Raw genomic sequence first — 55,304 nt, 5'->3', positions numbered from 1 at the left:
GCGGCGGCAGGTCGAGATGTCTTGCAACCGTCGCGCCGATGTCGGCAAAGCCGGCGCGTCGGCCGATCGGAGCCGTTGACTGCGCGGTCCACGCCAGGATCGGGACCTGCTCGCGCGTATGATCGGTGCCGCTCCAGGTCGGATCGCAGCCATGATCGGCGGTAATGATGAGGAGATCGTCGCTTCGCAGCCGGCTCAGCAGCTCGGGGAGGCGGGCGTCGAAAGCTTCGAGCGCCGCTGCGTAGCCGGCGACGTCGCGGCGGTGGCCGTAGAGCGTGTCGAAATCGATGAAGTTGGCGAACAAAAGCCCGCCTTCTGCAAGGCCTCCAAGCCCATCGAGCGTGGCATCGAACAGCGCTGCATTGCCGTCGCCGCGCAGGTTTCTCCCGGTGCCGCGATGAGCGAAGATGTCGTCGATCTTGCCGATCGTGACGATGTCGCGGCCGGCAGTTTCTGCAAGGTCGAGGATGGTTCGCTCGGGCGGCGGAACCGAGAAATCGCGCCGGTGCGAGCTGCGCTTGAAGCTGTCCGCGCTCGTTCCGACGAACGGACGCGCGATGACGCGGCCGATCTTCAGGGGATCGACCAGCCGCCTCGCGACCGTGCAGACCTCATAGAGTCGCTCGAGCCCGAACGTCTCCTCGTGCGCCGCGATCTGGAACACGCTGTCGGCCGAGGTGTAGCAGATCGGCTCGCCGCTGCGCATGTGGCGCTCGCCGAATTCGGCGATGATGTCGGTGCCGGAGGCGTGGCAGTTGCCGAGGATGCCGGGCAGTCCGGCTTGTTCGCACAGCTTTGTTACGAGATCGCGCGGGAAGCAGGGCTGGATCTTTGGAAAATAGCCCCAGTCGAACGCGACAGGCACGCCGGCGATCTCCCAATGGCCGGATGGCGTGTCCTTGCCCCTCGATATCTCGCTGGCGCATCCATGGCGCGCACCCTGAACCCGGCCGTCGAGCCCGGGCGGGACGCGACCCGTCGCAAGGCGGCAGGCCTCGCCGAGGCCGAGCACCACGAGATTTGGCAGGCACAACGGCCCCTCCCGCTGCGGACTATTGGCACGCCCGGCCATGCATGCATCCGCAATGTGGCCGATGGTGTCGGCACCTTCGTCGCCGTAATTGGCGGCGTCGGGCGCGGCGCCGATTCCGACGGAATCCATCACCAGGATCAGGGCACGCATGTCGGCTCCCTGATCGGCGGGGAGACGCCACTAGAGGAGGCGAGACCGGTCTTCGTGCAATAGCGCTCGACCATCTGCGCGCAGAAATCGGCGAACTCGTTCACGTCGAGCGGCGGGCTGGTGTGATGCGGTTCGAGACCGCGGTGTTCCGGCGTGAAGCAGAACGTCACAGTGATCTCGAACTCGGCCAGCGCATCCATCTGGCGGTCGAACCAGTCCAGTGCGTTGGGGCGGAAGCTGTCGGCCCATGACAGGCCGGTCCGCAAGTGCCGCACGCCGAACCGTCGCATCCAGCGCACGGCGTCATCGAGACGATGGTCCTCGAAATGAAACCACTGGCAGAGGCCCATGTCGGCGGCGTATTGGCCGAACAGCTCCGCCGCGGCTTTCGGGGTTCCATCCTCGCGCAGCAGGCCCATGTGGAAATGCCGGTAATAGGAGGACCCCTCGGCCTCCTTGTGCCGCGTGGTCGCCTCCCAGGCCGAAGGGAGATCGTAGAGGCTGTACCAGTGGATGCGCGGCGCGCGGCCGATCAGAAGGTCGGCGGTGCGCGACAGGCCCCAGGCTTGCACCTCCTCGGCGCCGAACGAGGAGACGCCGACCTCGGTCACCCAGACCGGGAGCGAGGTAACAGCCTTGATCTCCTCGATCTTGGCCGGCCATTCTCCGATCTCCCATAAATTCCAGTCGAGCGGAAAGCCGTGCACGGCGACGGCGTCGACGTGATCGAGCACGCCACGCGCCTGCATGCTGCGCATGAAGGACGGGTCGATCGGCGAAATGCCGCCGAGCACGCGCGGCAAGGTCGGATGCGCGCTGCGGATGGCCTTGCCGGCCGCGAGCGCCAGGTTGGCAAACATCGCCCAGTCCGGGTCGATCAGGAGGTCCCAATGCGACTTGTTGTTGGGCTCGTTCCAGATCTTGGCCGCCTCGATCATCGGCTCGCCTCCCGTGACGGATAAACCGGCCCGTCGACCTGCGGCCGCGTCGTGCGCTTGCACAGATAGACCTCCTCTTCCGGATGGGCCGCGATGGCAAAGCCGGCGCTGCGCAGCATGGCCTCGACGCAGGCGCGATTGGGCACCCACCAATTGGTGGGGTCGTCGGCATATTTGTGCTCGATGAAGTGCAGCTTCGGGTAGCCGGAGGAATCGAACTGATCGGTAGTCCAGAAGTCGTAGTTCTTCTCGATCGCATCGACCCGGCTGTCGCCGCGCAGCATCGACTGAAACAGGAGGAGATCGCCGGCGACGTGCTCATGGATCAGGTCCAGCGCCAGCAGCGGGTGTCGCAGATGATAGAGCACGCCCATGAAGATCACGAGGTCGAACTTTTCGCGCAGCTGCCCGACATCATAGGCCGACATCTTGCGGAATTCGATCCTGAGCCCGTTCACCTCGGCCGCGAAGCGGGCCTGGGCCAGATATTCTTCGTCGGTGTCGAGGCCGAGCACGCGTTCGGCGCCGCGCCGCTTCATCTCCATGGCGTAGAAGCCGGCATTGCAGCCGATATCGAGCACGGTCTTGCCTTCGAGCCGGTCCGGAATGATGCCGGAGAAGCGCTGCCACTTCACATTGGGGTAGTCGCCGAGAAAGTGCGACGGCGCTGTCGGCACGCCCTTGAGGTCGAGATTGTGAAACCATGGCCCCAGCGCATCGACGCGCTGGCGGATTTCCTCGCGGGAGAGGGCGCCTCTGGTCATGCAATCGCTCCGTTATTCATTGAGACCGGCCGGGCCCCGTCCGATGAGGCGCGGGTCCGCGACTTGGAACGGCCCTCGACGCCCTCGGCGAGCAGGGCCATTGCCGTGCGATAGCCGTCGATGGTGCCGACATCGACGTAGGATTCGCCGGCCTTGACCCCGATGCCGTTGCCGCCGGCCGAAAGGTAGGCATTGACCAGCGTCCCGAAATATTCGTCGCGGCGTTCGCGTGCGTGCCACAGCGCCTGGAGCTGGCGGAAGCCGTGGGCCGACATCTTGAAAGCACCCCAGATCCAGCGCGAGGCTGCATTCGGCTGCTTGACCTGGATCTCCGTCACCTGCTCGCCGTCCAGCACCACCGCATCGAAGAATTCGGGGTGCTCGACCGGGAACAGCAGGAACGAGAGGTCTGCCTCGGGCAGGGATTGCAGGGCCGCCTTGGGAAACCACACCGTGTCGGGCAAGCCGACCATGACGTCTTCGTGCCGCCCGACGACGGTGCTTGCCCTGAACACCGCGTCGCACAGGCCGGAGGCTTCGGGCTGCACCACATAGGCGAGCTCGGCGCTGCCGTAGTGGTCGCCGAAATATTCGAGGATGTCGGACTTGCCGGGCGAGATCACGAAGCAGATCTTGTCCGCGCCGCCGAGGATGAGGCGCTCCAGCAGATATTCGGAGACCGCGCAGGGACGGTCGGTACCGTCGTCATGCCGGCTGCCGACCGGCAGCAATTCCTTCGAGAACGCAAGCGGCTGGATACGGCTGCCGCGGCCCGCGGCCGGAACGATGCCCCACATGATCAGGCCTCCTCGATTTGTTGCCGGCTGATGCGGCTCGACGTCATCTGCTCGAGCATCGAGATCAGTTCACGCGCCCGCTTGTCCGATGTGTGCTGGTCCATGGTGCGCTCATAAGCGCGCAGGGCCATGCGCCTGAGCTCGGCATCCGGCATCGCGAGCGCGGCGAGCGCGTCGTGCTCGTCGCGTGCGATCAGGATCTCCCCTCCGGGCGCGAAGAAGTCCGCTATTCCGGGCCAGTCGTCGCTCAGCAGCGGGGCACCGCAGGCCGCGGCCTCGAACAGCCGGCCGGACGGGCACCAGCCCATCTCCGCCATGGCCCGGCGGGTGACGTTGAGGGTCAGCCGCGACGAGGCAAAGAACGGCGCGTGCTCGGACGGCGGCAGGTGCCGCACGAAATAAATGTTGGGCGACCATGGGAAATCGTGCGGGTACTGCGCGCCGCCGATCAGGAAGCGGAGATCCTGGCGCGCCCGCGCGGGCGCGACGAAAAGCGCCTCGAGCGTGCGCTGGCGGTCTTCGGAGTAGGTGCCGAGATAGGACAAATCGGCGCGATAATGCGGCTGCGGCGTAACCGGATGGTGGATGTCTGTGTCGACATGCCCATAAAGCGGCCGGGTGTCGCGCGCGCCGAGCCTGGTGCGGAATTCGTCCGCAACGTGAGGCCCGCCGGTGAAGCTGAGCACCAGCGCGAAGTCCCGCAGGCCGCGCGGGCCGATATAGGGGACAGCCTCGCCGGCGATGAGCCTTGCCAGCGTAACCGGAGTATCGAGGTCGTAGAACACGGGAACGGCACGATCCTCAGCGAGAATCAGCTCGGTCGCGGCGATCGCATCGGGGCAATAGGAGGTCACGATCGCGACGTCGGCATCACGGATTTCGGCGCTTGCCGCCTGCCGCACGTCGTCCCAGTTCGCGAACAGCCGGAGCGCGCCACCCGGCAGCTCGTAGAGATCCCGGGCACCGGCATAATAGGGCACGTCGCGCTCGAAGAAGACGACGCTGTGTCCCGAACGCGCGAGATGCTTGCAGAGGCCGCGCCACAGGGTGGCGTGACCGTTGCCCCAGGAAGACGAGATTGTCAGGCCGAAGATGATGATCTTCACGCCGTCACCCGTTGGTTGATCCTGGTGATCTTCATGCCGCTTCTGTCGGCGCGGAGCGTGCTGATGCTGGCCGGATCGATCTCGATCGAAAGAAACTGGTCGAGCGGCGTGCGCGAATAGTGCAGCAGCGCGGCGCGGATCGGCTCGGCGTGGCTGACGAGGACGACCGCGTCGAGATTGCGGTCGCCGCGCAGCTGCTCCAGATGAGCGACCATGCGGTTCTGAAGCGACCGCATGCTCTCGCCGCCGGGCGGGCGGCTCGTGCCGCGTCGCCCATTCCAGCGCGACCATCGGGGATCCGGCGCCAGCTCGTCGAACGATCGCCCGGTCCATTCGCCATAATCGAGTTCGTCGAGGGCAGGAACGATCTCGACCGGCAGCCTGAAATGCGCCGCGAGGATGCATGCCGACTGCATACAGCGCCGTTGCGGGCTGGACTGAATGAGCGATGGCCGCGGCGCGATGGTGGCGGCACAGCGCGCCATTTCCTCACAGCCGAGATCGTCGAGCGCGACGCCTTTCATCCGGCCGCACAGGATGCGGCCGAGCAGGGCGTGATGACCGTGCCGGACGAGATGGATGATCCCAGCCATCACGCAAACGCCTTGTCGTCGATGAAGGCGCGCGTCCGCCGTCCGGCCTCCTCGTCGGTGAACTGCTGCGGCGGCGATTTCATGAAATAGCTCGAAGGGCCGGTCAGCGCTCCGGCCTGGCCGCGGTCCATGGCGAGCTTGGCACAGCGCACCGCGTCGATCACGACGCCCGCCGAATTCGGGGAGTCCCAGACCTCGAGCTTGACCTCGGCGCTCAGGGGAACGCCGCCGAACGTCGTTCCCTCCAGGCGGATGAAGGCGAGCTTGCGATCGGTGAGCCACGGCACGTGGTCGCTCGGTCCGACATGGATGTTGTCGGGGTCCATGGGGACGTCGAACTGGCTGGTCACGGCCTGGGTCTTGGAGATCTTCTTCGACGCCAGCCGCTCCCGTTCGAGCATGTTCTTGAAATCGGTGTTGCCGCCGACATTGAGCTGGTAAGTGCGGTCGAGCCGCACCCCGCGCTCGCGGAACAGATTGGCGAGCACGCGATGCAGGATGGTGGCACCGACCTGGCTCTTGATGTCGTCGCCGACGATCGGCAGGCCGGCCTCCTCGAAGCGGCGCTGCCACTCCGGATTGGAGGCGATGAAGACCGGAATGCAATTGACGTAGCCGCAGCCGGCCTCGATGGCGCGCGCCGCATACCATTCGCTGGCGCGCTGCGAGCCGACCGGAAGATAGGAGACCAGAACGTCGGTGCGGGACATCGCCAGCACTTCGGACACGTCGGCCTCCGGCACCTCCGCAATCGGAACGTCGTCGGTGAGATAATGCCCGATGCCGTCCAGGACCGGTCCGCGCTGCACGATCACGCCTGTCGGCGCGACGTCGGAGAAACGGTGCGTGTTGTTGGGCGGGGCGAAGATCGCATCGGCGACGTCGCGGCCGACCTTGTTGGCGTTGACGTCGAACGCCGAAGCGATCTGGATATCGCTGATATGGTAACCGCCGAGATCCGCGTTCATTAGCCCCGGGACCGGCTCGTTCGACTTGGCGTTCCGGTAGTAGGTGAGGCCCTGGACGAAGGAGCTCGCGCAATTGCCGACGCCGACGAGTCCGACGCGCACGCGGCGCCTGTGTTGGAGACGAGAATGCATGGAATGAAGCCCTCCGGAAGCATGCGGCGTCGGTGCAAGAGTCGGTGTAAGTACGTCGGCGAACGTGTGGAAGGTATGTTCGTTCCTGGGAAGGAGATGCGAGCGGCACGCCGTGGGCCGATTCATCGCGACAAAATGCGACGCGCTTAACATGGGATAAAGTCCCGTACCGCCAGCTCGGAACGAACGACTTTCATGATGAAGATGAAGAAGATGATGCTCGCCTCACGCGGACCGTTTCGTATCTGCCGCGAAGAACCAATCACTGCGGCCCGCGTTTGTCGGCCAATGGTTCGATGCGGTGCGGCGTTCATCGCCCGCCTAGTGAACGAGGTGTGACATGACATCCAAGGCACAGAACAGCGAAGCCCACGAGACCACCGATCACAACGTCATCCAGAAATGGGCCGAAGAACGCGGCGGGAAGCCGGCGACCGTGAAGGCGACGGAGGAGGGTGGCCACGCCGGAATCCTGCGTATTGATTTCGATCCGCCGGATGAAGCGTTGGATCGCATCAGCTGGGATGCGTTCTTCGAGAAGTTCGATGAAGCCGGCATCGCGTTCCTGCATCAGGATCGAACCAAGGACGGCAAGCTCAGTCGATTCCACAAGTTCGTGCGACATTAGCGACCGCGCGACATGGCGGGCGGCTGGGCGGAAGCGATCAGGGCGGGCGATTTTGGGTGCGCCTGGCGGATCAACGATCGAGATTTGCTGGAGATCGCGCATCCGCCGAAGCACACTGGCCCGCGTCACCTCCAGCGGATCTGGCGCGGCGAGGAGCTGAGGGATAAGCACGTGCTGGTGCGCTGCTATCACGGACTCGGCGACACCATCCAGTTCCTGCGCTTCATGAAGCCGCTTCGCGCGATTGCGCGCAGCGTCACCCTGTGGTGTCAACCCGAGCTGCTGCCGATGGTCGAGGGCGCAGCGGGCGTCGATCGCGCCATCCCGCTGCATGATGGTGCGCCCGAGAGCGCTTTCGAGGTCGACATCGAGATCATGGAGGTGCCGCACGCTATCAGAGCGCGCCGCGATCAGGTCGAGAAGCGCGTTCCCTACCTGATGCTCCCTCCTGTTGCCGTACAACCGCTTCGGCTGCAAAGTCTGGCCGTCGGCCTGGTCTGGAAAGTCGGTGAGTGGGACAAGCGGCGGGAGGTTCCGGCCGTCTTGCTGCGCAATCTCGCTGGATCCGGCGTGACGCTCCATTCGCTTCAGCGCGGGACGAGCACCGAAGAGCTCGCGACGATCGGGGCACGGGACATCAGCACGCCTGATATCGTCGCTCTCGGCCATCGCCTGCGGCAGCTCGATCTCGTCGTATGTGTCGACACCATGGTCGCACACCTTGCGGGCGCGCTGGGATGCGAGGCCTGGGTCTTGCTGCATGCCGATTGCGACTGGCGCTGGCCCCAATCCGGTGCGCGTTCGTTCTGGTACCCGAGCCTGCGGCTGTTTCATCAAACACGGCCGGGCGATTGGGTCGATGTCATCGCCGACGCCCGCAACGCGCTACGGGTGCGGCTCGAAGGAGGTCGAACGACCGCGGCGATGTGATTTCCAGACGTTCTTTCCAAGACATTGATGAGGAACGAGCGCCGCCCACGCGCTTTGGTGCAACGCCCTCGCAATGGAAAGACGCTCATGCAAAGTTCCGACGCCGGTGTGTCGACTGCCAGCCTGTCGCAGGTGACCGACGATATCTGGATCGTGAACGACAAGCCGATCAGCGCCGCCGGCCTGCAACTGCCTGTACGGATGACCGTCATCCGCCTGTCGAATGGCGACCTCGTGCTGCATTCGCCGGTGAGATATTCGCCGGGTCTGCGCCAGGAGCTGGAGCGGCTGGGTACGATCAGATACCTGCTGGCGCCAAATATTGCCCATTGGATGTTCCTGCCAGAATGGCAAAGGCAGCTGCCGCAGGCCGCGATCTTTGCCGCGCGCGGCCTTGCGGCGCGCGGGCAGGTGCGGGCGGCGGGCCTGCGTATCGATCGCGAGCTTGGAGATACGACGCCGGAGGAATGGGCTGCCGACCTCGAAACGGTGTCGGTGAATGCTCCGATGTTCTCGGAGGTCGAGCTGTTCGACAGGCGGAGCCGGACGCTGGTTCTGACGGATATCGTGCAGAACCTCGATCCCCACCACCTCAGCGCCTCGAATACAGCCGCGGCGAGCCTGCTCGGCATTGCCAAGCCGGACGGGAAGGCCCCGGTCTATCTGCGGCTGCTGCTCCGCCTCGGCGGCCGTTCGGCGCGGGCTGCGGGCGAGCGGCTCGTGAAGCTGGCTCCGGAGCGGGTGATCTTTGCGCATGGCGACTGGTTCGAAACACAGGGAACGGCACGCCTGCGGCGATCCCTGCGCTGGCTGCTTCCCGCGGACGTCTCGGGACGCGAGCACGGGCAGATGGTCGGCACGCGCGTCGTCATCACCGGCGCCTCCAGTGGAATCGGCCGCGCCGCGGCGCTGGCCTTTGCCCGCGAGGGCGCAAGCGTGGTCCTCGCCGCACGCCGCGGCGAGGTCTTGATGCGGCTTGCTGCGGATTGTGAGGCGCTCGGAGGCCGGGCCCTGGCCGTGCCGACCGACGTCACTGACGCGGAGGCGGTGCAGCGTCTGGCCGGTGAGGCGGATGAGGCCTTCGGCGGCATCGACGTCTGGATCAACAACGCCGGCACGGGCGTGTTCGGGGCCTATCAGGATGCCGACATCGCGCTCCATCGCCGGACCATCGAGGTCAATCTGCTCCGCCCCATGCATGGCGCGTTCGCGGTGCTTCCGATCTTCCTCCGCCAGAACCGCGGTGTCCTGATCAACAACATCTCGCTCGGCGGCTGGGCGCCGACGCCCTTTGCCGCAGCCTACACCGCCAGCAAGTTCGGCCTGCGCGGCTTCACCGCAAGCTTGCGTCAGGAGCTCCGGGCTCATCCCGACATTCACGTCTGTGGCGTCTTTCCGTCCATTATCGATACGCCGGGCTTCGTCCACGGCGCCAACGTTTCCGGACGAAGGCTCGATCCTGGCCCGCTGCTTTATCAATCCGAAGATGTAGCCCAGACCCTCCTGAGCCTCGTCCGCGCGCCGCGTGACGAGGTGGCCGTGGGGTGGCCGGCGCGCGCCGGGCAACTGGCCTATGCGATTGCCCCTGAGATCACCGAGAATGTCATCGGAGCCGCATTCCGCTGGCTGCTGTCGCGCGCGCGTCCAGCAGCAAGGAACGAAGGCACCTTGCTCGAAGCGGGTCCGCAGGGCACGTCCGTCGACGGCGGCTGGCTGGTGCGGAAGCAGGTTCCGCCGGCCGCTGTGCTCAGCAAGGGGCTCGTGGTGCTCGGGATCGCTGCCGGCCTGGCATTCGCGGCATCGATGGCGGGCCGTTCCAGACCCCGCGCGAGGACGCGGCGGCGCCGCGCGTGAGTCCGCGGCAATCTCGCGCCGAGGACCGACGGCGATGCCCGCCTGCCGGACCGCAGATGGCTCCGGCGCCGGAACGAAGCCCTGAGACCGCGCGTTCCTGCGGGAACACCCGAGGACCAGACGTTGCCGCGCTATCATTTTGATTTGGTGGATTCTGAAACCGTAGCCGACGAGGGAGGCGCCGATTTGCCGGACGACATCAAGGCTCTGGATGTCGCCGAAGAGATTGCGCGGCGCCTGCTCGAGGAGCGTCCCGAGCTCAAGGGCCGCCACCTCTCGATCCTCGTCACGAATGAGGATGGTGAGGAAATCGGCCGGATGCCGCTGGATGTAGTGCACTGAAGCCGTGATCTGACATGACGTTCATGATTGGGGTGATCGCCGACACACATGGACTGCTGAGGCCCGAGGCGGAGCGCTGCCTCGCCGGCGTCTCGCACATCATCCACGCCGGCGACATCGGCGCCCAGGCGGTGATGGACGGGCTTTGCCGCATCGCACCCGTCACCGCGATCAGGGGAAATGTCGACCGGGGCACGTGGGCTGAACGCTTTCCCGAAACACAAACGCTGCGCCTCGGCGGCCGCAGCTTCCACGTCCTGCACGACCTCAACGAGCTGACGATCGATCCTGCCGAGCTCGGAATCGACGTCGTGGTCTCAGGGCATTCCCACCGCGCGGGGATCGAAACCGTCAACGGCGTGCTTTATCTGAATCCAGGCAGCGCAGGGAAGCGACGCTTCAAGCTGCCGATTACGCTCGCAACGCTGGAGCTCGATTCCGGCGGGCCGCTGCGGCCCGTTATTCACGATCTCGACACGCCAGCAGGCCTCCGCTGCTAGTGCGTCTTCGATTTCTGCCACCGCTCCAGATCCAGCGGCGGCCGTTCCGGATCGATCTGTTCCTTCTCGGGATTGCCTTGCCAGGGCTTATTCGTCTGCCGGTGCGTCGGCATATCGGTCTTCCGGCGTGGATCGTCGAGCGGTGTCTCTCGCGGATCGGTTTTAGGTTCAGTCGCTTTTGGCATGTGTTTCCCCGTCGAGTGTTTCCCTATCGAGCTCGCACGATGGCGCTGCGGCAGCACCCTCTGATCAACCCGGGACGCAGCGCGGTGTTCCCTGTCTCGCGCTGCGGCGATCGGCGCAGGAACGACCCCTGCGACAACTCATTGTTCTATTTCGACATTGCGAACCATCGACACAGGAGCAGCACATGTCAAAGATGCCTCCAGTCCCCGAAGAACAGCGGAGCAACAAGGGACCCGGTTCCGATCCGGCCGTCGAGGCGACAGAACGGGAGCCGGGCCGCGAGAATTTCGATACCCAGGGCCGCCACGGCAACATCAAGCAGAACACGACCAACCAGGGCTACCAGCAGGATCGATGATGCTCGACCTAAACAAACCCAGTGAGAGACACGCGATGAGCAGAATGGGTCTCGTGCTGGTCGCCGTACTGGCGGCCGCCACCGCCGGGCCCGCATGGGGGCAGGGAGGCGGCGGCGCGGGAGGAAGCGCCGGTGGCGGGGCGGCCGGGAGCACGTCGTCGGCGCCCGGGACCAACTCGGCCGGGACAGCGCAATCGAGCGGCGGTTCCGGCCCACGGGGATCGACGACCGTCGGCCGACCCGGCAATCCTGCAGGCGGCACCAATATCGGACGCATCGATGGGACCGTCACGCCCGGACCCTCGCTGCAGGGCGACGACCAGATTCGTTCGGAGACCTCCCGCGATTCCGAGGCGGATCGAAAGATCAAAGGCATCTGCAGGGGATGCTGACCTCTTGATCAGCAGGGCTATCGCAGTTGAGATTTTCCCTGCGGCCATCCTTCGAGACGCCCGCTTGAGGCGGGCTCCTCAGGATGAGGTCGGAGTGCGCGGCAGCAGTTTCAACGGGCACTGACACCGATTAGCCTCATCCTGAGGAGGCGCGTCAGCGCCGTCTCGAAGGACGAGGCGTGCGCGCAGACCGCCGCCACAAGTCATATGCGATTGCGCTGCCCCTGATCAGGACGCCGGCTTGACCGGCGTCCAGTCCAGGTCCGCATCATCGCAAGGCTCGGGGTCGGCCGGGCAAGGCCTGATCTTCAACTCGTCCTCGAGCACCGCCTCGCCCTCGGCATGCTCGACCAACCCCGCCTCATCGGCTCTCTCCAGCGCTTCCTCCTTGGTCGGAAACGTGCGGCTCATCTTCTCTCCGTCCTTGAACAGGGCGTATGCCATGATCGCCTCTCTGGCTTCCGTCGCTACGCGCTATGCGATTTCCCTGAGGTTACTCAGGGTCGACAATCCGAGGCCACCCAAAGCAAGCAAGAACGATCTTCTCGGCATGTGCATCTCCAACATGTGAGCGACAGACGCAGCGTGATATCGAACGTTCCTATCGGGAATGAAGCCGATGCCCAATCGCGCACGCGTGCCGACGAACGTCTCCCTCGCCTTAACGCATGTTAGTCTCGATCAATTGGCACGATTGATCGCAAGCTCGATCCCAGTGAGATGCTGATCGCCATAGGAACGTGTCCGTCTAGCATGGCTTAATTCCGCATCGGAAGTGCCGAGCCGCGCACGAGTTCACCACATGCAAGACAGACAAAGCAATTTCCCGACGTCCGCAGGCGTCCTTCTCGGACTTGGCCTCGGCGCATTCTTCGACGGCATCGTCTTTCATCAGCTGCTGCAATGGCATCATATGTTAAGCGGCTGGTATCCGCTCGATTCCATCGAGAACATCACCCTCAATACGACTTGGGACGGCATCTTTCACAGTACCGCCTATGTCCTCGTGCTCGCTGGGCTTTATCTGTTATGGCAGCGGGCACGCCGAGGCGCGCCGCGGTGGTCCCGCTCGCAGTGTCTCGGGACGATCCTGATCGGGTGGGGCATCTTCAATCTCGTCGAAGGCGTGATCGATCACCAGATCCTGAGATTGCATCAGGTGAACGAGACCGTGCCCGACGGCCAGCGCATTTTCTGGGATATCGGCTTCCTGCTGTGGGGAGCTGCGATGATCGTCATGGGCGTTGCCATGGCACGCGCGGGCGCGCAGGAGGGAGTGCATGCGAAAGGCAGCTTACAGGCTCGTTAGAAACACGCCGCCGGCTCTGGTCTACGTGATGTTTCTGCTGCTGCTCGTGCTCGCGACGGCGCCGGCGTTTCGGCCAGTGCTGTTCGGCCTCTCCGTCGACGATCTCTTGCAGTTGCGCTGCTTTTCGCCGGTCTGAGCGCGGAGGTGACCATGGTGGAGTTCAGGCTTCCAAGAAACTCCCGCATCGAGCAGGGGGTGGTCTGGCCAAAGCCGGCCGGCAAGAGCTTGCGGGAATTTCAGGTCTATCGCTGGAATCCGGACGATGGCCGCAATCCCAGGCTCGACACCTATTTCGTCGATCAGACGGATTGCGGGCCGATGGTGCTGGACGGGCTGATCTGGATCAAGAACAACATCGACTCGACCCTGACCTTCAGGCGATCCTGCCGAGAGGGCGTTTGCGGCTCCTGCTCGATGAACATCGCCGGCCAGAACACGCTGGCATGCACGAGGTCGATGAACGAGGATGTTGCGGAAGGCGAGCCGCTCCGCGTGCTTCCCCTGCCGCATCAGCCGGTGGTGAAGGACCTGGTGCCGGATCTGACCAACTTCTACGCGCAGCTCGCACTCATCGAGCCGTGGCTGCAGACCACGTCCCCCACGCCGCAGAAGGAATGGCGGCAAAGCCACGAGGATCGGGCGAAACTCGACGGATTGTACGAGTGTATTCTCTGCGCGTGCTGCTCGACCTCATGCCCGAGCTATTGGTGGAATTCCGAGCGTTTTCTCGGGCCGGCAGCCCTGATCCAGGCGGCGCGCTGGATCAATGACAGCCGGGACGAAGCCACCGGCGAACGCCTCGACATGCTCGAGGATCCCTTCAGGATCTATCGCTGCCACACCATTCTGAATTGCGCGAAAGCATGCCCAAAGGGCCTCAATCCCGGAGAAGCCATTTCGGCTCTGCGGCTCAAGATGGTCGAGCGGAAGTTCTGATCGCGAGCGAGACGCCACTGCGCAAAACAGGAACCATGGCTGCGGCGCTCGCTTATCAGACGCGAGTTGGAGGCGCCTGATGGGAAAGAAGCAATTTGCCGCTCTGCCGTTTCGGCTGGACAAGTCCGAGCTGCGGGTGATGCTGATCACGACCAGGCGCAAGCGCAGGTGGAGCGTCCCAAAGGGATCGCCGATGCGCAACAAGGAGCCGCACCTGACGGCTGCGCTCGAAGCCTATGAGGAGGCGGGCCTGGTCGGTGTCGTGGCCACGCGCGCACTGGGCAGCTTCAAGCATCGCAAGCGAAAAGGTGATCGCAAGCGGACCATGAACGTTGCCGTCTTCCCCATGAAGGTGCACGGGCGCCAGCGCTGGTGGCCCGAGAAGGGCGAGCGGGAGGCGATCTGGGTCTCGCCCAAGACGGCGGCGCGGCTGGTGCACAAGGCGCAGCTCCGGCGCCTGATCGCCCGGTTCGCGGCGCAGACGGCGCGCGAGACATCCTCGCCGCTCGGCCGGTGAGGGGGGCCGGGATTAGGAACACGTCGCGCGCCCAATCATTCAAGCTTGATGGACCAACAAACCACGGGGCTCATATCGGAGGAGCGACCGCCTCACGACATCCTGGCAGCGGCGATCGAGCGACGCCGCGCCGTCTTGTTCGTGGGCGCCGGTGTCTCGATGGCCGTCGGCCTGCCGTCCTGGCAGTCCCTGATTGATCATCTCTTGGACGATCTGGGCCTCGAACGCAACGTCATCGACGGAATGCATGGCGGCTATCAGATGCTTGCGGAATATTATCGGATCAAGCGCGGCGGGATCGGCCCGCTGCGCAGCTGGCTCGACCGCAATTGGCGTGTCGACCCCGAGAAGATCGCCGCTTCAGAGCTGCACCGGATGATCGTCGAGCTGGATTTTCCGGTCATCTACACCACTAATTACGACCGCAACCTCGAAACCGCGTTCGACGTGCTGAACAAGCCCTTTGCGAAGATCAGCAACGCGAAGGAGATCGCGAGCGCTCGCGCCGGCGTCACCCACATCATCAAATTCCACGGCGACTTCGATGACGATGCTTCGCTGGTTCTGACCGAGACCGATTTTCTCAACCGGCTCGCCTTCAATTCCCCGCTCGATATCCGCTTTCGCGCCGATGCGCTGGGAAGCACGCTGCTCTTCGTCGGATACAGCATGTCCGATCCGAACATCCGGCTGCTGCTGCACCGGATCTGGCAGATCTGGGACGAGTCCGGGCACAGCCAGGACCGGCCGCGATCCTTCGTATTCGTCGCGCAGCGCAATCCGGTGCAGGAGGCGGTGCTCGCCAACTGGGGCATCACCACCATCGCCCCGCCCGAGGGTATGGCTGCCGATGACGGTCTCAGGCGGCTGCTGCACGACATTCGCGAGCGGCTTGACGGCAGGACAGCGCCTAGCTCGGGTCCCGACACCGAGAGACATCGCTAGGGCCGCCGCACGCTGCAGATCTCGTTCGGGGCTAGAGTGAGGCTTGCGGCATATTGCATATCCAGAAAGCCGGCGCGCCAGCGCTGCGCCATGGCCGTCTCCGACAGATCAAAGGATTTTTCCGGCCCGGCCTCCTCGCGGCCCGGCCGGTAGCTCAGGAGATAGACCTCGTCCTTGTAGTGGAGGTCCTGAAGCTCGGCGCGGAGCTGACGGGCCTCCAGAGCGTAGCCGAGGCGCTGGAAGGTCTGGTTGCCGAAGGTCAGGTCGCTCTTGCGCTCGGAGGCGGCCTCGAGCCCATCGGGGACTTTGCCGTCGCGCGGAAACAGATCGATCACATAGAGGCGGAGCGGGCCTGCAGTCTCCAGGATCGGATCGAACGGCGCGTTCAGCGAGAACCCGCCGTCGACGAGCCAGCGGCCGGCGATCTGCACCGGAGCGAATTCGGGGAGAAAGCCGCAGCTGGCCAGGATATGGTCCATTTCGATCCGCTCCGATGCGGAGTCGAACAACACGGCATCGCCGCTCTCGACATCGGTGGCGCAGATCGTGATGCGCAGATCGCCGCCATTCAGACGTCCGAAATCAATCAAGCGCTGCAGGCGTTGGCGGGTCGGGCCGAGATCGTAGATGCCGCCGTAGTGAGACGCCGGAATGGGGAGGCGGGGGTGGAAGAAACCGGAATGACCCAGCACGCGCGTACTGATCGAGCTCAGCCACGCAGAAGTATGGCGGCCGGCGTTCGGCACGTCGGCTGGACTGCTTGGGGCATGCCAATAGCTGCGTAAATTGCGCAGCCGATCGTCGCACGGGCTCCCCGCGATCAGCGCGGCCGTGATGGCCCCGGCCGACGAACCGGTCACCCAGTCGATCGGCAGCCGAAGCGAACTGAGGGCTTCAAACACACCGCCATGATAGGCGCCGAGGCCGAGCCCGCCGGAGAACGTGATGGCGGTGAGAGGACGCTCGGCGGTGCCGCCAGGCTCAGCTGCACGGTCGGTCAAGACGGGCGCCAATTGCCGGTCGGGTGGTCGCGCCGATCACCGGTATCTCCCGCAATAGCGAAGATTGATCGCGAGAGCGGCGGCGAGCAATCGACATTCATCTCAAAGCTCCAATGTCGACAATTGAACGCGGCTCTTGATGCCGTGTTCCAAAGGCTCAAACGGCACGCATGGCCGCCCTTTGCGGCGAGCCGTTAACCTGTGTGAAGCCGGTCGCTGCAGATCGCGGCTAAGGTGACGGCTGCGACAGCTCCGACCGGAAGCGGGATGCCAGAACAATCTCCGAGCCTCAGAAACTTCACCATCAACTTCGGTCCTCAACATCCTGCCGCGCACGGGGTGTTGCGGCTGGTGCTCGAGCTGGACGGCGAAGTCGTCGAGCGCGTCGATCCGCATATCGGCCTTCTGCACCGCGGCACCGAAAAGCTGATCGAGGCCAAGACCTATCTCCAGGCCATTCCCTATTTCGACCGGCTCGACTACGTTGCTCCGCTGACCCAGGAACATGCCTTCTGCCTCGCCATCGAACGGCTGATCGGCATTGAGGTGCCGCGCCGCGGCCAGCTCATCAGGGTGCTCTATCACGAGATCAGCCGCATCCTCTCGCACCTTCTGAACGTCACCACCCAGGCCATGGACGTCGGCGCCTTGACCCCGCCGCTGTGGGGCTTCGAAGAGCGCGAGAAGCTCATGGTGTTCTACGAGCGCGCCTCCGGCAGCCGGATGCATGCCAATTATTTCCGGCCGGGCGGCGTGCACCAGGATCTGCCGCCCAAGCTGATCGACGACATCGAGGCCTGGTGTGATCCGTTTCTGAAAGTCGTGGATGATCTCGACCGCTTGCTAACGCTCAACCGGATCTTCAGGGCGCGCAACGTGGATATCGGCAGGGTGACGCTGGAGCAGGCCTGGGCGTGGGGATTTTCGGGCGTGATGGTGCGCGGCTCGGGCGCCGCCTGGGATTTGCGCAAGGCGCAGCCTTACGACTGCTATGCGGAGATGGATTTCGACATCCCCATCGGCAAGAACGGAGACTGCTACGACCGTTATCTCATTCGCATGGAGGAGATGAGGCAGTCCGTCCGCATCATGAAGCAGTGCATCGAGAAGCTGAAGTCGCCGGACGGCGGCGGCCCGGTGATCGTGCAGGACAACAAGGTCGCGCCGCCCCGGCGCGGTGAGATGAAGCGGTCGATGGAGGCGCTGATCCATCACTTCAAGCTCTACACCGAGGGCTTCCATGTTCCCCCCGGCGAAATCTACGTCGCCGTCGAGGCGCCTAAGGGCGAATTCGGCGTGTTTCTCGTCGCGGATGGGACCAACACCGCCTACAAGTGCAAGATCAGGTCGCCCGGCTTCGCCCATCTGCAAGCGATGGATTTCCTCTGCAAAGGGCATTTGCTGGCGGACGTCTCGGCGATCCTGGGCTCGCTGGACATCGTGTTCGGCGAAGTCGATCGCTGATCGTGAACGGCCGGCACGCACCTACTCGGGCAGAGGCGTGTCGGCGATGTCCAGCAGCGCGCCGAGGCCTTGGCGGAGGCGCCGCGTCGCGATGCTGTCGTTGGCAAGGCCGAACACCACGAGCGAGCGCGCGGTCACCGCGTAAGCATGCCCGAACTCGAACTCGGCCATCGGCGCGTCGGGCCGATTGGTGTCGATCAGGCCGAGCCAGCTGCGTCCGTCGGTGACCTCCGGCAGGGTGAAATTCACGACGTCGTGGTGCGCGTTGTAGACCAGCAGCATGGTCGCATCCGAGCCGCGGCGCTTGATCCCGGTCTCCTGCGCGCGGCCGTCGAGCAGCATGCCGAAGCACTTCGCATTGCCGTCCTGCCATTGCTCCGTCGTCATCTCCTCGCCGGACGGCGAGAGCCAGGTGACGTCCTTGACGTCGAGCTCCTCGTTGTGCGAGCCGACCAGGAAGCGGCTGCGGTAGAGGATCGGAAACGCCTTGCGGGTGGCGATCAGCTTGCGCACGAACTCGCGCAGGCTGCGGCCGTTCGCGGTGATGCCCATCCAATTGAGCCAGGTGGTCTCGTTGTCCTGGGCGTAAGCATTGTTATTGCCGTTCTGGGTGTGCCCGAACTCGTCGCCCGCGAGCAGCATCGGCGTACCGTGGGACAGCAGCATCGTTGCCAGCAGATTCCGCTTCTGGCGCTCGCGCAAGGCGGTGATCTCGGCGTCGTTGGTCGGCCCTTCGACGCCGCAATTCCAGGAATGGTTGTTGTCGTGACCGTCGCGATTGTCCTCGCCATTCGCCTCGTTGTGCTTGTCGTTGTAGGAGACGAGATCGTTGAGGTTGAAGCCGTCATGCGCGGTGACGAAATTGACGCTGGCCCAGGGCCGGCGTCCGCGCTTGTTGAAGAGGTCGCCGGAGCCCGAAACGCGCTTGGCGACGTCGGCCAGCGTGCCCGGATCGCCCTTCCAGAAGGCGCGCACCGTGTCCCTGAACTTGTCGTTCCACTCGGCCCAGCCCGGCGGAAACTGACCGACCTGATAGCCACCGGGCCCGATATCCCAGGGTTCCGCGATCAGCTTGACGCTGGAGAGCACGGGATCTTGGCGGCAGGCGTCGAGAAAGCCGCCGCCTTCATCGAAGCCATAGGGCTCGCGCGCCAGGATGGTGGCGAGATCGAAACGGAAGCCGTCGACCCGCATCTCTGTCGCCCAGTAGCGCAAGGAATCAGCGACGAGTTGCAGCACACGCTGATGCGAGAGATTGACGGTGTTTCCGGTGCCGGTGTCGTTGATGTAGTAGCGTTTCTTGTCCGGCAGCAGGCGGTAATAGCTGGCATTGTCGATGCCCTTGAACGACAGGGTCGGGCCGAGCTCGTTGCCTTCGGCGGTATGATTGTAGACGACGTCGAGAATGACCTCGATGCCATGCGCGTGAAACTGGTTGACCATGGCCTTGAATTCGTTCGCAGACGTCGCCTTCAGGTAGCGCGGATCAGGAGCGAAGAAGGCGATGGAATTGTAGCCCCAGTAATTGCGCAGGCCTTTCTCGACCAGATAGCTGTCGTCGACGAACGCATGGATCGGCAGCAGCTCGGCGCTGGTGATGCCGAGCGAGCGCAAGTAAGCCGGGATTTCCGAATGTGCCAGGCCCGAGAACGTGCCGCGATCGGCTTCCGGCACCAGCGGATGCAGCTGGGTGAAGCCCTTGACGTGCATCTCGTAGACGATCGTGCGCTCCCACGGCACTTCCGGCTTGCGCGCCACGCCCCAGGTGAAGGCGGGATCGATGACGCGGCATTTTTGCATCAAGGGCGCGCTGTCGCGTTCGTCGAATGACAGGTCCTTGTCGGCGTGATCGAGTTGGTAGCCGAACAGCTCCGGCCCCCAGCGGAGCTGGCCAACCAGCTGCCTGGCGTAGGGATCGAGCACGAGCTTGTTGGGGTTGAAGCGGTGGCCGGCGTCGGGTTCGTAAGGGCCGTGGACGCGATAGCCGTAGACAGTGCCGGGCCGGGCGGAGGGCAGATAGCCGTGCCAGACCTCGTCGGTAAATTCGGGCAGCTCGATGCGCTCGAGTTCCGTTTCGCCGGCATCGTCGAACAGGCAGAGCTCGACCTTGTTGGCGTGGGCGGAGAACAGCGCGAAATTGACGCCGAGGCCATCCCAGGTGGCGCCGAGCGGGAAAGGTCTGCCTTCGGTGATCCGGGTGCGGCGCAGGCGTGAGGCCGTCCGCGTCAGGGCGTCGTCTGAATGTGCTGGCTGGTCCATCTCTGCCCCCGAGTTGCCCGTCAGGATGTCGGCGCAGTCGCGGCGGTGGGCTCCACGTCGGCCGGCTTGGACGGCGCGTTGGCTTTTTGCAGAGCCGCCTCCTTGCTGATGGCCGGAATGGAGTTGCCGATCCGCCCGACGATCGCGATCAGCTCAGCGTCCGAAAGTCCGAGCCGTTTCTTGACGAGGCGCACCTGGGCGCGGTCGGTCAGGTCGAGCTTGTTGCGGATCAGTTGCGGCTTCGGGCGGCGCATGGCCACGGCTCCTGTCTGGGATGGTAACCGTCGCGCTGCTGATTCCGTTCCCGTTGCGCTGCAAATGTCCGGCGTCGGCGCCGTGCAGGAACGAACGCACACCGCTCCGCTTTGTCGCCCTGACGTGCGCAATTGCATGCCGAAGTGGGCATGCGGCGAAAGGGGACGGGCTTGAATCAGAGGCTGGGAATGGCCGAGCAAAATCGGCGCCATGGTCCTCAGATCGTCGATCATGGGGTCTCGTTCAACCTGTGGGCGCCGACGGCGCGATCGGTCGAGCTGCTCGAAATCGGCCAGCCGCCACGCAAGATGCCGCGCGATGCGGACGGCTGGTATCAGCTATTGAGCCAAACTGCGCGCGCCGGCACGCGCTATCAGTTCAGGATTAACCAAGACCTCGTCGTGCCCGATCCCGCCTCGTGCTTCCAGCCGGACGACGTCGGCGCGCCGAGCGAGGTGGTCGACATGGCCGCGTTGAGGGACCCGGTGCTCTATCCGGGCCGTCCCTGGGCGGAAGCCGTGATCTACGAGCTGCATGTCGGCACGTTCAGCGAGGAGGGGACCTATGCCGGCGTCGAGAAGAAGCTGCCTTATCTTCGCGATCTCGGCATCACCGCCATCGAGCTGATGCCGCTCAACGACGTCCCCGGGCGGCACAATTGGGGCTATGACGGCGTGCTCCTGAACGCGCCGAATGCCCGCTATGGCCGGCCGGAGGATCTCAAGCGGCTGCTGCGCGCGGCGCATGCCCTTGACCTCATGGTCTATCTCGACGTCGTCTATAACCATTTCGGGCCGCAGCTGAACTATCTGCATCTCTATGCGGAGAACTTCTTCAACCCGCGCCACACCACCGGGTGGGGGCCCGCCGTCAACCTCGAAGGAGCCGACGGCGCGTTCGTGCGCGGGTTTCTGATCGAGAATGCCCTGATGTGGCTGCGCGATTATGGGTTCGACGGCCTGCGCTTCGATGCCGTTCATGCACTGAAGGACGACTCGAAACGTCATTTCCTGGTCGAGCTCGCCGAGACCCTGCGCAGCCAGCTGGCGGGCCGGCGCATCCATCTGATGCTGGAGAACGAAGCCAATCAGGCGCACCTGCTCGCGCGTTCGCAGGGACGAGCGACGTACTACGATGCGCAATGGGGCGACGACTTCCACAATGCGCTCCACGTCCTGCTCACGGGCGAGGACGAAGGTTATTACCGGGCGTTTGCGGACAAGCCGCTCGAGCATTTGGCGCGATCCCTCACCGAGGGCTTTGCCTATCAGGGCGAGGTGTTTCCCCTGCACCAGGCGCCGCGCGGCGAGCCGAGCGCTCATCTGCCGCCCGAAGCGACCATCTTCTTCGCCCAGAACCACGACCAGGTCGGCAACCGCGCTTTCGGGGAGCGGCTGTCGCGGTTGGTCGGTCCGGACAAGCTGGAGCTGGCCCTCGCACTGGTTCTGCTCAGCCCGCATATTCCAATGCTGTTCATGGGCGAGGAAGCGGCAGCCGAAACGCCCTTCCTGTTCTTCGCCGACTGGTCGGGCGAAGCCGCCGAACTGACACGGGAAGGCCGCCGCAAGGAGTTTTCACACTTCAAGGCGTTCGCGACGCCCGAAACGCGCGCCGGAATCCCGGACCCGTGCGACGAAAGAACCTTCCGCGCCTCCAAGCTGGACTGGACCAGCATCGAGCAATCGCCTTCCGGCACCAGGTTCCGAGCACTGACGACGCAGTTGTTGACGATCCGGCGCGAGAAGATCGTGCCGCTGATCAAACGCGGGTTCGTTTCGGCGCAGCGACAATTGCTCGGCGCGGATCCCAGCATGGGCGGCGTGGATGTGCGCTGGCAGACCGAGCAGGGCGACGTTCTGCAGATTGTCGCCAATCTCGCCGACCACGAACTGCCGATGCCCTCGCTGGTCGACGGCGAGAGCCTGTGGCGATTGCGCCCTCATGTCGCCGGAGCACTTGGGCCCGGCGACATGATCGTGAGGCTTGGCCGCAAGCGCTGACGACAGACGAGGTTCAGCGCTCTCAGGCTAGCTGCCGGCACGGCTCGCGACGGCCGGTGTGGGCGAGGTCGCGAACTTGCCGAGCCCGAGGTAGACGAGGCCCGCCACGCCGATTCCGAACAACCAGCTCAGATCGGCACCGCCGAGCAGATAGATCGAGATCGGCCCCTGCAGCGCGCTGACGAGGCCGTCCTGCACCAGCCATCCGGCAACGAGGCCGGCGAAGAACGCGATCATGCCGGCCCAGTTGATGTCGCCATAGGCGCTGCTCTCCGGCGAGCGGTAGAGCTCGGCCACCTCGATCTTGCCTTTGCGCTTGATGTAGAAGTCGGCGAGCACCACGCCGGCCCACGGGCTCATCCACAACAGCAGGCTGATCATCCAATGGTCGAACGCCTTCGCGAAGGACGGCGCGAAGATGAAGTAGAGGGTGACCAGATAGCCGGCGACGCCGACGATGACGGTGAGCCAGAAGCGCGAGAGTTTCAGCCCCGCGCTCAGGGCCGCCAGCGCCGCCGAATAGACGTTGAGGATGTTGGTAGCGATCGGGCCGTGCAGCACCATCAGGAGGACAAGGATGCTGACGGGACCGCCGAACACCGCGCTGACCATCTTGGCGGGATCGGTGTCCAGCGTCGTCGAGGCAATGGTCGCGCCGAGAATGCCGAGCCAGACCGTCGGCACGAACATGCCGACATAGCTGTACCAGAACACGGCTTTCGACGGCGTGGAGCGCGGCACGAAGCGCGAATAGTCGGAGGCCCAGGTGACCCAGGAAATCCCCCAGCCGACGCCGATTGCGGTCATCAGCATCGTCAGCATCGCCAGATGCGCGCCGGGCGGCAGCGAGGTGGTCAGGTTCCAGTTGACGACGCCGGGCCGCGTCCAGGCCAGCACGCTCATCAGCACCATGATGGCGATGGTCGGCGGCACCGTGTACTTCTCGAAGGTGCGGATCGCGTAGAAGCCGTAGACGCCGATCATCACCTGCACCGCCATCACCAGCGTGATGACGATCATCTCGACCAGCCAGGTGTCGGGCACGCCGAACTGGCCGAGGATGCCCATCGAGACCTTGACCGGGAAATAGGTGTTCACGCCGATCCAGCCCAGCGTCATCAGGAACATCAGGATGCTCGGCAGGTAGGCGCCGCGGACGCCGAAGGCGGACCGGCTCAGCACCATCTGGTTGACGCCGGTCTTGTGTCCCATCACCGTGAAGGTCGCGAAGATCGCGCAGCCCACGATGTTGCCGAGCACGATGACCGCGATTGTCTCCATCAGGCCGAGCTTGAGGATGATGCCGAGCGCGCCGAGCGCCCAGTTCACCGGCGCGACGTTGGCGCCGGCCCAGATCCACATCTGCTGCGGCCCGCTGGAGTCCCGGTCCGCGTCGGGAATTGGCTCGATGCTGTGAATATCAGCGCGAAGTTCGGAATCCGTCATGGTATCCCCCAATACGAAGCACGCTTCGCATCATCGCAGCATAAATCGTGCCATGGGTTGCGGAGCGGCCGGGCCGGGCGCGTTTCGATGTCGGACGCAGTGGGGCTCGCCTCGGATGGGACTGCGTTTTCGAGCGCGGGGCATGCCGACGCGCCGGCCTGCCGCGGCACACCGGACCCGCCGGATAGTGGCGCTCGATGCACGGCCGGGCAGCGGTACGATGATAAATTAAGCAGCCCAACTCAAAAGCGCAGCACTCGCCTCTAGTCGAATAGGGCAGCGGCGCTGTCGCGACTGGGATGGCCGGCCACGATGCGCTGCATCATCTCGATGAAGAGCGCCTGTTCCCGCTGGCTCAAATCACCGAGCGTTGCGCGATGCGCCCGCCGTGCCGCGCCCTCGATTTTAACCAGCAGCGCGGCGCCGGCCGGCGTCAGGCGGCACAATCGCGCGCGCCGATCGTCCTTGTTCACCGCGCGCTCGACAAGGTTGCGCGCCGCGAGACGCTTCAATGCACCGGTCGTCGTAGTGCGATCGAGCGCGATATCGGCCGCCAAAGTGGTCTGATCGGCGGTTTCTCGCACCGCCAGCGCCGAGAGCAGGCTGTATTGCAGCGGCGTGACCTCGAATTCGCCGCAGGCTTCCTGAAACAGCGCGACGTGAATCTGGTGCAGCCGGCGGATCAGATAGCCGGGCCGTTCCGACAAGGGCCAGGGGCGGTGCCGCGTCCCGCCGCGACGTGTCTTCGCTTGCCGCAATGCACACACTCCCAAGCCGAAACCCTGCCGCGCTTAGCTCGATTCGAGTGCGCCTGCCACATCGGGATCATGGCACGATGCTTGCTTTTGTCAAAATGCGAAGCATGCTTCGTAATTCGAGGGACGAAGCCGTCGCCCCTCGCAAGAAGAGGAGAGCGCCATGTCCGTCACTGCCAGCTTCGATCTTCTGCTCCGGGGTGGCCGCGTGATCTGTCCGGCCTCCGGCGTCGATGGCCTCAAGGACGTCGCCATGCGCAATGGCAAGATCGCGGCGGTCGCATCCGACATTCTGCCGACCAGCGCGAAGGAGGTCGCCGATGTCAGCGGCAAGCTCGTGCTGCCCGGGCTGATCGACACCCACGCGCACGTCTATCAATATGTCTCCGGCCGTTTCGGCATGAACCCCGACATGGTCGGGGTGCAGTCCGGCGTGACCACGCTGGTCGACCAGGGCGGTCCGTCCTGCATGACGCTGCCGGGTTTCCGCCATTTCATCGCGGAAGCCTCGGCCTCGCGCGTCTATGCCTTTATCTCCGCCTATCTCGTCGGCGGCCTCGAGGGCCATTTCTATCCGCAGCTCTACAGCCCCGACGGCGTCGACATCGATGCGACCGTCAAGGCGGCAACTGCCAATCTCGATCTCGTGCGCGGCATCAAGGCTCACGCGGAGATCGGCGGCTTCGCGCGCTGGGGCATTCGTGTCATCGAGATGGCGGCCGAGATCGGCAAGCGCGCCGACCTGCCGGTCTATGTGCATTTCGGCCAGCTCTGGGGCCTGCCCGAGAGCGGCGCCAATGGCGAGGACGCCGACACCATCCTCACCCGCGTGATCCCGCTCTTGCGCGAGGGCGACATCCTCGCTCATCCCTTCACGCGCCATCCCGGCGGCTTCGTCAATCGCGAGGGCGAGGTGCATCCGGTGATCCAGGCCGCGCTCGACCGCGGCCTCAAGGTCGATGTCGGCCACGGCAGCCATTTCTCCTATCGGCTCGCGAAGAAGGCGATCGCCGCCGGAATCATTCCGACCACGCTCGGCGCCGACATCCACGGCTACAACACCCATGTGCCCGCGCCGGCCGGAACGCCCGACCAGCACGAGGACGATGAGAACCATCCCTTTGCCGGTCAGGCCAAGTTCAGCCTGGTCCAGGCGATGAGCTCGATGATGGCGCTCGGCCTGTCGCTGGAGCAGGTGGTGCCGATGGTCACCGCCAATCCCGCAAGAATGCTTGGCCGCAGCCACGAGATCGGCGCGCTCAAGATCGGCATGGACGCCGACGTCTCCGTGCTCACGGAGAGAAACGGCCGCTTCGTCCTGAAGGACAACGAGAACAACGAGGTGATTGCCGAGCGCCTGCTGCAGCCAGCCTTCTGCCTGCGCGCCGGCACCCGCTTCGATGCGGTCGCGCCGATCCTGCCGCAGGCCGTCGCGGCATAAGGCCGGGCGGTGGAGGAGAACGCGAAGTTGCGCAACGAGCGAGAATTTCCGGACGGAAAGACGGGGCAGGGCGTAGGCGCACGGCTGCCGCGCAAGGAAGACGACCGCCTGATGCGCGGCCGCGGCCAATATGTCGGAGACGTCAGGCTCGCCGGCCTTCAGGACGTCGCCTTCGTGCGCAGCCCGCTGGCGCATGCGCGCATCCGCGGCATCCATGTGCCCGAACGCCATCGCGGCAGCGTGTTCACGGCGACCGATCTCGTCGGCATCAAGCCGATCCGTGCGGTGTCGGGCCTGCCGGGCTTCAAGATCTCGGAGCAGCCGGTGCTCGCCACCGGTAAGGTGCGCCAGGTCGGTGAGCTCGTCGCGATGTGCCTCGCGCCGACCCGCGCCGAGGCCGAGGACATCGCGGCCTCCGTGACGCTCGATCTGGAGGAGCTGCCGGCGATCCATGACATGCTGAAGGCGCGCGAGCCCGGCTCGGCGCTGGTGCACGAGCATTGGGGCGACAACGTCTTCCTGGAGACCAATTACGAGGTCGACATCTCCGCCGCGCTCGATGCGCCGATCAAGGTGACGCGCGAGATCTCGACGGCGCGGCAATGCATGTCGCCGCTGGAAGGCCGCGGCGTGGTCGCGACCTTCGACGAGAGGCTCGATCAGCTCACACTGCATTCGGCGGCGCAGATGCCGCACATCACGCGCAGCGGCCTCGCCGAATGCCTCGACATGGAGGAGGGCCAGATCCGCGTCATCTCGCCCGACGTCGGCGGTGGTTTCGGTCACAAGGGAATTTTGTTGCCCGAAGAGGTCTGCCTGTCCTGGCTGACGATGCGTTGCGGCCATCCCGTGCGCTGGCTCGAAGACCGGCGCGAGCATCTCGTCGCCAGCTCCAATTGCCGCGAACATCATTACAAAATCACGGTCTATGCTGACCGTGACGGCACGCTGCGCGGCATCGACTGTGAAGCGACGGTCGATTCCGGCGCCTACTCGTCCTATCCGTTCTCGGCCTGCCTGGAGGCCGCGCAGGTCGCCAGCATCCTGCCCGGTCCCTACAAGATGCCGGCCTATCGCTGCCGCACCTTCTCGGTCGCCACCAACAAATGCCCGATCCTGCCCTATCGCGGCGTCGCGCGCACCGGCGTCTGCTTTGCGCTGGAATTGATGCTCGACCTCGTGGCGGCGGAAGCCGGCCTAGAGCCCGGCGAGGTGCGGCTGCGCAATCTGGTGCGCCCTGAACAGATGCCGTTCGACAACATCACCAAGAAGCATTTCGACAGCGGCGATTATCCGGAAGCGATGCGCCGCGCACTCGCAGCCATCGACATCGACGCCATCCGCGCCAGGCAAAAGCAGGGCGAGGCCGACGGCCGCCGCATCGGCGTCGGCATCTCCATCTATTGCGAGCAGGCCGCGCACGGCACCTCGGTCTATTCCGGCTGGGGTATCCCGATGGTGCCGGGCCATGAGCAGGCCTCGGCGCGCCTGACGCCGGACGGTGGCCTTGAACTGCGTGTCGGCGTGCACTCGCACGGGCAGGGCATGGAGACGACGCTCGCCCAGGTCGCGCACGAAATCCTCGGCGTGGATGTCGCAAACATCCGCATCGTCCTCGGCGACACCGCGATGACGCCGTATTCGACCGGCACCTGGGGCTCGCGCTCGATGGTGATGGCGGGTGGTGCGGTCGCGACCGCCTGCCGCGAGCTCGGCGAACGTGCGCGCCGCATCGGCGCGAAACTTTTGCAGCACGATCCGGCCTCCGTGGTATTGCAGAACGGCGAGGTGCGCGGCGTCAACGGCAGCGTCAGCCTGAAGGCGATCGCCCACACCTGGTACCGCCGCCCGCAGGATTTGCCGCCAGACGTCGATCCGGGCGGGCTCGAGGTCACCCAAGGCTACAAGCCCGTGCGCGACAGCGGCACCTTCAGCTATGCCGCGCATGCAGCCGTGGTCGCGGTCGATCCTGATATCGGCGAGGTCGAGATCCTCGACTATGTGATCGTCGAGGACGGCGGCGTGCTGGTCAATCCGCTCGTCGTCGACGGCCAGATCTATGGCGGCCTCGCGCAAGGCATCGGCACCGCGCTCTACGAGGAAATGCCGTTCGATGCCTCCGGCCAGCCGCTGGCGACGACGCTCGCGGATTACCTGTTGCCCGGTCCGACCGAGGTCCCGGCCGCGCGCCTCGATCATATGGAGACGCCGTCGCCCTATACTCAGTTCGGGGTGAAAGGCATCGGCGAGGGCGGCGCCATCGCACCGCCCGCCGCAATCGCCAATGCCGTCAACGACGCGCTGCGCCCGCTCGGCGTCGAGCTGATGCAGTCGCCGATCACGCCGCATCGCATCGTCGCGGCGGTGCTGGCCGCGCGTGCGGCTGAGAGGAGCGCGGCATGAAACCGGCGCCCTTTGCTTACGAGCGCCCGCGCGATCTCGATGCGGCTCTCTCGATGCTGGCCGCAAGCGGCGGATCGGCGAAGATCATCGCCGGCGGCCAATCGCTCGGCCCGATGCTCAATCTGCGGCTGGTGCAGCCGGAGCTGGTTATTGACATTTCCGGCCTTGCCGAGCTCAAGCGCGCAGAGGTCTCCGGCGACGAGCTCGTGCTGGGCGCCCTCGTCACCCATGCCGATATCGAGGACGGCCGCACGGCCGACGTGACCCGCGGCGCCATGCGGGCTGTCGCTGCCAACATCGCCTATCGCGCGGTCCGCAATCGCGGCACGATCGGCGGCTCGCTCAGCCATGCCGATCCCGCCGCGGACTGGATCTCGGCGCTGGCGGCCCTGGGTGCGCGCGTGACATTGCGCAGTCTTGCCGGTGTGCGATCGATGGCGGTCGAAGCGTTTGTGGTCGGTGCGCTGGAATCTGCGCTGCATGCCGGCGAGATCGTCGAGGCGGTCCACGTGCCGGCGCGATCGGCGACAGCGCATTGGGGTTATGCCAAGAGCTGCCGCAAGACCGGCGAATTCGCCCATGCCATCGGTGCGATATTGGTCGATCCCGCTGCCGCCTCGGCGCGTATCGTGATCGGTGCCATCGATACGACGCCGATCGTCATCACCGATGCCGCCGAGCTGTTCGGCGGCCGGATTGCCGCCGACTACAAGCAGCGCTTCGATGTCCGTGCCGCCGATGCCCTGCTCGCAAGCGCCGGCATCGACGATGCCGCGCAGCGCCACATCCATGTCAGCGTGCTGAAGCGCGCCGTTCTGGAGGCCGCGGCATGACCACGATCGCGCTTCAGGTCAATCGCCGCGCGGTGGAGCTGCACGCCGAGCCGCGCACCAGCCTTGCCGATTTCGTCCGCGACAGGCTCGATCTCACCGGCACGCATCTCGGCTGCGAGCATGGGGTCTGCGGCGCCTGCACTGTGCTGCTCGACGGCGTGCCGGCGCGCTCCTGCATCACCTATGCGGCGGCCTGCGAGGGCGCCGATGTCACCACGATCGAAGGCCTCGACGAGGACGAGATCACGACCGAGCTGCGCGCTGCCTTCACCCGCGAGCATGCCCTGCAATGCGGCTATTGCACGCCCGGCATGCTGGTCTCGGCGCGCGACCTGGTGCTGCGTCTGCCCGACGCCGACGAGCGCCAGATTCGCATTGGCCTCAGCGGCAATCTCTGCCGCTGCACCGGCTATGTCGGCATTGTGCGCGCGGTGCAGTCCGTGATCGAGGCAAGGCGCGCGCGCAACGTCGCGCCGATGGCGGATGGGGGTCGGACCGTCCTTGGTCCTGCCGGCTCGGGGCGAGCGGCAACCGCCCGGAACGAGTTGCGGCCTGCGCGGCACGCGCCAGCTCCGGCACTGGAAAGTGCCACCCCAAGCAGCATCCCCGACTTCACGCCGGCAACCGTGCTCGATCAGCGCTTCACGTTGCCGTATCCGCCGGCAAAGGTGTTCGCGATGTTCGAGGACATCGCAGGCATCGCCGCCTGCCTCCCTGGCGTATCGCTGTCGTCGACGCCAAAGCCGGAGCGCGTCGAAGGATCGATCCGCGTCAGGCTCGGTCCGATCGCAGCAAGCTTCGAGGGGGCCGCGCGCGTCGAGCGGGATCCCGCGACACTCTCGGGGCGCATCGTCGGCATCGGCACCGACCAGCGCAGCCATTCGGCGACGCAGGGCGAGATCCGTTACCGCCTGCTGCCACTGGAAGGCGGCGCGGCGACCGCGGTCGAACTGTCGATCGGCTACACGCTCACGGGAATGCTGGCTCAGGTCGGTCGTCCCGGCCTCGTGCGAGACCTTGCAAAACGTCTCGTTGCGGAGTTCGCCGCCAATCTCGACCGCCACATGTCCGGCGCCTCGTCGGGGCAGGCAGGTCCGGCGGAGCTCAGCTTCTGGTCGATTGCATCGGACGTCTTGCGAGCCCGTCTCGCGCAAATATTTCGCCGCACCTTCGGAAGAGGTGGCGCGGAATGATCGGCGAACCGGCGCCGCGGAGTGACGAAGCCTGGACTGCCCTGACATCAACAGCGTGGGATTTGGAGAGACAAACATGACACGAACACTCGGACTGGTTCCGGCAATCGCGTTGGCGACGGCCTTGTTCGGCGGCGCCGCGGGGGCGCAGACCATCAAGATCGGCGTCAACGAGCCGCTCACCGGCGCGTTCGCGGCCTCAGGCACTTACGTCGTCAATGGTGCGAAGATCGCCGCCGACGAGATCAACGCCAAGGGCGGCATCCTCGGCAAGAAGATCGAGCTCGTCATCGAGGACAACAAGAGCAACCCGACGGAGGCCGCCGCCGTCGCCGAGAAGCTCATCACCAGCGACAAGGTGCCGGTCCTGATGGGCGCCTGGGGCTCGAGCCTGACGCTCGCGGTGATGCCGAAGCTGATGGAATACGAGACGCCGATGGTGGTGGAGACCTCGTCCTCCGGCAAGATCACGACGACGGGCAATCCCTTCATCTTCCGCATCTCGCCGCCCTCCGCGATCGAGGCGGCCGCGTTCAAGAACATCGTCGACAAGCTCGCGCTGAAAAAGGTCGACTTCCTTGTCATCAACAACGACTGGGGCCGCGGCACCGCCGAGGATTTCAGCAAGATGATGAAGGAGAAGGGCATCGGCATCGGCCTGGTCGAGACCATGGACCAGGGCGCGCAGGACATGAGCGCGCAGCTGTCCAAGATCAAGAGCTCGGACTCCGAGACCGTCATCGTCACCACCGCCGTCGACCAGCTCACGCTGATCTTCAAGCAGGCCGCCGCGCTTGGCCTGAAGAAGCGCATCATCACCACCGGCGGCTCGCAGAACCCGGACCAGATCATCGCCCAGGCGGGAGCGGCCGCCAACGGCACCATGCATCTGACGACCTTCCTGCCCTGGTTCCCGGACAAGACGCCGAACCCGGAAGCCACCAACTATTTCATCGCGGAATGGAAGAAGCGCGGCTTCGACTTCGCCGGCTGCACCGAGAGTTTTCGCGGCTATGACGGCATCCGCACCGTCGCCGCCGCGATCGAGAAGGCCGGCAAGGCTGAGCCTGCCGCGATCAAGGCGGCGCTCTGGAACATCAACATCAAGGGGCTGAACGGCGACATCGTGTTCCGCAAGTCGGGCCCCGAGGGCAAGGAAAGCGGTCAGAGCCAGCCGAATGTCTATCTCATCGAGATCGCCGACGGCAAGATCGAGATGAAAACGCTCTGACGCGCTTGTTCGCAGGCGAGGGCGGTACGTCACCGCTCTCGCCGAATACGGACTAATCGGGAACAATCTTGAGCGAATTCCTCCAGCATTTGATCAACATGCTCGTGCTCGGCGGCACCTATGCGCTGCTGGGTATCGGGCTGACCTTGATCTTCGGCATCATGAACGTCGTGAACTTCACGCATGGCGTGCTCTACACGTTCGGCGCCTACATCATGTTCATCGTGGTGCAGCAGATCGGGCTGAACTTCTTTCTCGCGCTGCCCGTGGCCGTGCTGGCCGGATGGCTGCTGGGTGCGGCCATCGAATTGACCTTGCTGCGTCCGCTGCGCGGCTCCGACATCGACACCACCATGCTGGTGATGATCGGCGCCTGGATCGCGATGCAGTCGGGCACGCTGTGGATCTGGGGCGGCGTCGCGAAATCGGTGGCGACGCCATTCCCGGAGGCGCCGCTGGTGCTGGGGCCGGTCTCCGTATCATGGCTGCGCCTGTTCGTGCTCGCCGCGGCGGCCATGTTGATCCTGGTGACGTATCTGCTCATCAACAAGACCAGCCTCGGCCGCGCGATGCGGGCGACGTTCCAGGACCATGACACGGCGTCGCTGATGGGCGTGAACGTCGACATGATCTACACCTCGACCTTCGCGATCGGCTCTAGCCTCGCCGCCGCCGCGGGCGCGCTGCTCGGGCCGGTCTACGTGATCTTCCCGCAGATGGGCGATCTCGCCGCGGTCAAGGCTTTCGCCATCGTCATCCTCGGCGGCCTCGGCAACATCACGGGCGCGGTGATCGGCGGCTTCATCCTGGCGCTGGCCGAGGAGCTCGGCGCCGGCTACGTCTCGTCCGGCTACCGCGATGCCATGGGCTTTCTCATCATCATCGCGGTGCTGATCTTCCGGCCGACCGGCCTGTTCGCGCGCGCGGAGCGCGTCGGATGAAGACGATCGTCACCATTCTCGCCGTTGCGGCGCTGGCCTCGGTGCCGCTCTGGCTGCGCGATCCCTATCTGCTCAACGCGCTGATCACGACCGGCATCTTCGTCATCGGCGCGATGAGCCTCAATCTGCTGCTCGGCTTCACCGGCCAGCTCAGCCTCGGTCATATCGCCTTTTTCGGCATCGGCGCCTATGTCAGCGCGCTGACTTCGCTCGGTTTCGACATCGGCCTGCCCGGAGGCTTTCGGCTGGTTCACACACCATGGCCGCCGATCGTAGGCTTCGTGCTGGCGATCCTGATTGCAGGATTGTGCGGCTATTTCGTCGGTCTGTTGTCGTTCCGCGTCCGCGGCGCCTATTTCGTCATTGTGACGATCTCCTTTGCCGAGGTGGTCCGGCTGGTCGCGCTGAACTGGGTCGAGCTGACGCAGGGTCCATTGGCGCTGACCAATATCCCGTCCATCGCGTTGCCCTTGCCCGGCTTTGGCGAGCTGACACTGCGCACGAAATTCCACAACTATTATCTCGTCCTGGTCGTTGCGCTCATCGCCTATCTCCTGATCGCACGCCTCGTTCATTCCCATTTCGGCCGCTCCATGCGTGGCCTGATGGAGAACGAAACGCTCGCCGTCTCGGTCGGCATCGACGTGACCAGGACGCTGACGATTGCTGCGGTGATCTCCGCCGCGATCGCCGGCGCGGCCGGAAGTCTCTATGCACACTACATCCGGATCATCGACCCTGAAGTCTTCGCCTTCATCAACACCGTCACCATGGTGATCATGGTCATCAGCGGCGGCAAGGGCTCGCTGGCGGGTCCCGTCGTCGGCGGCCTGATCTTCGGCCTATTGCCGGTCGCGCTGCGGCCTGTGATGGCGCCGGAAGCGCAGTGGATCGCCTATGGCGGCGTGCTGATCGCCATCCTGTTCGTGTTGCCGCGCGGCATCGTGCCGTCGCTGGCGCAGCGGTTGACCCGGCGACGGAGCGGGACGACGGCGCTGGCGCCGGTCGCGCTCAGTGAAACCGGTGCCAAGGAGCCGGCGTGATGACGGCGCGCAGCATCGCCATGACCATCGATCAGGTCGCCGTCCGCTTCGGCGGCCTCGTCGCGATCTCCGACATGAGCTTTGAGGTCGGCGAGGGCGAGATCGTCAGCCTGATCGGGCCGAACGGCGCCGGCAAGACCACCGCCTTCAACGTCATGACCGGTTTCCTGACGCCGAGCGCCGGCCGCGTCACCTATCGCAACACTGCGCTCGCCGGATTGAAGCCGCACGAGATCGCCGATCTCGGTCTGATCCGCACCTTCCAGCGCACCAGCGTATTCCCGAACGACACCGTCTATGAAAACCTCCTGATCGGCCTGCACCGGCAGGGCCGGGTCCGGCTGCTCGACGCCATCCTCGGCCTGCCAGGCGCGCGCGCCTCGGAGCGCAAGCTGCGGCAGCGCGCGAGCGAGCTGCTCGAGTGGGTCGGGCTCGAACGCCGCGCCCACGATGCGGCGGGCTCGCTCTCCTACGGCGAGCAGCGCTTGGTCGGTGTCGCGCTGGCGCTGGCGGCGGAGCCGTCGATGCTGCTGCTCGACGAGCCCGTCTCCGGCATGAACGCCTCGGAGACGCACCGTTTCGTCGAGCTGATCCGCAGCATCCGCGACCGCGGCATCACGATTTTGCTGGTCGAGCACGACATGCCGATGGTGATGACCGTCTCGGATCGCATCGTGGTGCTCAACTATGGCCGCATCATCGCCGAAGGGACGCCCGATGTGATCCGCAACGATCCTGCTGTCATCGAAGCCTATCTTGGATATGGAGCAGGACGTGCTTGAGATCCGCGACATGGTCTGCGGCTACGGTGGCGTCACCGCGCTGCGCGGCATCTCGCTCGACGTGAAGGCCGGCCAGCTGGTTGCCCTGATCGGAGCCAACGGCGCCGGCAAGAGCACGACGCTGCGCGCGATTTCCGGCCTGGTGCCGCCGCGCTCGGGCCAGATGAAGTTCGAGGGCATCGACATCACCGGCGCGAAGCCGCCGCGCGTGCTGGCGAGCGGCATCGCGCATTGTCCGGAAGGGCGGCGCGTGTTTCCGCATATGAGCGTCGAGGATAATCTCGATATGGGCGCTTACCTCCGGCGTCGTTCGGGCGAGATCGCGGCCGACCGCGACCGTATCTACTCGGAATTCCCGCGGCTCGCCGAGCGGCGCCGGCAGGCGGCGGGCACGCTGTCGGGCGGCGAGCAGCAGATGCTTGCGATCGGCCGCGCGCTGATGTCGCGGCCGCGCCTGATCATGTTCGACGAGCCGTCGCTCGGGCTCGCCCCCAATATCGTCGAGCGCACCTTTGCGATCATCCGCGGCATTCGCGATGCCGGCACCACGGTGCTGCTGGTCGAGCAGAACGCCTTCGCTGCGCTCGAGATGTGCGACCACGCCTATCTGCTCGAGAACGGCCGCATCGTGCTATCGGGCGCCGGCAGCGAGCTGATCGCGAACGAGCATGTGCGCAAGGCCTATCTCGGTGGGTGACGACGCCGGGTGGATTGCCGTCTGCGATCTCGACCGGTTGAAGGCGGAGACGATCGTCCGCGTCGCCGGGCGCGACCTGCTCGTGATCTGGAACGAGGGCGACGTCGTCGCCTGCGAACGGGCGTGCCCGCACGAGCAGGCGGATCTGGCCTTGGGGCGGGTGACGGCCGGGCGCCTCAATTGTCCCCGCCATGCAGCATCATTCGATTTGCGCGATGGCGAAATCAGTGCAGGATGGCCGAGCCGGCCGCTGCGGCTTTATCCGGCGCGAATCACGGGCAAGCGAATCTGGATTGAGATGCAGGAGCGGCAGCCGGGGCGATGATGCCATCATGCCCCTGTTTTGCCCGACGAGTCAAAGCGGCAAAGGTGGTGTCGATCGACCCTCAAACAATTCGCCTTTGCAAACAACGACATCGCTACTGTGCATGGGTTGTTTTTCGCACTTTTAGTCCAGCAGCCGCCGCGCAGCCTCCACCAGGACTCCGTCCGGCCGGCGCAGAGCCTCGAGAATGGTGAAATGGTCGGCGCCTTCGACCGAGATGAGCTTGCCCGGCGCTCCCGCCGCCACGCGCCTGTCGTAGAGATTGATGGAATCGCAGACGAGTGCCGGCAGCTCGCTGCTGCCATAGGCGATGTCTAGGCGCTTCTGGGTGACGGGCAGGCGCAACGGCGACAGCGTGGCGATCTCCTGGTCCGTCAGCTTCAGCGCATCGTTCAGCCCCGTATCGCGGATCGGCGCGAGATCGTAGACGCCCGAGAGCGCGAGCCCCGCATGGACACGCGGATGATCCTGCGCCATTGCGACGAGATGGGCGCCGGCGGACCAGCCCGACAGCACGACCGGGCCGGCAATTCCATAGGACGCGCCGTGCGCCGCGAGCCAGTCGAGCGCGCGCGGGATCTCGGCGACGATGTCGGTGAGGGACACCTCGGGCGCCAGCGAATAGCCGGGAATCGCAACCGACCAGCCATGCGCGGCGACGCCTGCGACCAGCATGGCGAACAGCTCGCGCGAGTTGCGCTGCCAGTAGCCGCCGTGCAGGAACACCAGGCAGGGCGCATCAGGCTTTGCGGCCGGGTAGAGGTCGATCTTGTTATTCGCCCGCTCGCCGTAGGGCAGGTCGAGATGGGACTTGAGCGAGCCCCGCAGCCGGCTTGAGGCTTCGTTGCGCTCGGCGATCAGGGCGGGGCTGTTCGTGACCGCCGCGTTGTTGTCATAGGCGGCACTGCGTTCCGCCCGAGACAGCTCGGACCACCGGTCGCGGGGGTCGAGCGGTCGAATTGTCGAATGAGCGTTCTCAACCATGGGAGTCTCCGTTTGCGTCAGGCACTGCGCAAGATCGCGTCGATCTCTTGCGCTGCTGCGAGGAGCGAGCGGTCTTGCCCGCGCGCTGCGATGATCTGAAGGCCGAAGGGAAGCCCGCGCCGATCCGTTCCGCACGGAATCGAGATCGCCGGCAGGCGGGCGTGATTGACGAAGGGCGTGAACACCGCGTGGGCCCGCGGGCTTGCGGGCTTTCCGCCGATCATATCAGGGCCGAGCTGCGTCAGCGGCCAGGCGACGCAGGGGACGGTCGGCGCCAGCAGGAGGTCGACCTCAGTGAAGAACGCGGCGAAGGCATTGGCGATCGCGGTGCTCGCAAGCAGCGCTGCAGCGACATCCGCACCCGACCAGGAGAGACCTCGCTCGATCTGCTTGGTTATGTCAGGATCGAAGATAGTCGGATCGTTGCGAAAGCGTTCGCCGTGGAGTGCCGCGAGTCCCGCATGCTGCAGCGGCATGATCGCATCCTCCGTGGCATCTGCCGGCCAGACAGGATCGCGTCGCGCGATGCGTAAACCCGCTGCGGAAAGCCGGTCGACGGCGGCGGCGAGGCCATTCGCGACGACGTCGTCGATCGCGACGTCGAGACCAAGGCGCGGCGAGAACGCGATGCGCTGACTGCCGATGTCTTTGGCCTGCTGCACCACGACGGCAGACTCCGGATCGCGCGGGTCGGCGCCGGCCATGGCTTCAAACGCCAGCGCGATATCGGCCGCGTCCGATGCGATCGGCGCGATGACGGAGAGGCCGAAGAAGGGCTCGGCGAAACCTGGCCCATAGGGGATCGCGCCGTAGGACGGCTTGAAGCCGGCAACCCCGACATGCGCCGGCGGCCTGCGGCTCGAGCCGCCCGCATCGGTACCGATCGCGAGCGGCACCAAGCCGGCTGCAACAGCTGCGGCCGGGCCACCCGATGAGCCGCCGGGCGTCAGCGCGGGATCGAGCGGATGTCGCGTCGGCCCGTATAGTTGCGAGGTCGTCACGCCCTTGCAGGCGAACTCGGACGTCGCGCCGATGCCGACGACGACGGCACCGGCCTTGCGCAGCCGCTCGACCGCGATGGCATCGCGCGGCGCGATGAAATGGTGGAACAAGCGCGAGCCCTGCGTCACGCGCCAGCCGCCGACCCAGACGTTGTCCTTGACGATCACGGGAACACCGGCGAGCGGCATGATCTCGCCCATACGCAGGCAATCATCGACCGCCGCAGCATCCGCCAGCGTGCGTGCGGGATCGATTGTGACGACCGCGTTCAAGGGCTTGGCGGCCTCGATGCGGCCGAGCGCGGCTTTCGCGGTCTCGACGGCATTGGTCCGCCCGGCGCTGACGTCGGCAACGGTCTCGCGCGCGCTATTTGTCCGCGTTGTCATGGCCTCCCCAGATCAACGCCAATGTACCGCCAAGGGCAAGGCACGCCAGGGCGAAGAAGGCCACGCCGAGGCTGGCCACGCCATCCAGGATCGACACCAGCGCGGGCGCGGCAAGGAGACCGGCATAGGATGCGGTCAGCACCGCGCCGGTGGTCTCGCCGATTCGGTCCTGCGGGGCGAGGCGGGCGATCTCGGCGACAAAGACGCCGTTCCAGCCCGACGCCGTCAGGCCGAACAATGCGGCAATGATGAATTGTCCGCTGCGGCCGAGCGAAGCGCCATTCAGGCCGAGCAGCGCGGCGCAGAAGGCCATACCGAGGCCGATGACGACGAGAACGGCGCGCGAGGCATCGAGCCGCATGGCGACATAGCCCCAGCCGAGACGGCCGACCAGACCGCCAGCCTGCGCGCAGGCGAGCGCCATGCCGGCTTCGATATGGCTGAGGCCAAGCTCGCGTGTGCCGAGCGTGACGAAGACCGTGTTGAGCGACACCTGCATCGCGCTGAACGGCATCGAGGCCAGCGCCAGCATCGCGATCCGCCGGTCCGCGATCACCAGCGCCACCCGCGCGCGGAGATCGAGCTTTGGCGGCGGGGCGACCTTGCCGGCATAGGCCGGCCGCAACCGTTCGAACAGCGCGATCGCCAGTAGCGCCAAGGCAGCAACGGCCGCATAGCACCAGACCGGTCCGAACACGATGGCGATCGCGGGCAGGGCCAGCGAGCCGCAAACGGCGCCGATCTGGTTGCCGGTCTGGCGCACCGAGAACACGAAGGCGCGCCGCTCGGCAGTGACGAGCCGCGCCAGCAGCGCCGCGCTCGCCGGCGTCTCGGGTCCCATCGCGAGGCCGATGCACAGGCCCGCAGCCAGCAGGGCGGCGCTCGTCCCGAGCGAAGCCAGCGCCATGCCGACGACGATGGCCGCCGCGCACAGGCTCGCGATCCGCAGCGAGCCAAGGCGCGCGATGAAGCCGCCGCCCCAGAACGAGGCGGGGATGCCGACCGCGAACACGGCGGCGGAGAACATCGAGAGCTGCCAGACCTCGATATGGGCGCGCGGGGCGACCACGCCGGGCGCGAACAAGGCCAGCGCGACCAGGGCCTGAAGCGCGGTCATCGCGCCCAGGGCCGGCAGCAGCGCGGGTGCTGGCCGAGCGGCCGTGTTTCCGTCTACCATGGCGGCGTGCTCATGGGAGGAACATTGTGGCAGGCGGTATTTCCATTCACGCGGTCGATGTCGCGAGCGGGCGTCCGGCGCAGGGGCTGCGCGTCGAGATCTGGCGGATCGATCCGGAGTCCCAGCGCATCGCCGACGGGCGGCTCGGCGCCAACGGCGTGCTCGATCATGCCGTCGCGCAAGGTGCCGGTGTGACGGACGGCGCGTACGAGGTGCTGTTTCATCTCGGCGAGTTCTTTGGCGAGCGCGACGGTTTCCTCACCGTGACGCCGTTCCGCTTTCGCATCAAGAACGTTGATGAGCATTTTCATCTGCCGCTGAAATTCACGCGCTGGGGCTATTCGCTGTTCCGCGGCGCCTGATCAGTTGGTCAGCCGCCGCGACAGGCCGGTGACGCGCTCCATCACCGCGACCAGCGCGACGGTGGCGATGATCAGCACGCCCGAGAGGGCTGCGATGGTGACATCCAGCTTGCCTTCGAGATCCTGCCACATCCGGATCGGCAGCATGTCGGTGGCGGCATCGCGCAGGAACAGCGAGACCGGCACGTTGTCGAAGGACGACATGAAGGCGATGAAGGCGCCCGCGATGATGCCCGGCCGGATCAGCGGCAGCACGATGCGGCGGAACGTGTAGAGGCGGCTGGCGCCGAGCACGGCCGAGCTTTCGAGCAGGGTCGGCTCGAGCTGGGCCAGCGCTGCGACCGTGTTGCGCACGACATAGGGCACGCAGACCACGGTGTGGCCGATCACCAGCGTCAGCGGCGACACGGGCAGGCCGACCAGCGAGAACAGCATCAGGGCGGCGAGGCCGAAGGCGAGCGCGGGAAGCACCAGCGGCGACATGAAGAGCGAATCGAGCAGCCGCGCCGACAGCGTCCGCGACCTGGAGATCGCCAGCGCCGCGGCGACGCCAAGGGTAACGGACAGGCCGGTCGCCCATAGCGCCACGATCAGGCTGTTCTTGGCCGCGAAATGCAGCTGCCAGGCATTCCACAGCTCGACGTACCAGCGCAGCGAATAGCCGGGCGGCGGGAAGCGCAGCGAGAAGCCGCTGGTGAAGGAGACGATCAGCACCACGAGCGAGGGGGCGATGATGATGAGAAGCGCGATCATCGCGATCACGGTCATGACGAGCTCGAAGCTGATCGCCTCGAGCGTGCGCTTGCGGCCGCTCATCATGCGCCTCCATAGCCGCGCGACATGCGGCCGAGCGTGGTGAAGACCGAGACGACCGCGAGCACGGCGAGCAGGAAGATGATCGAGATCGCGGCCGCAAACGGCCAGTTCTGCAGCGTCGAGGCCTGCTGGTAGAGATACATCGGCATGAACAGCATCTGCCCGCCGCCGATCAGCGACTGGGTGATGAAGGCGGTGATCGCGGCGGCATAGGTCAGCGTGCAGCCGGCGATGATTCCGGGCAGCGACAGCGGCAGCAAGATCCGGAAGAAAGTGCGCCAGCTTCCGGCGCCAAGCGAGCAGGAGGCATCGTCGAGATTGGGATCGATGCGGCCGAGCGCGGTGATCAGCGGCAGCGTCATCAAGGGCATCTGCACCTGTGCCAGCGCGATTACCACGCCGAACTGGGTGTAGAGCAGTTTGAGCGGGGTATCGATCAGGCCCAGCGATTGCAGCGTCGCGTTGATGATGCCCTGGCGCCCGAGGATGACGATCCAGGCGAAGGTGCGGACCACGACGCTGGTCAGAAGCGGCAGCAGCACGATCAGGATGATGACGGTCTGAAGCTTTGGCCCGACCCGCTGATAAAGCCAGGCGATGGGAAAGCCGAGCACGAGGCAGACGGCCGTCACCTCGGCGCCCAGCAGCAGCGTCGAGCCGAGCACGCCGAGGCTGAAGGGATCGGTGAGGAAGTGCAGGTACTGGCCGAGCCCCCAATGGAGCCCGGCCGTGTCGTTGTGCAGCGAGAGCCAGAACAATTGCAGCAGCGGCGCGACGAAGAAGACCAGGAAGAACAGCGCCAGCGGCGCTGCCAATCCCATTCCGTAGGACGTCACGTCCCGTGCTGCCGGCGCTGCGCCCATGGCTTGAACCTCGAGGTTTTAGATCTTGATCTCGCGGTTGAAGCGTTCGATCCAGGCCGAGCGCTGCTCGTTGATCTTCTTCCAGTCCTGGAACACGAACTTCTTCTTCAGCTCGGCGGTGTCCTTGGCCAGAACGCGCGCGATCTCGCCGCCCATCATCACTTTGGAATTCGTCGGCACGATCAGGTAGGGCGGGTTCATCAGCGTGGTCTGCACCTCCGGCGTCAGGGCCGCCTCGATCAGCTTGAAGGCGAGCTCGCGGTTCGGTGAGTTCTTGACGATGTGAATCGTGGTCTTGAAGGCGATGGCGCCTTCCTTCGGCGCCACGAACTCGACCGGCACGCCACGCGCTTTCAGGATCTGGATGGCGTTGAAATTGCCGGGCGAGATGTCGATCTGGCCCTGCTGGAACAGGGTCGCGAGCGCGCCGGGATTGGCGGCGACCGCGGCGAGATTGGGCTTGAGCTCCTCCAGTGCCTTGAAGCCCGGATCGACATTGGCCTCCGAGCCGCCGCGCATCTTGGCGATCTCGACCAGCCAGCCGGTGCCGAGTGTCGAGTTGAGGTTGGTGATGCCGACGCGGCCCTTGAATTCCGGCTTCCAGAGATCGGCCCATGACGTTGGCGGCGTCTTGACCGCTTCCGGATTGTAGGTGAGGCCGACGACCTGGAAGAACGGGGCGGGGCCCATCGGTTCCTGTGCCTCGGCGATCAGGTCCTTGTAGTGGGCGCTCTTCTCGACCGGATAAGGCTCGACCAGATCCTGGCCGACGGCGACGAGGGCAGGACCCGGGTCGTGCAGCATGACGTCGATCGGCGGATTTGCTTTCGCCGCGTTGACCTTGGCGATCTGGTCGACAGAGAGCATGGGATCGAGCACCATCGCGGCGTCCGCATTGGCTTTGCGGAACGCCGGCACCAGCACGGCCTTGTGCGCTTCCTCCCAGCTGCCGGTGAAGGTCGCAAACACCAGCGGACGCGCCTGGGCGTAGCTCAGGCCTGGAAACGCCTTCATGGCCCCGAGCGTGAGCGCCGTGGTCAGCAGGCTTCTGCGATTCATGATCATATCAAACTCCCCTCTGGACAAGGACTGGATCTAAAGCGTTGCGGGAAAGGCGTTGGCGAGCGATGGGGCGAGCGGTGCGAGGCGCACCGCAGCGCCGCTCTCCAGGGCGCGCGTCTCGCCGATGCGCGCCTGAGAAACCTTGACGCCGGAGCCATCGGCCGTGGTGACCTCGTGCACGACGGTGGCGCCCAGCGGCAGCGACATGCCAACGACGCCGGCAAAGCCGGTCTCGTCGCCGACGAATTGCAGGTGCTCGGGGCGGATGCAGACGGTGACGCGGCCGCCCTCGCTGAGCGCACCGCCCGCGGGACGCGCGATGATCTCCGCGCCGGCATCGAGGCGCACCTTCGCTGCCGTGCGGTCCGCTGAGACCACGATGCCGGGCATGCGGTTGGTGGAGCCAACGAAGGTGTTGACGAACAGCGTCTGCGGACGGTCATAGACGTCCGATGGCGAGCCGAACTGCTCCAGCTTGCCATGGCTCAGCACGGCGACACGATCGGCCATCGACAGCGCTTCTTCCTGGTCGTGCGTCACGATCAGCGTGGTGATGCCGGAAACGCGCTGCAGCCGCTTGACCTCGATCTGCATGTCCAGCCGCAAATTCTTGTCGAGCGCGGCGAAGGGCTCGTCGAGCAGCAGGATCGACGGCTTGATCGCGAGCGCGCGGGCGAGCGCAACGCGCTGCTGCTGGCCCCCGGAGAGCTGCCGCGGCAGCCGGTCGGCCATAGCAGGCAGCTGCACCAGCTCCAGCAGGCGCTGCGCCTCGCGCTGACGTGAGGCCTTGTCGATGCCGCGGGCGGCGAGGCCGTAGGCGACGTTCTCGCTGATCGACAGGTGCGGGAACAACGCGTAGTTCTGGAACACGATGCCGACGGCGCGTTTGTTCGGCGGCAGCGCATCGACGATGTCGTCGCCGATGATGATCCTCCCTTGCGTCTGCGCGATGAAGCCGGCGATGATGCGCAGCAGCGTTGTCTTGCCGCAGCCGGACGGACCCAGCAGCGCAATGATCTCGCCGCCCCTGATGTCGAGATTGATGTTCTCGACCGCAAGCGCGCCACTCGGATACCGGTGGGTGACCGCATCGACGACAAGCGATCGGCTGCTTGGCGCATCAACCATGGTGTTGCCTCCCGTTGCCCCAGAGGAGAAAGCAAGTCTCGTGCCCGCGACTGTCGCTTTTCGCGGAGCGTTTTGCCATGGTGACCCCATGACATCGGATCGATCGATATGCGACCTCACGGCGACAGAGCTCGCGCGCGCCATTGCGAGGGGCGAAGTGTCCTCCCGCCAGACCGTCGAAGCGCATCTGGCGCGGATTGCGAGCCTCGACAGCCGATTGGCGGCGTTCATGACGGTGGATGCGGACGGCGCCCGGCGCGCCGCGCAGATCTGCGATGCCGCCTCTGCGCCGATCGGCCCGCTGCACGGCGTGCCCATTGCGGTCAAGGACCTCACCGACACTGCGGGACTTGCGACGACTTACGGATCCCTGCTGTTCCGCGATCACGTCCCGGCCGAGGATGATCTCCTGGTGGCGCGGCTTCGGCGCGCCGGCGCGATCATTCTGGGCAAAACCAACACGCCGGAGTTCGGCTTCGGCGCGGTCTGCACCAACAGATTGTGCGGGCCGACACGCAACCCCTTCGATCCGGCGCTGACCTCCGGCGGATCGTCCGGCGGCTCTGCCGTCGCGGTCGCATCCGGCATGGTGCCGCTGGCGCACGGCACCGATTTCGGCGGCTCGGTGCGCACGCCCGCCAGCTTCTGTGGTGTCGCCTCGATCCGGCCGACACCCGGCCGCATTGCATCGCCGCGCCGGCCGCTCGGCTGGGACATGCTGGCGACCCACGGCTTCCTGGCCCGCGGTGTCGATGATCTCGAACTCGCGTTGTCGGTCTGCGCCGGAAGCGATCCGCATGATCCGCTCTCGCTCGGCAGTACCGATGATGATCGACCAGTCCCCGACCGTGCTCGGATTGCGGTCACGCCCGATTTCGGTGTGGCGCCCGTTGCGCGCGAGGCTCGTGCCCGCTTCGCGGCGGCGTGCGAGGCGCTTGCGCGTGTTGCCGATGTCGTGCCGTCCTCGCCGGATTGCGGCGGGGCGATCGAAGCCTTCCGCACCTTGCGCGCCGCGCATATCGCCAACGCTTACGGCGAGTTGCTGAGAACGCGGCGTGCGGAGCTCACGCCGACCGTGATCTGGAATATCGAAGCCGGTGCAAACCTGTCCGTGCAGGACTACCTCGACGCCGAGCGGCGCCGCACCGCGATCTACCGCAGCTTTCGCCAGCTGTTCAATCGCGCCGACTTCCTGGTCGCGCCGGCCGCGTCCATCTTGCCCTGGCCGAATGAAATCGCCGACGTCACGGCCATCGATGGGGCCGCGCTGGAGACGCCGATCGACTATCTCGCCGTGACCTTCATCGTGTCGCTGGTCGGCTTCCCGGTGCTGACGCTGCCGGTGCCGTGCGGGGAGAATGAGCTGCCCTTCGGCATCCAGATCATCGCGCAGCCGGGATGCGAATCCCGCTTGTTTGCCTTCGGCCGCGTGCTCGAGAACGAACTGGGTTTTTCGCATCGCCGGCCGCCTCTCTGATCAGCTGTCGCGATGCTCGAGCCGGGCGGCGAGCGCATCGGCAAGGCCGATGGTCGGCTTGGCGGCGGGGCGGCGGAAGGTGCCCGCAACGGCCTTGCGCAAACGCAGCGCATGCAGCGCCTCGGCTTGCTTCACTGAAGCTATGACCTGATCGACCACGGGGACAGGGATCCGGTCGGCGACGCGCTCGGCAAGGCCCGAGAGCGGGGCGCCGGCAAAGATCAGCACATCGGCCTCGTCCTCGACGATGGCGCGCCGGGCGAGCTCGACCAGCATGTCTTCCTTCTCGGTGCCGACCTCGGAGATCGCCTGAAACGGCGTATCCAGCATGCGGATGCCGGCGCAGCGCTCCCACAGCCCGTGGGCGCGGACGCATTCCTCGTACCAGGGCCCCAGCGCCTGCGCGAAGGTGACGATGGCAAAGCGGCGTCCGGCCATGCACGCGGTCAGCATCGCGGCTTCCGCCATGCCGATCACGGGAATGTCGAAGGTCTCGCGCGCCGCGAACAGGCCGGGATCGCCGAAGGCCGCGATGATCGCGGCGTCGACCTTTTTGTGCTGCTCGGCAAGCATCTCCAGCGCGATGGCGCCGCCGATCTGCGCTTCGGTGCGCGTGGCGATATAGGGCACGCCGCGGGTCGCGGTGCAGGGGATCAGCTCGGTGCCTTTTGAGGCGGCGCGCCGCCCGACGCCCAGCATCAGCTGCGTGACCTCGGTGCTGGTATTTGGGTTGAGCAGGAGCAGCTTCATGATCACGCCGCCGGCCGCTTGGCCTGAGAGGCGGCGAGGACTTCCAGCAGCGCCGTGCCGGTCCGCGCGACGTGCGCGCCGAGCAGCCGGCCGGCCGCTTCGCCGTCGCGCGCTTCGAGCGCAGCCAGGATGTCGGCGTGCTCGTCGACCGAATTGCTCCAGCGCCTGTCGGCGCCGAGCGCGAGAAAACGCGCACGTTCGGCGCGCGAGATCAGCGTCTCGTGCGCCTCGCGGAGCGGCGTGTTGCGGGCCATACGGACGATGGTGTTGTGGATCTCGCCGTTGAGGGCGAAATAATCGTCGAGCTTGCCGCTGCGGTGATGACCCTCCATCCGGGTCTGCAGCGTGCGTAGGCGGACGAGATCGCGCTCGGTGGCGCGTTCCGCGGCGAGCTCGGCGGCGAGCCGCTCGATGCCGGCGAGCGCCTCGAACAATTCCGAGATGCCGTCGACCGCGATATCGGCAATGCGCGGGCTGCGGTTCGGACGCAGCTCGATCAAGCCCTCCGCCGCCAGCACCTTCATCGCCTCGCGCAAGGGCGTGCGCGACACGCCGAGCTCCTTCGACAGCTTGGTCTCCTGAGTCTGCGAGCCCGGCGGCAGCTCGCCGCGAATGATCATCGTCCGCATCCGCGCGGCGGCGCGCTCATGCAGGCCCATCCGCTTGAGCTTGGGCGACTTTCGCGCCGGGTTCGTTTCGGATTTTTGCTGCACGCGAGGCTTCCTGCTTGCAACTCATCCTAGCCATACCAAGCCGAACGCGATGCCCAAATAGGTGACGTATGTGGCTTAAAACAAATGCATATCGAACAAACTGTATGCAGTATGCAAATTGCGGGTTGCGCGTCGCGCCGGGGATGCCGATGATCGTTTCGAGGGAGCCGGTGACCTTGGAGCAACGGAGCAATCGTGATCGATGTCAGCCATGCGCAAACGCCTCGGCATGATCACGCCGTCCTCCAACTCGGTGCTCGAGCCCGTCACCAGCGCCATGCTGGCCGGTGTCTCCGGCGTCACCGCGCATTTCTCTCGCTTCCGCGTCACCGAGATCGCACTCGATGCCGCCGCGCTGAGCCAGTTCGACGCATCCGTGATGCTTCCGGCCGCGGATTTGCTGGCCGATGCCAAGGTCGACGCGATCGCCTGGAACGGAACGTCCGCAAGCTGGCTCGGCATCGGCCGCGACCGCAGCCTGTGCGAGGCGATCACGGCCCGCACAAATGTGCCGGCGACGACATCGACCCTGGCCTGCATCGATGCCGCCTGCGCGCTCGGCGCCAGGCGCGTCGGCCTGGTCTCGCCCTATACCGACGACGTGCAGCGGCGCATTGCCGACGTCTGGGCTGAGGAGGGGATCGCCCCGCATGCCGAGCGGCATCTCGGCTTGCGCGACAACTTTTCCTTTGGCGAAGTCGCGCCGTCTACGATCACGGATATGATCCGCGCCGTGGCGGCGGAGGGGACTGACGCGATCGTCATCCTCTGCACCAATCTCGATGGTGCGGCGCTTGCGGCCACGCTGGAGCGGGAGCTGGATATCGCCGTGCTCGATTCGGTCGCGGTGACGCTGTGGCGGACCCTCTGCCTCGCCGGCGGCGATGTGACGGCCCTTGCGAAATGGGGACGGATCTTCCAGACAATGCCAAATATCAGGTGACGGAGACATCAGTGACGCAGCTCGACCTCGCCATCCGCGGCGGCACCATCGTGACGGCCAGCGACGAGTTTCGCGCTGATATCGGAATTCGCGACGGCCGCATCGTCAGCATCGCCGATAGCATCGCGGGCGCAGCGCGCGAGATCGATGCGTCGGGCCTATTGGCGCTGCCGGGCGGCATCGACAGCCACGTCCATATTTCCCAGCCCTCGGGCCCCGACGTGGTGATGGCCGACGATTTTGCCTCGGCGACGCGCGCAGCCGCAGCCGGCGGCAACACCATGGTGCTGCCCTTTGCGCTGCAGGAGAAAGGCACCTCGCTGCGCAGCTGTGTCGAGAACTATCGCAAGCTCGCCGAAGGTGAGTGCTACATCGATACGGCCTTCCATCTCATCATCTCCGATCCGACTGCCGTGGTGCTCGGGCAGGAGCTGCCGGCGCTGGTCAAGGACGGCTACACCTCGTTCAAGGTGTTCATGACCTATGACGACCTCGTGCTCAGCGACAAGCAGCTGCTCGAAGTGTTCGAGGTCGCGCGCCGCGAGGAGGCGCTGGTCATGGTCCATTGCGAGGGCTACGACGCCATCCGTTTCCTGACCAGCAAGCTGGAGCGCGAAGGTCATATCGCGCCGTATTATCACGGCACCTCGCGGCCGCAGGCGGTCGAGCGCGAGGCGACGCACCGGGCCATCAGCCATGCCGAGGTGATCGGCGTTCCCATCATGATCGTGCACGTCTCCGGACGCGAGGCGATGGAGCAGGTACGCTGGGCGCAGCAGCGCGGTCTGCCCGTTCATGCCGAGACCTGCCCGCAATACATCACGCTGACGGCCGACGACATGAAGGGCCTCAACATGGACATTACGGGCGCGAAATACGTCTGCTCGCCGCCGCCGCGCGATGTCGAGAGCCAGGAGGCGATCTGGGAGGGCATTACGTCGGGCGTGTTCCAGACCTTCTCGTCCGATCACTGCCCGTTCCGCTACGATGATCCCAAGGGCAAGCTGACGCCGAACGCCCGTACCTCGTTCCGCTGGGTGCCGAACGGCATCCCCGGCGTCGAGACGCGGCTGCCGATCCTGTTCTCCGAAGGCGTCTCGAAGGGCCGCATCACCCTGCAGAAGTTCGTCGAGCTGACCGCGACCAACCACGCCCGCATCTACGGTCTCTATCCCCGGAAGGGCTCGATCGGCGTCGGCTTCGATGCCGACATCGTTCTCTGGGATCCCAAGTTGAAGAAGCCGATCCGGCAGGCCGATCTGCATCACGGCGCGGATTACACGCCCTGGGAAGGTTTCGAGGTTACGGGATGGCCGGTGACGACGATCGCGAGGGGAGAGGTGGTCTGCAGCGAGGGCCGGATCGTCGGCGCCAAAGGCGCAGGCCAGGTGCTGAGCCGGGGCAAGTCGAGCCTGATCTGATCCGGCTCGACACGCCGCCAAAGCGCTTCAGAACGTCGCGGCCATTGCAGCGAGCCTTTGATGGGCCCGTTCGCGGGCAGCATCGATCGGCGCTTGCGGTCCCGTGGTTGGACCGATCAGCACGAAGCGGACATTGCTGATCCCGATGAAGCGCAGGATCTCCCGTAAGTAGGGCGTTGCCATGTCGATACGGCCGCGGTTCATGCCGGTGGCAAAATCGCTGCCGCTGGCGATGATCACCAGCGTCGGCCGGTCCTTGAGCAGCGGCAGATATCCCTGCGACGGATCGAACCGGAAGGTGAGACCGGGCTGGACGATGATGTCGAACCACTGCTTGAGCTTGTAGGGAAGGCCGAAGTTCCACATCGGGGTCGAGATCAGCACCCGGTCGGCGAGCGAGAAGCGCAGCGCCATTCGCTCGGCCTCGGCAAAGCTGTCGCGCTGCGCATCGGTGAAGGCCTGAGCCTTCATGCGGGCGTATTTGGCTTCGACGATCGGACCGGTGAATTCCGGCATCCGCTCACGCCAGATGTCCACGACATCAATGTCCCAATCCGGCCGGGCCTGGCGGAAGCCATCGAGAAAGACCCGCGCGCCGGCCGTCGATTCGGCCTCGGCGCGCGGCGAGCAGGACAAGTGCAGGAGCTTTGCCACAGCTCATCCCAGCGCTCGGATCACGGCGTCGGCCCTGGTCACGACCGCGACGTTCTGCATCGCGAAGTTGATCGAGGCATTGTGCCAGTCGGCATTCATGGTCGAGCAGCAATCCTCGGGCACGATCATGAAATAGCCCTTGTCAGCGCCGGTCCGCGCCGTGTGCTCGATCGACATGTTGGTCCAGGCGCCGGTATTGATGATCATGTCACGGCCGGTCGCTTTCAGGATCGTCTCCAGCCGCGTGCCTTCCCAGGCGCTCATCCGCATCTTCTCGACGACGAAATCGCCGGGCCGGGGCTCGAGGCCTGAAACCGGGGCCGCACCCCAGCTCCCGCGCACCATCGCTTTGCTGTCGACCAGGCCCTCGAACAACGGAGCGTTCAGCGTGACGCCGGGCGCGCCGGGCTCGACCACGAACCAGACATGGATGATGGTGACGCCGCGGGCGCGTGCGGCTTCCGCCAGGCGCCGCACATTCTCCACGACATGCTGCTGCTTGGCATGACTCGGCGCGCCGGACTCGGAGAAAGCCCCGCCGTCCATGATGACGTCGTTCTGGAGATCCTGGATGATCATGGCGCAGCGTTGCGGATCGAGCCGCATCTCGCCTTCGCTCAGAATAGGCGCGGCTGGCGACGAGCTCGAGCTTGCTCCGCCACCAGTGCGCCTGCCGCTCATATAGGGCTCATGCCGCGGGCCGACCCGGGTCGGGATCGCATATACCGAATGGGTCGAGGTGAGATAGAGCGTGCGGAAATCCGGCCCGCCCCAGGCGAGGTTGGCGACCAGCTCCGGCACGCGGACCTTGCCGAGCAGTTCGCCGCGCGGCGAATAGACCCAGACGCCGCCGGGCGCGGTGACCCAGACATTGCCGTGCTGATCGCACTTCATGCCGTCGGGCAGACCGAGCTCGAGCTCGGACTTGATGCCGCTCGCAAACACGCGCGCATTGGACAGCGAACCATCGCTGTTGACGTCGAACACGCGGATCAGGGCTTGCACGGTGTCGTTGACATAGAGCAGCCTCTCGTCCGGCGAGAAGCACAACCCGTTCGGCTGGTCGAACAGATTGCGCTCGACCACGAGCTTCGGCTCGCCGCCCGGCACGACGCGGTAGACGCCCTGGAAGCCGAGCTGGCGCGGCCGTTCGACGCCATAGACCGGCATGCGGCCATACCATGGATCGGAGAAATAGATCGCGCCGGATGAGTGCACGCAGACGTCGTTCGGGCTGTTGAGCTCCTGGCCGCCGAAATGCGAGGCCAGCACCTCGCGCCGTCCGTCCGGGCGTTCGCGGATCAGCGACGAGGTCGCGTGCTCGCAGACGATCAAATTGAGCTCGGCGTCATAGGTCATGCCGTTGCATTTGTTCGACGGGCGTTTGACCTCGACGACGCCGCGCCGCGCATCCCAGCGCCGCCGCACGTCGGCCGGCATGTCCGAGAACAGCAGATAATGATCGACCGGATGCCAGATCGGCCCTTCCGTGAAGTCGAAGCCGGTGCCGATCTGTGCGACCGGCGCATAGGGGTCGATCAGGGTTTCGAACTCGCTTCGCAACGTCACATGCGTCATCGGTCGATCCTCGACAACGTCAAGCCGGGAACCAGTTGCGCTCGGGCAGCGACTGCACGATCGGGCCAGGGACTTGATCGTGCAGACGCCCCACGACATTGCCGCCTTCGATCTTGGCGGGACGGTCGTGGACCGGGAGCAGGTAACGCGAGCTGCTCAGCAGCTTTTTGATCGCCGCCTTTTCCGCGCGCTTGGTGGTGCCATGGTTGCCGGTGGTACGCGGCTCCCAATCGTGGATCTCATGGAAGGGCGTGACGATCTGGTCGTTGAAGTCGTAGATCACGTCGCCGCAGATGGTGGCGATGCCGTCGGCGGTCTCGACGATGATGTTCATCGAGCCCTCGGTGTGCGCGTTGGCGGCGTCGCAATAGACGCCGGGCATCAGCTCGATCGGCCCGGTGATCTCGAGGTCCAGGAAGCGCAGTGCGCTCTTGGTATGCAGCCGGTCGATCAGGTGCTTGATGTCTGGCGCGGGATATTGCGGATGCATCAGGCCGGAGACGGAATATTCGAGCTCCTTGCGGTTGAGCACGACGGTCGTGTTCATCGGAAACAGGTCGTCCTTGCCGGCATGGTCGATATGCAAATGCGTGTGGCAGACGAAGCGAACGTCGCCCATGCGAACGCCGTGGCGCGCGAGCTGGTTCTCGATCATGTTCTCATGATACTGGAGCCCGCGCATGCCCAGCGTCTCCATGATCTGGTTGGAGCGATAGCCGGTGTCGACCACGACAGGATACTTGCCGCCGAGGATCAAAAAGCCGAGCGTGAGGACGCGGCGGGTGCGGCCGCAGTCGCGGCCGAGCACCAGGAAGCTCGATTCCAGCTCGATATCGCCGTAGTCCAGGATCTTGATCTCCAGCGCCATTCGTTTCCCTCCCGTCTCGTTTCTTGTCTGTCAAAGCCGATAGACGCGCGTCGCCGTCGTCCTGAAGATCGCATCCTGCTGCTCCGCACTGAACGGGGCGGCGGCGTCGCGAAAGGCTGCGACGAGCTCGCGATAACTGGTCCACAATTTCTCGATCGGAAAATTGGAGCCGAACAGGCAGCGCTCGGCGCCGAAGATCGCGACGGTATCAGTGAGCACGGCGGCGATATGCGCGGGATCGTTGCGATGGATGAAGGTGCCGAGCCCGGACAGTTTCGAGACCACGTTCGGACAACTCGCGAGCCGGGCCATCCCGGCGCGCCAGGCCGCCCGTCCAGCCGGCGAGAGATCCTCGAGCATGCCGGCATGCTGGAGGATGAAGGTCACGCCGGGACAGGATTCGGCCAGCTGCGCAGCATCCGGCATCTGCGGCGTGAACACCTGCAAATCGAAGCTCCAGCCGTAATCGGAAAGACGTGCGACATTGCGACGGATCGTCGGGTCGGTGCAGAGATCCGGACGCGCTGCGAAGCGATAGAGCGGGTTCTCGTGCCAATGCAGCTGCATGCGCACCCCGCGCAGTAGCGGATAACGCTTGAGGCGGTCGAGCTGCGGACGGACGTCCTCGGCCGCGAAATTGGCGTAGGCAACGATGGCGTGCGGCCAGCCATGTTCGTCGGAGGTACGCTGTACCCACGCTGCTTCCTCCTCAAAATGCTCAGGCGCCCAATTGGTCTGCACATAGACGGAACGGGTGACGTCGCTGTCCTTGAGATCGTCGAGATATTCCTGGATCGGATAATCGCGCCGGATCGGCTCGTACGGTCCGAAGATGCGGGGCTGCATGGGGCCGGTCAGCCAGGGCAGGTCGGCCTGCCGCCAGATGTGATGATGGCCGTCGACAATATCGTTCACGCAGCTCTCCTTCCCAGTGCCAGGACGTGGGCGACGATCGATGCGCTCGACCCGCCGTCCACGAGATCGTCGACGGAGCGTTCGATCGCGACCAGAGCTTCTGTCTGCGGACGGAACGCGGGGCCTGTCGCGAGCGGCGTCAGCCAGCTCAGGCGCCAGGCCCGCCGCGATAGTTTCGCGACAGCGTCGCGAAGGGCGTCCGGCTCTCCACGCTCGAGCCCGTCGGAGATGATGATCACAGCGGCGCCGCGGGCGTAGCCGCCGAACCGCGGGACCGCCAGGAACGCTTGCAGCGCGTCGCCGATCCGAGTGCCGCCGTCCCAGTCGCTGACCAGATGTGCCGCGGCGCTCAGCGCCTGCTCGCGCCGTTTCAGCCGCAGCGCGCGGGTGACACGGGTCAGCCGCGTGCCGAAGGTGAAGACCTCGACGTGAGGGGCGGCCTGCACCAGCGCATGCGCAAGCTTCATGTTCTCCTCGGTGCGGCTTTTCATCGAGCCGGAGACGTCGATCAGCAGCAGGACCTTGCGCGGGCGTTGCCGCCGCTTCATGTGACCGAGCCGCAGGATCTCGCCGTCGCTGCGGACGCTGTCGCGCAAGGTGCGGCGGAGGTCGGCAAAGGGGCCGCGGCGCGCCCGCATGCGGCGGTGCCCGCGCCGCCGCGGCAGGCGCCGCGGGGCCTCGCGCGCCAGCCGTCGGAGCGCATCGGTCGTGGAGAGCTGCGCGAAGCGGCGCTCGACCAGCGCCTCGGTGCGCGATGCAGTCAGGCCGGACTCGTTGGCGTCATCGGAGAGCAGGGGCTCCTCGTCGCCACGACCTTCCTCCTGCAGACGGACGGTCTCATCGTCCTCGCCGTCTGCGGCATGCTCGATCGCCTCGCTGCCGCGGAAATGCAGGTCGAACAGCCGATCGAAAGTGGCGCGGCGCTCGGGCGGAGGGGCGAGGGTGGCGAGCGCAGATTGCTTGATGTCCTCGAGCTTGCGCGGTCCGAGCAGCGCGATCGCGGCGAGGAACGCGGTGGTCTGCTCCGGCGCGACGGCGAAGCCGTTGGCGCGCAGCAGGGCGACGAAGGAAACAAAGGTGCGGGCAGCGCGCGGGAGCTGCGGCTCGATGCTCATGCGGTCGCCTCCGCGAGCATGGCATCGAGCCGCGGCGCGATGAAGTGCAGGTCCTCTTCGTCCTTCAGCGCGACGCCGATCGAGCGTTTGAAGGCATCAGGCCAGCGCGCGCCGCCCTTGTTGAGGAGGGTCGCGGCCTCGGCCCAGTCGACGGCTTCGGCGATCCCGGGGGCCTTGCTCAGCGGTTCGCGCCGCAATCTCTCGACGGCCGCGACGACGGCGCGGGCCGTGGTTTCGGCGACGCTGGAGGCGCGCATCATGATGATGCGTGCCTCGCGCTCCGCCGTCGGATAATCGATCCAGTGATAGACGCAGCGGCGGCGCAAGGCTTCGTGCAGATCGCGGGTCCGGTTCGAGGTGAGCACGACCACCGGCCGCTCGGTCGCGCGGACCGTGCCGCGCTCGGGAATCGAGATCTGGAAGTCGGAGAGGAATTCGAGCAGGAAGGCCTCGAACTCCTGGTCGGCGCGGTCGATTTCATCGATCAGGAGCACGGTGGAATCAGGTGCGCGCAGCGCCGCCAGCATCGGCCGCTCGATCAGGAACGTCTCGCCATAGATGTCGATGCTCTCGTCGCCGGCCTGACGGATCGCCAGCATCTGGCGTGGATAGTTCCACTCATAGAGCGCGGCAGAGGCGTCGATGCCCTCGTAGCATTGCAGGCGGATCAGGCGGCGGCCGAGCACGGCGGCGATGGCTTTGGCGGCCTCCGTCTTGCCGACGCCGGGCGCGCCTTCGAGCAGCAGCGGCTTGCCGAGCGCGAGGCCGAGATAGGCGGCGGTCGCGAGCCCTTCGTCGGCGAGATAATAGGCCGCCCGCAGCGCCCGCTCCAGCGCCTCCGGGCTGTCGATGCCGACGATGTTGCTGCGAACCGCCACGGCCGATCCTCTAACGCCGCGCCTGCGGCCGCGCGCCGCCTTGGGCCTTGATCGCGCGCAGCACTTTCTCGGGCGTGATCGGCAGGTCGTCGATCCGCACGCCGACCGCGTTGAAGATCGCATTCGCCACCGCGGGCAGCACCGGATTGGCGCACATCTCGCCAGGGCCTTTTCCCCCGAACGGACCGTCAGGGGCGGGGCGCTCCAGCACGGCGATATCATGCGGACAGATGTCGCCGGGACCGGGCATCAGATATTCGACGAAGTCGCGGGGCCCGTGGACAGGATCGGGATAGTACGGCTCCGGCGTCTCGTAGAGGGCGTGGCTGACGCCCATCCAAGCGCCGCCGACCAGCTGCTGCTCGACGAGGCGCGGATTGAGCGCACGGCCGAGCTCATAGGCGGAGTCCATGCGGACCATCGCGACCTCGCCGGTCTCATCATCCACCTCGACCTCCGCGACGAGGCATGCATGGGCATAGCAGGTCGCCGGCGACATCTCGCCGGTTTCAGGATCGACATCCGACAGCGGCACGAGAAAGATGCCGCGGCCCGAGATGGTCTTGCCCTGCTTGAACTGCGCAGCAATGGCCACGTCCTTTGTCGAGATCGAGCGGTGCGGGGCGCCCTTGACGTGGATGTTGCCGCGACCGTCGGTTTCGAGATCGGCGGCGTTGACCTCGAGCTCCTCGGCGGCGGCCTCCATCATCACGCCGCGCGCCTCGCGCGCCGCAGCCATCACGGCGTTGCCGACGCGATGGGTGC

At 65.7% G+C, this 55,304-nt stretch carries 58 protein-coding genes (2 of these 58 only partly in view); 28 read left to right on the top strand and 30 right to left on the bottom strand.

The window, feature by feature from the left end:
• The 7 genes in view from ACTEK7_RS07475 to ACTEK7_RS07445 are tightly spaced (at most 2 nt apart) and all read right to left on the bottom strand, a layout consistent with a single transcriptional unit that may run on beyond the window.
• Positions 1-1,183, bottom strand: partial view of a phosphopentomutase gene (locus tag ACTEK7_RS07475; protein ID WP_225145876.1) — the 5' portion only. The gene continues 23 nt to the left of window position 1, outside the view; 1,183 of the gene's 1,206 nt are visible here — the first part of the coding sequence; the start codon lies at positions 1,181-1,183; its stop codon lies off the left edge, out of view.
• Positions 1,171-2,121 carry a glycoside hydrolase 5 family protein gene (locus tag ACTEK7_RS07470; RefSeq protein ID WP_225145875.1) on the bottom strand — a complete coding sequence of 317 codons (951 nt, stop codon included), beginning with the start codon at positions 2,119-2,121 and terminating at the stop codon, positions 1,171-1,173. Before ACTEK7_RS07470 ends, ACTEK7_RS07475 begins: the two co-directional genes overlap by 13 nt.
• Positions 2,118-2,885, bottom strand: a complete 768-nt coding sequence (locus tag ACTEK7_RS07465; protein WP_074448197.1) for a TIGR04290 family methyltransferase — start codon at positions 2,883-2,885, stop codon at positions 2,118-2,120. Before ACTEK7_RS07465 ends, ACTEK7_RS07470 begins: the two co-directional genes overlap by 4 nt.
• Positions 2,882-3,682 carry a nucleotidyltransferase family protein gene (locus ACTEK7_RS07460; RefSeq protein WP_036023674.1) on the bottom strand — a complete coding sequence of 267 codons (801 nt, stop codon included), beginning with the start codon at positions 3,680-3,682 and terminating at the stop codon, positions 2,882-2,884. The genes ACTEK7_RS07465 and ACTEK7_RS07460 overlap by 4 nt, the downstream gene beginning before the upstream one ends.
• A gap of 2 nt (positions 3,683-3,684) precedes the next feature.
• The gene (locus tag ACTEK7_RS07455; protein ID WP_225145874.1) at positions 3,685-4,788 is read right to left on the bottom strand and encodes a CgeB family protein; all 1,104 of its coding nucleotides are present in this window, start codon (positions 4,786-4,788) and stop codon (positions 3,685-3,687) included.
• On the bottom strand, positions 4,785-5,381 hold the full coding sequence (locus ACTEK7_RS07450; protein ID WP_036005058.1) for a histidine phosphatase family protein: 597 nt from the start codon (positions 5,379-5,381) through the stop codon (positions 4,785-4,787). Before ACTEK7_RS07450 ends, ACTEK7_RS07455 begins: the two co-directional genes overlap by 4 nt.
• Complete coding sequence (locus tag ACTEK7_RS07445) at positions 5,381-6,481, bottom strand: inositol-3-phosphate synthase (RefSeq protein ID WP_225145873.1); 1,101 nt, start codon at positions 6,479-6,481, stop codon at positions 5,381-5,383. The genes ACTEK7_RS07450 and ACTEK7_RS07445 overlap by 1 nt, the downstream gene beginning before the upstream one ends.
• A gap of 340 nt (positions 6,482-6,821) precedes the next feature.
• Here ACTEK7_RS07445 and ACTEK7_RS07440 point away from each other — a divergent pair, with 340 nt between their 5' ends.
• The 5 genes from ACTEK7_RS07440 to ACTEK7_RS07420 all read left to right on the top strand — a co-directional run bounded on the left by ACTEK7_RS07440 (position 6,822) and on the right by ACTEK7_RS07420 (position 10,735).
• Positions 6,822-7,109, top strand: coding sequence for a hypothetical protein (locus ACTEK7_RS07440; RefSeq protein WP_057029924.1), 288 nt, complete (start codon positions 6,822-6,824; stop codon positions 7,107-7,109).
• A gap of 12 nt (positions 7,110-7,121) precedes the next feature.
• Positions 7,122-8,039: a glycosyltransferase family protein gene (locus tag ACTEK7_RS07435; protein WP_225145872.1), complete on the top strand. Its 918-nt coding sequence runs from the start codon at positions 7,122-7,124 to the stop codon at positions 8,037-8,039.
• Between the two features lie 87 nt (positions 8,040-8,126).
• Complete coding sequence (locus tag ACTEK7_RS07430; RefSeq protein ID WP_225145871.1) at positions 8,127-9,893, top strand: SDR family oxidoreductase; 1,767 nt, start codon at positions 8,127-8,129, stop codon at positions 9,891-9,893.
• Positions 9,894-10,016: 123 nt separating this feature from the next.
• A complete protein-coding gene (locus ACTEK7_RS07425; protein ID WP_036005044.1) occupies positions 10,017-10,235 on the top strand; it encodes a DUF6894 family protein in 219 nt (72 codons plus the stop codon).
• Positions 10,236-10,249: 14 nt separating this feature from the next.
• Entirely contained in the window at positions 10,250-10,735 is a 486-nt protein-coding gene (locus ACTEK7_RS07420; protein ID WP_225145870.1) for a metallophosphoesterase family protein, read from the top strand.
• Here the strand turns inward: ACTEK7_RS07420 and ACTEK7_RS07415 are convergent.
• Complete coding sequence (locus ACTEK7_RS07415) at positions 10,732-10,920, bottom strand: hypothetical protein (RefSeq protein ID WP_225133632.1); 189 nt, start codon at positions 10,918-10,920, stop codon at positions 10,732-10,734. The two genes, ACTEK7_RS07420 and ACTEK7_RS07415, sit on opposite strands and share 4 nt — an antisense overlap.
• A 185-nt stretch (positions 10,921-11,105) precedes the next feature.
• On the opposite strand from ACTEK7_RS07415, the gene ACTEK7_RS07410 reads away from it, so the two are divergent.
• Complete coding sequence (locus ACTEK7_RS07410) at positions 11,106-11,279, top strand: hypothetical protein (protein WP_225145869.1); 174 nt, start codon at positions 11,106-11,108, stop codon at positions 11,277-11,279.
• A gap of 35 nt (positions 11,280-11,314) precedes the next feature.
• Positions 11,315-11,671 (top strand): hypothetical protein, encoded by a 357-nt coding sequence (locus ACTEK7_RS07405; protein ID WP_225145868.1) that lies wholly within the window; start codon positions 11,315-11,317, stop codon positions 11,669-11,671.
• Positions 11,672-11,899: 228 nt separating this feature from the next.
• Here ACTEK7_RS07405 and ACTEK7_RS07400 read toward each other — a convergent pair whose 3' ends face one another.
• The gene (locus tag ACTEK7_RS07400; protein WP_225145867.1) at positions 11,900-12,115 is read right to left on the bottom strand and encodes a hypothetical protein; all 216 of its coding nucleotides are present in this window, start codon (positions 12,113-12,115) and stop codon (positions 11,900-11,902) included.
• A gap of 358 nt (positions 12,116-12,473) precedes the next feature.
• Here ACTEK7_RS07400 and ACTEK7_RS07395 point away from each other — a divergent pair, with 358 nt between their 5' ends.
• From ACTEK7_RS07395 to ACTEK7_RS07375, 5 genes are all read left to right on the top strand, one after another.
• Complete coding sequence (locus ACTEK7_RS07395; RefSeq protein WP_036005029.1) at positions 12,474-12,980, top strand: DUF2243 domain-containing protein; 507 nt, start codon at positions 12,474-12,476, stop codon at positions 12,978-12,980.
• Entirely contained in the window at positions 12,952-13,116 is a 165-nt protein-coding gene (locus ACTEK7_RS07390) for a hypothetical protein (RefSeq protein ID WP_156447251.1), read from the top strand. The genes ACTEK7_RS07395 and ACTEK7_RS07390 overlap by 29 nt, the downstream gene beginning before the upstream one ends.
• 14 nt (positions 13,117-13,130) lie before the next feature.
• On the top strand, positions 13,131-13,916 hold the full coding sequence (locus tag ACTEK7_RS07385) for a succinate dehydrogenase iron-sulfur subunit (protein WP_036005027.1): 786 nt from the start codon (positions 13,131-13,133) through the stop codon (positions 13,914-13,916).
• Positions 13,917-13,995: 79 nt separating this feature from the next.
• On the top strand, positions 13,996-14,433 hold the full coding sequence (locus ACTEK7_RS07380; protein WP_036005025.1) for an NUDIX hydrolase: 438 nt from the start codon (positions 13,996-13,998) through the stop codon (positions 14,431-14,433).
• 48 nt (positions 14,434-14,481) lie between these two features.
• Entirely contained in the window at positions 14,482-15,378 is an 897-nt protein-coding gene (locus ACTEK7_RS07375) for an SIR2 family NAD-dependent protein deacylase (RefSeq protein ID WP_050995899.1), read from the top strand.
• Here the strand turns inward: ACTEK7_RS07375 and ACTEK7_RS07370 are convergent.
• On the bottom strand, positions 15,375-16,379 hold the full coding sequence (locus ACTEK7_RS07370; protein WP_225145866.1) for a patatin-like phospholipase family protein: 1,005 nt from the start codon (positions 16,377-16,379) through the stop codon (positions 15,375-15,377). The genes ACTEK7_RS07375 and ACTEK7_RS07370 overlap by 4 nt on opposite strands.
• A gap of 267 nt (positions 16,380-16,646) precedes the next feature.
• On the opposite strand from ACTEK7_RS07370, the gene ACTEK7_RS07365 reads away from it, so the two are divergent.
• Entirely contained in the window at positions 16,647-17,843 is a 1,197-nt protein-coding gene (locus ACTEK7_RS07365) for an NADH-quinone oxidoreductase subunit D (protein ID WP_036005022.1), read from the top strand.
• 21 nt (positions 17,844-17,864) lie between these two features.
• Here the strand turns inward: ACTEK7_RS07365 and glgX are convergent, their stop codons facing one another.
• Together glgX and ACTEK7_RS07355 are read right to left on the bottom strand one after the other, a co-directional pair.
• Positions 17,865-20,102, bottom strand: a complete 2,238-nt coding sequence (gene glgX / locus ACTEK7_RS07360) for a glycogen debranching protein GlgX (RefSeq protein ID WP_036023694.1) — start codon at positions 20,100-20,102, stop codon at positions 17,865-17,867.
• Positions 20,103-20,122: 20 nt separating this feature from the next.
• Positions 20,123-20,356, bottom strand: coding sequence for a DUF3606 domain-containing protein (locus ACTEK7_RS07355; RefSeq protein ID WP_036005232.1), 234 nt, complete (start codon positions 20,354-20,356; stop codon positions 20,123-20,125).
• Between the two features lie 189 nt (positions 20,357-20,545).
• Between ACTEK7_RS07355 and treZ the strand changes: the two genes are divergently transcribed.
• Positions 20,546-22,357, top strand: coding sequence for a malto-oligosyltrehalose trehalohydrolase (treZ, locus tag ACTEK7_RS07350; RefSeq protein ID WP_225145865.1), 1,812 nt, complete (start codon positions 20,546-20,548; stop codon positions 22,355-22,357).
• A gap of 27 nt (positions 22,358-22,384) precedes the next feature.
• Here treZ and ACTEK7_RS07345 read toward each other — a convergent pair whose 3' ends face one another.
• A complete protein-coding gene (locus ACTEK7_RS07345; protein WP_036005227.1) occupies positions 22,385-23,803 on the bottom strand; it encodes a cytosine permease in 1,419 nt (472 codons plus the stop codon).
• A gap of 263 nt (positions 23,804-24,066) precedes the next feature.
• Positions 24,067-24,561, bottom strand: a complete 495-nt coding sequence (locus ACTEK7_RS07340; protein WP_225114753.1) for a MarR family winged helix-turn-helix transcriptional regulator — start codon at positions 24,559-24,561, stop codon at positions 24,067-24,069.
• Positions 24,562-24,721: 160 nt separating this feature from the next.
• Here ACTEK7_RS07340 and ACTEK7_RS07335 point away from each other — a divergent pair, with 160 nt between their 5' ends.
• The 10 genes from ACTEK7_RS07335 (at position 24,722) to ACTEK7_RS07290 (ending at position 35,447) form a co-directional block, all read left to right on the top strand.
• Positions 24,722-25,999: an amidohydrolase/deacetylase family metallohydrolase gene (locus ACTEK7_RS07335; RefSeq protein WP_225145864.1), complete on the top strand. Its 1,278-nt coding sequence runs from the start codon at positions 24,722-24,724 to the stop codon at positions 25,997-25,999.
• 111 nt (positions 26,000-26,110) lie between these two features.
• Positions 26,111-28,402 carry a xanthine dehydrogenase family protein molybdopterin-binding subunit gene (locus ACTEK7_RS07330; protein WP_249786331.1) on the top strand — a complete coding sequence of 764 codons (2,292 nt, stop codon included), beginning with the start codon at positions 26,111-26,113 and terminating at the stop codon, positions 28,400-28,402.
• Positions 28,399-29,235 (top strand): FAD binding domain-containing protein, encoded by an 837-nt coding sequence (locus ACTEK7_RS07325; RefSeq protein WP_225145862.1) that lies wholly within the window; start codon positions 28,399-28,401, stop codon positions 29,233-29,235. The genes ACTEK7_RS07330 and ACTEK7_RS07325 overlap by 4 nt, the downstream gene beginning before the upstream one ends.
• Entirely contained in the window at positions 29,232-30,428 is a 1,197-nt protein-coding gene (locus tag ACTEK7_RS07320; RefSeq protein ID WP_225145861.1) for a xanthine dehydrogenase family Fe-S subunit, read from the top strand. The genes ACTEK7_RS07325 and ACTEK7_RS07320 overlap by 4 nt, the downstream gene beginning before the upstream one ends.
• Positions 30,429-30,504: 76 nt before the next feature.
• Positions 30,505-31,659, top strand: coding sequence for an ABC transporter substrate-binding protein (locus ACTEK7_RS07315; protein ID WP_036004998.1), 1,155 nt, complete (start codon positions 30,505-30,507; stop codon positions 31,657-31,659).
• Positions 31,660-31,727: 68 nt separating this feature from the next.
• The gene (locus tag ACTEK7_RS07310) at positions 31,728-32,600 is read left to right on the top strand and encodes a branched-chain amino acid ABC transporter permease (RefSeq protein ID WP_225125974.1); all 873 of its coding nucleotides are present in this window, start codon (positions 31,728-31,730) and stop codon (positions 32,598-32,600) included.
• On the top strand, positions 32,597-33,643 hold the full coding sequence (locus ACTEK7_RS07305) for a branched-chain amino acid ABC transporter permease (protein WP_225125973.1): 1,047 nt from the start codon (positions 32,597-32,599) through the stop codon (positions 33,641-33,643). The genes ACTEK7_RS07310 and ACTEK7_RS07305 overlap by 4 nt, the downstream gene beginning before the upstream one ends.
• Entirely contained in the window at positions 33,643-34,425 is a 783-nt protein-coding gene (locus ACTEK7_RS07300) for an ABC transporter ATP-binding protein (RefSeq protein WP_225125972.1), read from the top strand. The genes ACTEK7_RS07305 and ACTEK7_RS07300 overlap by 1 nt, the downstream gene beginning before the upstream one ends.
• A complete protein-coding gene (locus tag ACTEK7_RS07295; RefSeq protein ID WP_225145860.1) occupies positions 34,418-35,122 on the top strand; it encodes an ABC transporter ATP-binding protein in 705 nt (234 codons plus the stop codon). The genes ACTEK7_RS07300 and ACTEK7_RS07295 overlap by 8 nt, the downstream gene beginning before the upstream one ends.
• Entirely contained in the window at positions 35,115-35,447 is a 333-nt protein-coding gene (locus ACTEK7_RS07290; RefSeq protein ID WP_463671641.1) for a Rieske (2Fe-2S) protein, read from the top strand. The genes ACTEK7_RS07295 and ACTEK7_RS07290 overlap by 8 nt, the downstream gene beginning before the upstream one ends.
• Before the next feature lie 123 nt (positions 35,448-35,570).
• Here the strand turns inward: ACTEK7_RS07290 and ACTEK7_RS07285 are convergent, their stop codons facing one another.
• From ACTEK7_RS07285 to ACTEK7_RS07275, 3 genes are read right to left on the bottom strand one after another with little or no spacing between them, the layout of a single operon-like run.
• Complete coding sequence (locus ACTEK7_RS07285) at positions 35,571-36,431, bottom strand: alpha/beta hydrolase (RefSeq protein ID WP_225145858.1); 861 nt, start codon at positions 36,429-36,431, stop codon at positions 35,571-35,573.
• A gap of 17 nt (positions 36,432-36,448) precedes the next feature.
• Complete coding sequence (locus ACTEK7_RS07280) at positions 36,449-37,819, bottom strand: amidase (RefSeq protein ID WP_225145857.1); 1,371 nt, start codon at positions 37,817-37,819, stop codon at positions 36,449-36,451.
• Positions 37,800-38,996 carry an MFS transporter gene (locus ACTEK7_RS07275; protein WP_225145856.1) on the bottom strand — a complete coding sequence of 399 codons (1,197 nt, stop codon included), beginning with the start codon at positions 38,994-38,996 and terminating at the stop codon, positions 37,800-37,802. Before ACTEK7_RS07275 ends, ACTEK7_RS07280 begins: the two co-directional genes overlap by 20 nt.
• 26 nt (positions 38,997-39,022) lie before the next feature.
• Here ACTEK7_RS07275 and ACTEK7_RS07270 point away from each other — a divergent pair, with 26 nt between their 5' ends.
• On the top strand, positions 39,023-39,358 hold the full coding sequence (locus ACTEK7_RS07270; protein WP_225145855.1) for a hydroxyisourate hydrolase: 336 nt from the start codon (positions 39,023-39,025) through the stop codon (positions 39,356-39,358).
• Here ACTEK7_RS07270 and ACTEK7_RS07265 read toward each other — a convergent pair whose 3' ends face one another.
• From ACTEK7_RS07265 to ACTEK7_RS07250, 4 genes are read right to left on the bottom strand one after another with little or no spacing between them, the layout of a single operon-like run.
• Positions 39,359-40,174: an ABC transporter permease gene (locus tag ACTEK7_RS07265; RefSeq protein WP_036004967.1), complete on the bottom strand. Its 816-nt coding sequence runs from the start codon at positions 40,172-40,174 to the stop codon at positions 39,359-39,361. It abuts the gene before it with no gap.
• The gene (locus ACTEK7_RS07260; protein ID WP_036023719.1) at positions 40,174-41,037 is read right to left on the bottom strand and encodes an ABC transporter permease; all 864 of its coding nucleotides are present in this window, start codon (positions 41,035-41,037) and stop codon (positions 40,174-40,176) included. Before ACTEK7_RS07260 ends, ACTEK7_RS07265 begins: the two co-directional genes overlap by 1 nt.
• An 18-nt stretch (positions 41,038-41,055) precedes the next feature.
• A complete protein-coding gene (locus ACTEK7_RS07255; RefSeq protein WP_225137940.1) occupies positions 41,056-42,102 on the bottom strand; it encodes an ABC transporter substrate-binding protein in 1,047 nt (348 codons plus the stop codon).
• Between the two features lie 30 nt (positions 42,103-42,132).
• Positions 42,133-43,227: an ABC transporter ATP-binding protein gene (locus ACTEK7_RS07250; protein WP_225145854.1), complete on the bottom strand. Its 1,095-nt coding sequence runs from the start codon at positions 43,225-43,227 to the stop codon at positions 42,133-42,135.
• A gap of 88 nt (positions 43,228-43,315) precedes the next feature.
• Here ACTEK7_RS07250 and ACTEK7_RS07245 point away from each other — a divergent pair, with 88 nt between their 5' ends.
• The gene (locus ACTEK7_RS07245; RefSeq protein ID WP_225145853.1) at positions 43,316-44,704 is read left to right on the top strand and encodes an amidase; all 1,389 of its coding nucleotides are present in this window, start codon (positions 43,316-43,318) and stop codon (positions 44,702-44,704) included.
• Here ACTEK7_RS07245 and ACTEK7_RS07240 read toward each other — a convergent pair whose 3' ends face one another.
• Together ACTEK7_RS07240 and ACTEK7_RS07235 are read right to left on the bottom strand one after the other, a co-directional pair.
• Entirely contained in the window at positions 44,705-45,454 is a 750-nt protein-coding gene (locus tag ACTEK7_RS07240) for an aspartate/glutamate racemase family protein (protein ID WP_036023742.1), read from the bottom strand. It abuts the gene before it with no gap.
• A gap of 2 nt (positions 45,455-45,456) precedes the next feature.
• A complete protein-coding gene (locus ACTEK7_RS07235) occupies positions 45,457-46,167 on the bottom strand; it encodes a GntR family transcriptional regulator (RefSeq protein ID WP_225145852.1) in 711 nt (236 codons plus the stop codon).
• A 202-nt stretch (positions 46,168-46,369) separates the two neighbouring features.
• Between ACTEK7_RS07235 and ACTEK7_RS07230 the strand changes: the two genes are divergently transcribed.
• Both ACTEK7_RS07230 and hydA read left to right on the top strand, forming a co-directional pair.
• Positions 46,370-47,110, top strand: a complete 741-nt coding sequence (locus ACTEK7_RS07230; protein ID WP_225145851.1) for a maleate cis-trans isomerase family protein — start codon at positions 46,370-46,372, stop codon at positions 47,108-47,110.
• Entirely contained in the window at positions 47,071-48,531 is a 1,461-nt protein-coding gene (gene hydA / locus ACTEK7_RS07225) for a dihydropyrimidinase (protein ID WP_085969190.1), read from the top strand. The genes ACTEK7_RS07230 and hydA overlap by 40 nt, the downstream gene beginning before the upstream one ends.
• Positions 48,532-48,558: 27 nt before the next feature.
• On the opposite strand, the gene ACTEK7_RS07220 is transcribed toward hydA, so the two are convergent.
• The 7 genes in view from ACTEK7_RS07220 to ACTEK7_RS07190 are tightly spaced (at most 30 nt apart) and all read right to left on the bottom strand, a layout consistent with a single transcriptional unit that may run on beyond the window.
• The gene (locus tag ACTEK7_RS07220; RefSeq protein WP_036013316.1) at positions 48,559-49,185 is read right to left on the bottom strand and encodes an FMN-dependent NADH-azoreductase; all 627 of its coding nucleotides are present in this window, start codon (positions 49,183-49,185) and stop codon (positions 48,559-48,561) included.
• 3 nt (positions 49,186-49,188) lie between these two features.
• Positions 49,189-50,763: an isochorismatase family protein gene (locus tag ACTEK7_RS07215; RefSeq protein WP_225145850.1), complete on the bottom strand. Its 1,575-nt coding sequence runs from the start codon at positions 50,761-50,763 to the stop codon at positions 49,189-49,191.
• 19 nt (positions 50,764-50,782) lie between these two features.
• Positions 50,783-51,631, bottom strand: a complete 849-nt coding sequence (locus ACTEK7_RS07210) for an MBL fold metallo-hydrolase (protein WP_036023756.1) — start codon at positions 51,629-51,631, stop codon at positions 50,783-50,785.
• Between the two features lie 30 nt (positions 51,632-51,661).
• Positions 51,662-52,546, bottom strand: coding sequence for an amidohydrolase family protein (locus ACTEK7_RS07205; RefSeq protein ID WP_225145849.1), 885 nt, complete (start codon positions 52,544-52,546; stop codon positions 51,662-51,664).
• The gene (locus tag ACTEK7_RS07200) at positions 52,543-53,661 is read right to left on the bottom strand and encodes a vWA domain-containing protein (RefSeq protein WP_225145848.1); all 1,119 of its coding nucleotides are present in this window, start codon (positions 53,659-53,661) and stop codon (positions 52,543-52,545) included. Before ACTEK7_RS07200 ends, ACTEK7_RS07205 begins: the two co-directional genes overlap by 4 nt.
• Positions 53,658-54,539 (bottom strand): AAA family ATPase, encoded by an 882-nt coding sequence (locus ACTEK7_RS07195; protein WP_057029893.1) that lies wholly within the window; start codon positions 54,537-54,539, stop codon positions 53,658-53,660. The genes ACTEK7_RS07200 and ACTEK7_RS07195 overlap by 4 nt, the downstream gene beginning before the upstream one ends.
• Before the next feature lie 10 nt (positions 54,540-54,549).
• Positions 54,550-55,304: the 3' portion of a xanthine dehydrogenase family protein molybdopterin-binding subunit gene (locus ACTEK7_RS07190; protein ID WP_036023767.1), read on the bottom strand. 268 nt of this gene lie beyond the right edge of the window; the window shows 755 of its 1,023 coding nt (coding positions 269-1,023); its start codon lies beyond the right edge, outside the window; the stop codon is at positions 54,550-54,552.

Source organism: Bradyrhizobium sp. JHI2711, assembly GCF_056156565.1.
Note: the sequence above shows the minus strand (reverse complement) of the source record. Positions and strands in the feature narration are given on the sequence as shown.

Excerpts from the sequence above, each read along its gene's own strand:
- ACTEK7_RS07470 (WP_225145875.1), bottom strand. The coding sequence starts at position 2,121 with ATGATCGAGGCGGCCAAGATCTGGAACGAGCCCAACAACAAGTCGCAT.
- ACTEK7_RS07465 (WP_074448197.1), bottom strand. The coding sequence starts at position 2,885 with ATGACCAGAGGCGCCCTCTCCCGCGAGGAAATCCGCCAGCGCGTCGAT.
- ACTEK7_RS07460 (WP_036023674.1), bottom strand. The coding sequence starts at position 3,682 with ATGTGGGGCATCGTTCCGGCCGCGGGCCGCGGCAGCCGTATCCAGCCG.
- ACTEK7_RS07450 (WP_036005058.1), bottom strand. The coding sequence starts at position 5,381 with ATGGCTGGGATCATCCATCTCGTCCGGCACGGTCATCACGCCCTGCTC.
- ACTEK7_RS07445 (WP_225145873.1), bottom strand. The coding sequence starts at position 6,481 with ATGCATTCTCGTCTCCAACACAGGCGCCGCGTGCGCGTCGGACTCGTC.
- ACTEK7_RS07440 (WP_057029924.1), top strand. The coding sequence starts at position 6,822 with ATGACATCCAAGGCACAGAACAGCGAAGCCCACGAGACCACCGATCAC.
- ACTEK7_RS07435 (WP_225145872.1), top strand. The coding sequence starts at position 7,122 with ATGGCGGGCGGCTGGGCGGAAGCGATCAGGGCGGGCGATTTTGGGTGC.
- ACTEK7_RS07430 (WP_225145871.1), top strand. The coding sequence starts at position 8,127 with ATGCAAAGTTCCGACGCCGGTGTGTCGACTGCCAGCCTGTCGCAGGTG.
- ACTEK7_RS07420 (WP_225145870.1), top strand. The coding sequence starts at position 10,250 with ATGACGTTCATGATTGGGGTGATCGCCGACACACATGGACTGCTGAGG.
- ACTEK7_RS07415 (WP_225133632.1), bottom strand. The coding sequence starts at position 10,920 with ATGCCAAAAGCGACTGAACCTAAAACCGATCCGCGAGAGACACCGCTC.
- ACTEK7_RS07410 (WP_225145869.1), top strand. The coding sequence starts at position 11,106 with ATGTCAAAGATGCCTCCAGTCCCCGAAGAACAGCGGAGCAACAAGGGA.
- ACTEK7_RS07405 (WP_225145868.1), top strand. The coding sequence starts at position 11,315 with ATGAGCAGAATGGGTCTCGTGCTGGTCGCCGTACTGGCGGCCGCCACC.
- ACTEK7_RS07400 (WP_225145867.1), bottom strand. The coding sequence starts at position 12,115 with ATGGCATACGCCCTGTTCAAGGACGGAGAGAAGATGAGCCGCACGTTT.
- ACTEK7_RS07395 (WP_036005029.1), top strand. The coding sequence starts at position 12,474 with ATGCAAGACAGACAAAGCAATTTCCCGACGTCCGCAGGCGTCCTTCTC.
- ACTEK7_RS07390 (WP_156447251.1), top strand. The coding sequence starts at position 12,952 with ATGCGAAAGGCAGCTTACAGGCTCGTTAGAAACACGCCGCCGGCTCTG.
- ACTEK7_RS07385 (WP_036005027.1), top strand. The coding sequence starts at position 13,131 with ATGGTGGAGTTCAGGCTTCCAAGAAACTCCCGCATCGAGCAGGGGGTG.
- ACTEK7_RS07380 (WP_036005025.1), top strand. The coding sequence starts at position 13,996 with ATGGGAAAGAAGCAATTTGCCGCTCTGCCGTTTCGGCTGGACAAGTCC.
- ACTEK7_RS07375 (WP_050995899.1), top strand. The coding sequence starts at position 14,482 with ATGGACCAACAAACCACGGGGCTCATATCGGAGGAGCGACCGCCTCAC.
- ACTEK7_RS07365 (WP_036005022.1), top strand. The coding sequence starts at position 16,647 with ATGCCAGAACAATCTCCGAGCCTCAGAAACTTCACCATCAACTTCGGT.
- glgX (WP_036023694.1), bottom strand. The coding sequence starts at position 20,102 with ATGGACCAGCCAGCACATTCAGACGACGCCCTGACGCGGACGGCCTCA.
- ACTEK7_RS07355 (WP_036005232.1), bottom strand. The coding sequence starts at position 20,356 with ATGCGCCGCCCGAAGCCGCAACTGATCCGCAACAAGCTCGACCTGACC.
- treZ (WP_225145865.1), top strand. The coding sequence starts at position 20,546 with ATGGCCGAGCAAAATCGGCGCCATGGTCCTCAGATCGTCGATCATGGG.
- ACTEK7_RS07345 (WP_036005227.1), bottom strand. The coding sequence starts at position 23,803 with ATGACGGATTCCGAACTTCGCGCTGATATTCACAGCATCGAGCCAATT.
- ACTEK7_RS07335 (WP_225145864.1), top strand. The coding sequence starts at position 24,722 with ATGTCCGTCACTGCCAGCTTCGATCTTCTGCTCCGGGGTGGCCGCGTG.
- ACTEK7_RS07330 (WP_249786331.1), top strand. The coding sequence starts at position 26,111 with ATGCGCGGCCGCGGCCAATATGTCGGAGACGTCAGGCTCGCCGGCCTT.
- ACTEK7_RS07325 (WP_225145862.1), top strand. The coding sequence starts at position 28,399 with ATGAAACCGGCGCCCTTTGCTTACGAGCGCCCGCGCGATCTCGATGCG.
- ACTEK7_RS07320 (WP_225145861.1), top strand. The coding sequence starts at position 29,232 with ATGACCACGATCGCGCTTCAGGTCAATCGCCGCGCGGTGGAGCTGCAC.
- ACTEK7_RS07315 (WP_036004998.1), top strand. The coding sequence starts at position 30,505 with ATGACACGAACACTCGGACTGGTTCCGGCAATCGCGTTGGCGACGGCC.
- ACTEK7_RS07305 (WP_225125973.1), top strand. The coding sequence starts at position 32,597 with ATGAAGACGATCGTCACCATTCTCGCCGTTGCGGCGCTGGCCTCGGTG.
- ACTEK7_RS07300 (WP_225125972.1), top strand. The coding sequence starts at position 33,643 with ATGACGGCGCGCAGCATCGCCATGACCATCGATCAGGTCGCCGTCCGC.
- ACTEK7_RS07285 (WP_225145858.1), bottom strand. The coding sequence starts at position 36,431 with ATGGTTGAGAACGCTCATTCGACAATTCGACCGCTCGACCCCCGCGAC.
- ACTEK7_RS07280 (WP_225145857.1), bottom strand. The coding sequence starts at position 37,819 with ATGACAACGCGGACAAATAGCGCGCGCGAGACCGTTGCCGACGTCAGC.
- ACTEK7_RS07275 (WP_225145856.1), bottom strand. The coding sequence starts at position 38,996 with ATGGTAGACGGAAACACGGCCGCTCGGCCAGCACCCGCGCTGCTGCCG.
- ACTEK7_RS07265 (WP_036004967.1), bottom strand. The coding sequence starts at position 40,174 with ATGAGCGGCCGCAAGCGCACGCTCGAGGCGATCAGCTTCGAGCTCGTC.
- ACTEK7_RS07260 (WP_036023719.1), bottom strand. The coding sequence starts at position 41,037 with ATGGGCGCAGCGCCGGCAGCACGGGACGTGACGTCCTACGGAATGGGA.
- ACTEK7_RS07255 (WP_225137940.1), bottom strand. The coding sequence starts at position 42,102 with ATGATCATGAATCGCAGAAGCCTGCTGACCACGGCGCTCACGCTCGGG.
- ACTEK7_RS07250 (WP_225145854.1), bottom strand. The coding sequence starts at position 43,227 with ATGGTTGATGCGCCAAGCAGCCGATCGCTTGTCGTCGATGCGGTCACC.
- ACTEK7_RS07245 (WP_225145853.1), top strand. The coding sequence starts at position 43,316 with ATGACATCGGATCGATCGATATGCGACCTCACGGCGACAGAGCTCGCG.
- ACTEK7_RS07240 (WP_036023742.1), bottom strand. The coding sequence starts at position 45,454 with ATGAAGCTGCTCCTGCTCAACCCAAATACCAGCACCGAGGTCACGCAG.
- ACTEK7_RS07230 (WP_225145851.1), top strand. The coding sequence starts at position 46,370 with ATGTCAGCCATGCGCAAACGCCTCGGCATGATCACGCCGTCCTCCAAC.
- hydA (WP_085969190.1), top strand. The coding sequence starts at position 47,071 with ATGGGGACGGATCTTCCAGACAATGCCAAATATCAGGTGACGGAGACA.
- ACTEK7_RS07215 (WP_225145850.1), bottom strand. The coding sequence starts at position 50,763 with ATGACGCATGTGACGTTGCGAAGCGAGTTCGAAACCCTGATCGACCCC.
- ACTEK7_RS07210 (WP_036023756.1), bottom strand. The coding sequence starts at position 51,631 with ATGGCGCTGGAGATCAAGATCCTGGACTACGGCGATATCGAGCTGGAA.
- ACTEK7_RS07200 (WP_225145848.1), bottom strand. The coding sequence starts at position 53,661 with ATGAGCATCGAGCCGCAGCTCCCGCGCGCTGCCCGCACCTTTGTTTCC.